Annotated in this window: 47 protein-coding genes and 1 other RNA gene (2 of these 48 cut by a window edge); 14 read left to right on the top strand and 34 right to left on the bottom strand. The window is 41.1% G+C overall.

Annotation, left to right across the window (positions count from 1 at the left end):
* Nucleotides 1–586, bottom strand: partial view of a M23 family metallopeptidase gene (locus C7Y70_RS07685; protein ID WP_135474137.1) — the 5' end (the start) only. 1,076 nt of this gene lie to the left of the window's left edge; the window shows 586 of its 1,662 coding nt (coding positions 1–586); the start codon lies at nucleotides 584–586; the stop codon falls past the left edge of the window.
* A 411-nt stretch (nucleotides 587–997) separates the two neighbouring features.
* Here C7Y70_RS07685 and C7Y70_RS07690 point away from each other — a divergent pair, with 411 nt between their 5' ends.
* Nucleotides 998–1,273: a hypothetical protein gene (locus C7Y70_RS07690; RefSeq protein WP_135474139.1), complete on the top strand. Its 276-nt coding sequence runs from the start codon at nucleotides 998–1,000 to the stop codon at nucleotides 1,271–1,273.
* 217 nt (nucleotides 1,274–1,490) lie between these two features.
* On the opposite strand, the gene ffs is transcribed toward C7Y70_RS07690, so the two are convergent.
* Both ffs and C7Y70_RS07705 read right to left on the bottom strand, forming a co-directional pair.
* Nucleotides 1,491–1,587, bottom strand: an RNA gene (ffs, locus tag C7Y70_RS07700) — signal recognition particle sRNA small type.
* 131 nt (nucleotides 1,588–1,718) lie between these two features.
* Nucleotides 1,719–2,585: a DUF3014 domain-containing protein gene (locus C7Y70_RS07705; protein ID WP_135474141.1), complete on the bottom strand. Its 867-nt coding sequence runs from the start codon at nucleotides 2,583–2,585 to the stop codon at nucleotides 1,719–1,721.
* 175 nt (nucleotides 2,586–2,760) lie between these two features.
* On the opposite strand from C7Y70_RS07705, the gene C7Y70_RS07710 reads away from it, so the two are divergent.
* Entirely contained in the window at nucleotides 2,761–3,906 is a 1,146-nt protein-coding gene (locus C7Y70_RS07710; RefSeq protein ID WP_099296481.1) for a patatin-like phospholipase family protein, read from the top strand.
* A gap of 32 nt (nucleotides 3,907–3,938) precedes the next feature.
* Here the strand turns inward: C7Y70_RS07710 and C7Y70_RS07715 are convergent, their stop codons facing one another.
* Complete coding sequence (locus C7Y70_RS07715) at nucleotides 3,939–5,915, bottom strand: monovalent cation:proton antiporter-2 (CPA2) family protein (protein ID WP_135474143.1); 1,977 nt, start codon at nucleotides 5,913–5,915, stop codon at nucleotides 3,939–3,941.
* Nucleotides 5,916–6,073: 158 nt separating this feature from the next.
* Between C7Y70_RS07715 and C7Y70_RS07720 the strand changes: the two genes are divergently transcribed.
* Nucleotides 6,074–6,970 carry a GGDEF domain-containing protein gene (locus C7Y70_RS07720; protein WP_135474145.1) on the top strand — a complete coding sequence of 299 codons (897 nt, stop codon included), beginning with the start codon at nucleotides 6,074–6,076 and terminating at the stop codon, nucleotides 6,968–6,970.
* 20 nt (nucleotides 6,971–6,990) lie between these two features.
* Here the strand turns inward: C7Y70_RS07720 and C7Y70_RS07725 are convergent, their stop codons facing one another.
* From C7Y70_RS07725 to lpxB, 6 genes are all read right to left on the bottom strand, one after another.
* On the bottom strand, nucleotides 6,991–7,344 hold the full coding sequence (locus tag C7Y70_RS07725) for a hypothetical protein (protein WP_135474147.1): 354 nt from the start codon (nucleotides 7,342–7,344) through the stop codon (nucleotides 6,991–6,993).
* A complete protein-coding gene (tilS, locus tag C7Y70_RS07730; RefSeq protein ID WP_135474149.1) occupies nucleotides 7,341–8,654 on the bottom strand; it encodes a tRNA lysidine(34) synthetase TilS in 1,314 nt (437 codons plus the stop codon). Before tilS ends, C7Y70_RS07725 begins: the two co-directional genes overlap by 4 nt.
* Nucleotides 8,655–8,802: 148 nt before the next feature.
* Nucleotides 8,803–9,759 (bottom strand): acetyl-CoA carboxylase carboxyl transferase subunit alpha, encoded by a 957-nt coding sequence (gene accA, locus C7Y70_RS07735; RefSeq protein WP_087530680.1) that lies wholly within the window; start codon nucleotides 9,757–9,759, stop codon nucleotides 8,803–8,805.
* Between the two features lie 16 nt (nucleotides 9,760–9,775).
* Nucleotides 9,776–13,267: a DNA polymerase III subunit alpha gene (gene dnaE / locus C7Y70_RS07740; RefSeq protein WP_135474151.1), complete on the bottom strand. Its 3,492-nt coding sequence runs from the start codon at nucleotides 13,265–13,267 to the stop codon at nucleotides 9,776–9,778.
* Complete coding sequence (rnhB, locus tag C7Y70_RS07745; RefSeq protein ID WP_099296487.1) at nucleotides 13,267–13,863, bottom strand: ribonuclease HII; 597 nt, start codon at nucleotides 13,861–13,863, stop codon at nucleotides 13,267–13,269. The genes dnaE and rnhB overlap by 1 nt, the downstream gene beginning before the upstream one ends.
* On the bottom strand, nucleotides 13,853–15,010 hold the full coding sequence (gene lpxB, locus C7Y70_RS07750; RefSeq protein WP_135474153.1) for a lipid-A-disaccharide synthase: 1,158 nt from the start codon (nucleotides 15,008–15,010) through the stop codon (nucleotides 13,853–13,855). Before lpxB ends, rnhB begins: the two co-directional genes overlap by 11 nt.
* A 364-nt stretch (nucleotides 15,011–15,374) precedes the next feature.
* On the opposite strand from lpxB, the gene C7Y70_RS07755 reads away from it, so the two are divergent.
* Genes C7Y70_RS07755 through cydC form a run of 5 tightly spaced genes read left to right on the top strand, consistent with a single transcriptional unit; the run spans nucleotide 15,375 to nucleotide 21,737 of the window.
* Entirely contained in the window at nucleotides 15,375–16,961 is a 1,587-nt protein-coding gene (locus tag C7Y70_RS07755; RefSeq protein ID WP_135474155.1) for a cytochrome ubiquinol oxidase subunit I, read from the top strand.
* Nucleotides 16,958–18,097, top strand: coding sequence for a cytochrome d ubiquinol oxidase subunit II (cydB, locus tag C7Y70_RS07760; protein ID WP_135474157.1), 1,140 nt, complete (start codon nucleotides 16,958–16,960; stop codon nucleotides 18,095–18,097). Before C7Y70_RS07755 ends, cydB begins: the two co-directional genes overlap by 4 nt.
* Nucleotides 18,098–18,108: 11 nt before the next feature.
* The gene (cydX, locus tag C7Y70_RS07765) at nucleotides 18,109–18,261 is read left to right on the top strand and encodes a cytochrome bd-I oxidase subunit CydX (protein WP_099296491.1); all 153 of its coding nucleotides are present in this window, start codon (nucleotides 18,109–18,111) and stop codon (nucleotides 18,259–18,261) included.
* The gene (gene cydD / locus C7Y70_RS07770) at nucleotides 18,251–20,011 is read left to right on the top strand and encodes a thiol reductant ABC exporter subunit CydD (protein WP_135474159.1); all 1,761 of its coding nucleotides are present in this window, start codon (nucleotides 18,251–18,253) and stop codon (nucleotides 20,009–20,011) included. The genes cydX and cydD overlap by 11 nt, the downstream gene beginning before the upstream one ends.
* Nucleotides 20,004–21,737 carry a thiol reductant ABC exporter subunit CydC gene (gene cydC, locus C7Y70_RS07775; RefSeq protein WP_135474161.1) on the top strand — a complete coding sequence of 578 codons (1,734 nt, stop codon included), beginning with the start codon at nucleotides 20,004–20,006 and terminating at the stop codon, nucleotides 21,735–21,737. The genes cydD and cydC overlap by 8 nt, the downstream gene beginning before the upstream one ends.
* 54 nt (nucleotides 21,738–21,791) lie before the next feature.
* Here the strand turns inward: cydC and lpxA are convergent, their stop codons facing one another.
* The 13 genes from lpxA to rpsB all read right to left on the bottom strand — a co-directional run bounded on the left by lpxA (nucleotide 21,792) and on the right by rpsB (nucleotide 34,638).
* On the bottom strand, nucleotides 21,792–22,562 hold the full coding sequence (lpxA, locus tag C7Y70_RS07780; protein ID WP_099296494.1) for an acyl-ACP--UDP-N-acetylglucosamine O-acyltransferase: 771 nt from the start codon (nucleotides 22,560–22,562) through the stop codon (nucleotides 21,792–21,794).
* Nucleotides 22,563–22,564: 2 nt separating this feature from the next.
* Complete coding sequence (fabZ, locus tag C7Y70_RS07785) at nucleotides 22,565–23,017, bottom strand: 3-hydroxyacyl-ACP dehydratase FabZ (RefSeq protein ID WP_058561338.1); 453 nt, start codon at nucleotides 23,015–23,017, stop codon at nucleotides 22,565–22,567.
* Between the two features lie 10 nt (nucleotides 23,018–23,027).
* Nucleotides 23,028–24,068, bottom strand: a complete 1,041-nt coding sequence (gene lpxD, locus C7Y70_RS07790; RefSeq protein WP_135474163.1) for a UDP-3-O-(3-hydroxymyristoyl)glucosamine N-acyltransferase — start codon at nucleotides 24,066–24,068, stop codon at nucleotides 23,028–23,030.
* Between the two features lie 7 nt (nucleotides 24,069–24,075).
* Nucleotides 24,076–24,594: an OmpH family outer membrane protein gene (locus tag C7Y70_RS07795; RefSeq protein ID WP_135474165.1), complete on the bottom strand. Its 519-nt coding sequence runs from the start codon at nucleotides 24,592–24,594 to the stop codon at nucleotides 24,076–24,078.
* An 11-nt stretch (nucleotides 24,595–24,605) separates the two neighbouring features.
* Nucleotides 24,606–27,077, bottom strand: a complete 2,472-nt coding sequence (gene bamA, locus C7Y70_RS07800) for an outer membrane protein assembly factor BamA (protein WP_099296496.1) — start codon at nucleotides 27,075–27,077, stop codon at nucleotides 24,606–24,608.
* A 96-nt stretch (nucleotides 27,078–27,173) separates the two neighbouring features.
* Complete coding sequence (gene rseP, locus C7Y70_RS07805; RefSeq protein ID WP_135474167.1) at nucleotides 27,174–28,526, bottom strand: sigma E protease regulator RseP; 1,353 nt, start codon at nucleotides 28,524–28,526, stop codon at nucleotides 27,174–27,176.
* Nucleotide 28,527: 1 nt separating this feature from the next.
* Entirely contained in the window at nucleotides 28,528–29,733 is a 1,206-nt protein-coding gene (ispC, locus tag C7Y70_RS07810) for a 1-deoxy-D-xylulose-5-phosphate reductoisomerase (protein ID WP_135474169.1), read from the bottom strand.
* Nucleotides 29,730–30,596: a phosphatidate cytidylyltransferase gene (locus C7Y70_RS07815; protein WP_099296499.1), complete on the bottom strand. Its 867-nt coding sequence runs from the start codon at nucleotides 30,594–30,596 to the stop codon at nucleotides 29,730–29,732. The genes ispC and C7Y70_RS07815 overlap by 4 nt, the downstream gene beginning before the upstream one ends.
* Nucleotides 30,597–30,612: 16 nt before the next feature.
* Nucleotides 30,613–31,392 carry an isoprenyl transferase gene (locus C7Y70_RS07820; protein ID WP_099296500.1) on the bottom strand — a complete coding sequence of 260 codons (780 nt, stop codon included), beginning with the start codon at nucleotides 31,390–31,392 and terminating at the stop codon, nucleotides 30,613–30,615.
* 81 nt (nucleotides 31,393–31,473) lie between these two features.
* Nucleotides 31,474–32,031 (bottom strand): ribosome recycling factor, encoded by a 558-nt coding sequence (gene frr, locus C7Y70_RS07825; protein WP_087530698.1) that lies wholly within the window; start codon nucleotides 32,029–32,031, stop codon nucleotides 31,474–31,476.
* A gap of 14 nt (nucleotides 32,032–32,045) precedes the next feature.
* Nucleotides 32,046–32,795 carry a UMP kinase gene (gene pyrH / locus C7Y70_RS07830; protein ID WP_087530699.1) on the bottom strand — a complete coding sequence of 250 codons (750 nt, stop codon included), beginning with the start codon at nucleotides 32,793–32,795 and terminating at the stop codon, nucleotides 32,046–32,048.
* Between the two features lie 158 nt (nucleotides 32,796–32,953).
* Nucleotides 32,954–33,805 carry a translation elongation factor Ts gene (gene tsf / locus C7Y70_RS07835; protein WP_099296501.1) on the bottom strand — a complete coding sequence of 284 codons (852 nt, stop codon included), beginning with the start codon at nucleotides 33,803–33,805 and terminating at the stop codon, nucleotides 32,954–32,956.
* 104 nt (nucleotides 33,806–33,909) lie between these two features.
* Nucleotides 33,910–34,638, bottom strand: coding sequence for a 30S ribosomal protein S2 (gene rpsB / locus C7Y70_RS07840; protein WP_135474171.1), 729 nt, complete (start codon nucleotides 34,636–34,638; stop codon nucleotides 33,910–33,912).
* A gap of 244 nt (nucleotides 34,639–34,882) precedes the next feature.
* Here rpsB and map point away from each other — a divergent pair, with 244 nt between their 5' ends.
* The 3 genes from map to dapD are packed head-to-tail and all read left to right on the top strand — an operon-like array spanning nucleotide 34,883 to nucleotide 39,160.
* Entirely contained in the window at nucleotides 34,883–35,695 is an 813-nt protein-coding gene (gene map, locus C7Y70_RS07845) for a type I methionyl aminopeptidase (protein WP_280953826.1), read from the top strand.
* Between the two features lie 12 nt (nucleotides 35,696–35,707).
* The gene (gene glnD / locus C7Y70_RS07850; protein ID WP_135474173.1) at nucleotides 35,708–38,323 is read left to right on the top strand and encodes a [protein-PII] uridylyltransferase; all 2,616 of its coding nucleotides are present in this window, start codon (nucleotides 35,708–35,710) and stop codon (nucleotides 38,321–38,323) included.
* A gap of 9 nt (nucleotides 38,324–38,332) precedes the next feature.
* Nucleotides 38,333–39,160 carry a 2,3,4,5-tetrahydropyridine-2,6-dicarboxylate N-succinyltransferase gene (gene dapD / locus C7Y70_RS07855; protein WP_099296505.1) on the top strand — a complete coding sequence of 276 codons (828 nt, stop codon included), beginning with the start codon at nucleotides 38,333–38,335 and terminating at the stop codon, nucleotides 39,158–39,160.
* A gap of 197 nt (nucleotides 39,161–39,357) precedes the next feature.
* On the opposite strand, the gene C7Y70_RS07860 is transcribed toward dapD, so the two are convergent.
* The gene (locus tag C7Y70_RS07860; protein ID WP_135474175.1) at nucleotides 39,358–40,374 is read right to left on the bottom strand and encodes a DUF2804 domain-containing protein; all 1,017 of its coding nucleotides are present in this window, start codon (nucleotides 40,372–40,374) and stop codon (nucleotides 39,358–39,360) included.
* A gap of 140 nt (nucleotides 40,375–40,514) precedes the next feature.
* Here C7Y70_RS07860 and C7Y70_RS07865 point away from each other — a divergent pair, with 140 nt between their 5' ends.
* The 3 genes from C7Y70_RS07865 to C7Y70_RS07875 all read left to right on the top strand — a co-directional run bounded on the left by C7Y70_RS07865 (nucleotide 40,515) and on the right by C7Y70_RS07875 (nucleotide 46,929).
* Nucleotides 40,515–42,545 (top strand): BCCT family transporter, encoded by a 2,031-nt coding sequence (locus tag C7Y70_RS07865; RefSeq protein ID WP_135474177.1) that lies wholly within the window; start codon nucleotides 40,515–40,517, stop codon nucleotides 42,543–42,545.
* Between the two features lie 191 nt (nucleotides 42,546–42,736).
* Nucleotides 42,737–45,847 (top strand): efflux RND transporter permease subunit, encoded by a 3,111-nt coding sequence (locus C7Y70_RS07870; protein ID WP_135474179.1) that lies wholly within the window; start codon nucleotides 42,737–42,739, stop codon nucleotides 45,845–45,847.
* Complete coding sequence (locus C7Y70_RS07875) at nucleotides 45,844–46,929, top strand: efflux RND transporter periplasmic adaptor subunit (protein ID WP_245321421.1); 1,086 nt, start codon at nucleotides 45,844–45,846, stop codon at nucleotides 46,927–46,929. Before C7Y70_RS07870 ends, C7Y70_RS07875 begins: the two co-directional genes overlap by 4 nt.
* A 74-nt stretch (nucleotides 46,930–47,003) precedes the next feature.
* Here the strand turns inward: C7Y70_RS07875 and C7Y70_RS07880 are convergent, their stop codons facing one another.
* From C7Y70_RS07880 to nlpI, 10 genes are all read right to left on the bottom strand, one after another.
* Entirely contained in the window at nucleotides 47,004–48,959 is a 1,956-nt protein-coding gene (locus tag C7Y70_RS07880) for a methyl-accepting chemotaxis protein (protein ID WP_135474181.1), read from the bottom strand.
* Nucleotides 48,960–49,168: 209 nt separating this feature from the next.
* Nucleotides 49,169–49,750, bottom strand: a complete 582-nt coding sequence (locus C7Y70_RS07885) for a hypothetical protein (protein WP_099296510.1) — start codon at nucleotides 49,748–49,750, stop codon at nucleotides 49,169–49,171.
* Nucleotides 49,751–49,858: 108 nt separating this feature from the next.
* Complete coding sequence (locus tag C7Y70_RS07890) at nucleotides 49,859–50,191, bottom strand: Na+/H+ antiporter subunit G (RefSeq protein ID WP_099296511.1); 333 nt, start codon at nucleotides 50,189–50,191, stop codon at nucleotides 49,859–49,861.
* A gap of 9 nt (nucleotides 50,192–50,200) precedes the next feature.
* The gene (locus C7Y70_RS07895; RefSeq protein ID WP_099296512.1) at nucleotides 50,201–50,470 is read right to left on the bottom strand and encodes a K+/H+ antiporter subunit F; all 270 of its coding nucleotides are present in this window, start codon (nucleotides 50,468–50,470) and stop codon (nucleotides 50,201–50,203) included.
* A complete protein-coding gene (locus tag C7Y70_RS07900) occupies nucleotides 50,464–51,000 on the bottom strand; it encodes a Na+/H+ antiporter subunit E (protein WP_135474183.1) in 537 nt (178 codons plus the stop codon). The genes C7Y70_RS07895 and C7Y70_RS07900 overlap by 7 nt, the downstream gene beginning before the upstream one ends.
* The gene (locus tag C7Y70_RS07905) at nucleotides 51,000–52,517 is read right to left on the bottom strand and encodes a monovalent cation/H+ antiporter subunit D (protein ID WP_099296514.1); all 1,518 of its coding nucleotides are present in this window, start codon (nucleotides 52,515–52,517) and stop codon (nucleotides 51,000–51,002) included. Before C7Y70_RS07905 ends, C7Y70_RS07900 begins: the two co-directional genes overlap by 1 nt.
* The gene (locus C7Y70_RS07910; RefSeq protein WP_099296515.1) at nucleotides 52,514–52,861 is read right to left on the bottom strand and encodes a Na+/H+ antiporter subunit C; all 348 of its coding nucleotides are present in this window, start codon (nucleotides 52,859–52,861) and stop codon (nucleotides 52,514–52,516) included. Before C7Y70_RS07910 ends, C7Y70_RS07905 begins: the two co-directional genes overlap by 4 nt.
* Nucleotides 52,861–55,653 (bottom strand): monovalent cation/H+ antiporter subunit A, encoded by a 2,793-nt coding sequence (locus C7Y70_RS07915; RefSeq protein WP_135474184.1) that lies wholly within the window; start codon nucleotides 55,651–55,653, stop codon nucleotides 52,861–52,863. The genes C7Y70_RS07910 and C7Y70_RS07915 overlap by 1 nt, the downstream gene beginning before the upstream one ends.
* A 212-nt stretch (nucleotides 55,654–55,865) precedes the next feature.
* On the bottom strand, nucleotides 55,866–57,014 hold the full coding sequence (locus C7Y70_RS07920) for a hypothetical protein (RefSeq protein WP_135474186.1): 1,149 nt from the start codon (nucleotides 57,012–57,014) through the stop codon (nucleotides 55,866–55,868).
* Between the two features lie 34 nt (nucleotides 57,015–57,048).
* A protein-coding gene (gene nlpI, locus C7Y70_RS07925; RefSeq protein WP_135474188.1) for a lipoprotein NlpI crosses the window boundary here: on the bottom strand, nucleotides 57,049–57,671 show its 3' portion. 256 nt of this gene lie beyond the right edge of the window; only the last 623 of its 879 coding nucleotides appear in the window; the start codon falls outside the window, past its right edge; its stop codon occupies nucleotides 57,049–57,051.

Below are 57,671 nucleotides of genomic sequence, written 5' to 3' on the forward strand. Positions count from 1 at the left end.
CTTCCTCTACATCTGGAGCATCAAATGAAGCTTTTGCTTTATCTGCGTTATTAATAGTAACAATATCGTCTGATGATAGTTGGAGCCACTCATAGGAAACTATGCTTCCATCACTATCTGATGCTTCACCTTCAAGGCTAACTTCACTTCCTTCTACAACTGTTTGGTCATCACCTGCATTCACGGAAGGAGGCGTGTTAGTCGGGGGAGTAGGTTGAATTTTAATTGTTGTAGAGTCAATACCTTGAGCACCATCATCGTCGGTTACTGTTAGTTGAAAAGTAATTTCAACTTCTTCCTCTACATCTGGAGCATCAAATGAAGCTTTTGCTTTATCTGCGTTATTAATAGTAACAATATCGTCTGATGATAGTTGGAGCCACTCATAGGAAGCTATGCTTCCATCACTATCTGATGCTTCACCTTCAAGGCTAACTTCACTTCCTTCTACAGCTGTTTGGTCATCACCTGCATTCACTGAAGGGGCCTTGTTAACTTGTAGTGAATTCGAAGTATTATCATCCCCCCCACCTCCACAGGCAACTAAGTTACAAAGTAACACCAGTAAAAAAGCATATTTTAACATTTATTTCCCCACTTCCTTTGAGTCATTTCTTATTTCACTTTTGCTCAATAATATAGAACCTATACGCTAAACTAGATATTTTTAGACAAAAATAATATCCATTAGGGTTTATTTCCTTTAAAAACTCTTCAACCCTACTAAAGCGCCTAAGCTTAAACAAACCTGCTTCATCTAAAGACAGAACCTCATTGGAGGTATAGCTTTTACACTCGTCAGGTAAAAATACTTTAGAGACTGTAGACATAAACTAACTTATTAATTCCATTTAAATAGCTACTTGATTATCAATCTACCCGTCAAAGCACTGGCTAGCAAGCGTTTACTAATCAAGTCTAAAATAATTACAGCAGCTAATTTTTAGAATTAAGTTATGATTAGATAACATCAGCTTTTATATTTTGGGAGTTTAATATGGCTAAAATAATAAAAACCAGCAACACCACTGATAAATCGGCGAGTTTCGATAGCGAAAATGTAAAAGCTGCATTAAATGGTCGGCTTTCAGTAGATGGCCTTAGCGCCACTGAACAAGTTGCATTTATGAATAATTTTGACGAAGCTATAAACTCTAATTTAGAGCAGGGTTTTTCTAAGTATTTTGAAAAACTGAGCAATAGCGAAAAACTTTATGGCTTAGATGATAAGGATAAAATTATCTGTGATAACAAAAAATACCCCACATCTTGATCTAATAAACAAGTAGATTTATTTTTTAGTAACAAATTTATGGAAGTTTTTAAAACGGGAGTGTTTAAGTTTTCTTCTGTACATGTGAGTCAACCATCTAACCATTTGGTTAAATACTAGACTATGCCACCTTATACTTCCAATTTATGCCATCTTTTAGTACAAATATGTCAACTTATACTTCAAACAACAAAAACATGAGGAATTTGGGTGGCAGTCTTACCAGCCACATCTCGGCACACACGTCACAAACTGTGGCTGCTCCCTTCCGGGCCTGACCAGGTTCGCCTGCTAGTGTTGCGAGAGGACCAATAAGACTACCATTGAGGGCCTTGTTTGGCGCGGGAAGGATTATCTCTACTTTTGAACTGTTATTCAAGGGGAAATCAAAAAAGAAAGTGCGATTGCATGTTAAACACACAATCACACTATTTTTTATACAAAATTACTTCGCTAGCTCTTTCTGAACATTACGTAATACGGCTTTTACCTTTTTCATATTTTCTGGGCCCATGCGTAACAGCTGTTTTTGTGCAGCAGGTAGGCGCTCCCATTCTGAATATGCATATTGATAAGTAACCGAATCTCTAAGTAAGGGCATATCCCCTTTTGGCTCAGGTGTATCAAGTAATAGTTCAATCGCCTCATCGAGTGTTTGTGTAAACTCATCACCTTGATAGCCAATTTCACTATAAGCATCACTTATAAGTGGCTTATATTCGTCATAAAAACGTACAATTTGCGCAGCACTCATGCTTGTGAATATTTTTACATAAGGGGTGTAGCGTTCATAGCTATTAGGGTCAATCGTAAGAATATCGCCTTCAATAACACTAAAGCTCTCTTGCGGGCGTTCAACAGGTGCATGTTTTACAGCCACTTTGCCTTTTGCTAAGTTATCGATAAATACCACACCACGGCGAATAACATCATCAGTGATCATTAAACCCATCACTTGATCGCTAAGATATTCGTCAATATTTGCAACCACAACTTCATCACTGTCATTAAGACTCGGTAATGGCTTTACTTCAGGTGTTGGCTCTACATCTCTACTTGGTGGGCGGTTAACAACCTCAGGCTCTGGTAAAGCTTCAGGCTCAGGCTCTGTCACTTTTGGCTCTGGGGCTTTATATTCTTGGATTGGTTGCTCTACAGGAGCTTGCTCAACCACAGGCTCTGGCTGCTCTTCTGAGCTAAGTAATACAAATGCAGCCGCACATGCAATAACAATAAGTATCACAATTGCAAACAGCAAATTGTTATTGGGTGGACGTTTTTCGACATCTGGTTGCGATGATTGATCTGACATACGAACTCCATAAAAATTAAAATGCATAATTCAAACACTTAGAGTCTCCTAAGTGCGTGAAATTCCAAACCAAGCGATAAAAAAGTTATCTTACTCAGGTATCCTTTGATTGTTCTAGCTTAAAGACTTACAGTTAATAAATAAAGTAAAGACGGTCAACAGTTTAATTGCAACTATGAGAATAAAACAAGTCGATAAAAATAAACCCAAAATAGCCTTACTTTTAACAGGGGGCGGAGCACGCGCAGCTTACCAAGTTGGTGTATTGAAAGCACTTGCTCATAGTATGCCGCGAACAGCCCCCCTGCCTTTTACTATTATTAATGGTACCTCTGCAGGCGCGATAAATTCAGCCGCCTTGGCATGTTACGCTTCGTGTGCGCACCTTGCTGTACGCAAATTAGAATATGTTTGGAAAAACTTTTCAACTTCAACAGTCTATAAGAGCGACTTTTTAAGTGTGTTTGGTCATATAACCCGTAACATGCTTACAAGTTTTCAATCTGAGCATATTAATCACCCACCAGCGAGCCTATTAAATAATCGACCTTTGCGAGACTTGCTGAGTGAGGTGCTGGACCTCTCAAGTATCGAACGCAATTTGCATCGAAACTATTTGGATGCGCTATCAATTACGGCGTCGAGTTATACTACGGGTGATTCTGTTGCATTTTTTCAATCCAAGACTCAATCACCATGGCAACGTGCTAAGCGAGTGGGACAAGCTACACGCATAAACGTGGATCATTTAATGGCCTCAAGTGCGATCCCAATGGTTTTTCCAAGTGTGAATGTGCATAACCATTACTTTGGCGATGGCTCAATTCACCAACTATCTCCGTTGAGCCCATGTGTACACCTTGGCGCAAAGAAAATTTTTATAATTGGTGTAGATCAACCAAAAGAATCACACCCTCCTGGGTATTTACCTCATTTCCCAGGTTTATCATCTATTGCAGGGCATTTACTTGATAGCGTATTTACGGATACATTGCAGTCAGATTTAGAACGCCTTGAGCGTATTAACAGAACACTTGGACTAATGCCTGGGCGAGAAAAACACCAAGAACTCAAGCAAATTGATACCTGTGTGATAAACCCATCTGAAAATTTTAACGCAATTGCTGCGCAATATTATGATGATATGCCGTTACCTATTAAAATACTGTTGCGTATGATTGGTGTTAAAAAGCGCTCTCAATCAAGCTTAACCAGCTACTTATTATTCGAAAAACGCTACACCCAACATTTAATCGGTATTGGCTATAAAGATGGCCTTGAAAAGTTACCTCAGATCCGCGAGTTTTTAGAGTTAGATTAGGGGCAAGTGTGGGCTCTCAGTAAATGTCATCACTATTCACTGCCATCAATTAAGTAACGTTCAACGCGCTCTACTCGCCTTGGTTTGCCTTGTAATACAAGAATATCGCCGCTGAGTAAGGTGGTTTGTTGTGAAGGCATTTCAATTTCTCGATCTTGACGACGCAACGCTCTGACTGATACTCGTCGTTTTTCGAGGTTTAACTCCCCGATACTTTTAGCTACAGCGTATGCCTCCTGTGGCAATGCAATTACATGCAAATACTCCAAACGCTCTGCGTTTATATTATCATTGGTAAATTTATCGCCGGCAAAAAAACCGTGTAAAAACTTGTATCTGTTACGCCTTTCTTTGCTCACACGCCGTACTATACGTGTCATAGGAACACCTGACATATATAAAACATGCGAAACCAACATCAGACTGGCCTCAAGTGTTTCTGGGACAACTTCTGTCACCCCTAAGTCTTGTAATAACTCGAGCTGGGAGTCATCCCGCATACGCACCAAGATTTTAACCTCTGGGGCTATTTGCTTAATTGCATCTACAACAATTTGCGTCTGCTCAAAATCAGTAAAGGTAATTATAACCAGTCGCGCACGCTCGACTCCCGCTGAACGTAAAATGTCTTTTTGCTTAACATGGCCAAAAATAACAGGCTCACCTACTGCTTTGGTTTCTTGAACCAATACAGGGTTACATTCAACCGCAACGTACTCGATGGCTTCTGGTTTTAAAAACCGCGCAATAGTTTGTCCCACACGAGAAAATCCACAAATGACCACATGATTACTGTATAACGTGCTGCTAGAAGGTTGGTTTGCTGCATAACTTTGAGCATTTTTTAAGTAGCCAAGCTTTGCCAACATCCAAGGTGTTCGCTCTATTAAATAAGGTGTTAATGCCATCGACATCACAGCCAATGCAATTAAAAAGGATGCTTGTTCAACCTGTAATAACTGGTGTTTGGTAGCCAAAGCAATGAGAACAAAACCAAATTCGCCCATTTGCCAAAGCATAACAGCCGCAGCAATGGAGTCCTGTTTTCGCTCTCCCATGAACTGTGCTAAAACAGCAATAACGCCAATTTTAAACACAAACATCAGCGTCAGCGCGGCTAAAATCCAAAACCATACATCTACAACAAAAAGAATATCTAACTGCATCCCTACAGTAACAAAGAACAAACCCATTAATATGTCACGAAACGGCCGTATATCTGCCTCTAGCTGATGACGGTACTGACTTTCCCCAAGCATCATACCAGCTAAAAACGCCCCTAATGCCATTGATAAACCAAATAAATAGGTAAGTCCTGCGGCAAATAATGCGACAAGTAAGGTAGTTAAAACAAACAGTTCCTCTGTGCGCATCAGCGCCACTTCGCTAAACACAGCGGGCAGCACCCACTTTCCTATTGCCCATAAAAGCACACAAACAAAAGCACCTTTTGTTAAAGCTAATGCCAAAGCCCATGCTATTCCTTCTGAGCCACTACTTTGAGCCAATAAAGGTAAAATGATGAGTAGTGGTACGACAGCTATATCTTGGAACAGCAAAATACCTATACCAAGCTGCCCACGCCGATGCTTTAAATCGCCAGACTCTTTGAGTAACTTAACCACAACGGCCGTCGACGATAGCGCCATTAGGGTCGCAATAGTAAAACTGGTCAACAAGCTAAATTCCAGTAGCTGTAGAATTAGCATAATGACAAGGCTAGTCACCACTACTTGCAACGTGCCCAAGCCAAAAACAATGCTGCGCATTGCCATCAAACGACCAATTGAAAATTCTAACCCCAAACTAAATAGCAGAAAAACAATACCAAGCTCAGCAACAAAGTGCATTTCGTTACTTTGTGCTATCCAGCCAACACCGTGCTCACCTGCAAGCACACCCGTTGCTAAATAAGCCAATATCGGTGGCAAACCAACACGCTTGAACAGCCACACTAAAATGACGGCAGCAAATAGCAAACCAAATATTTGAGCTAGAACACTTTGCAAATAGACCTCCCGATAATCTGTGACCAGAAAATACTGCGTCAAAGTTTTACCACTTAATAATTTTAACTATAGCAACTATCTGTTTTTCAGCCACTTTGAAATTGTGGCATAGAAATCGCTTTAACCAACCAACATCACACTCCGAGGGGGGAGATTTAGTGGAAAACGTCCATATTTTGACACAAAGGGTTTCTGCACGTGGCGAGTTTCTGCCGTTTTCGGCAGAGCATTACCGTAATAATGAGCCTGCAGCAATTCATAGTTTAGTTGCTAAGTTACAAACAACTTTAAATATCGATGAAATACTCAATATTTATGCCGACTACGCTAAGCAGATTATTAACTTTTCCGGTATACAGTTTCACTCCACTCAGGGTGTGACACAGGTTGCACAAAGTGATAATTCAACCCCACCGTACTCGTTTGATTTAGATATCAACAACGAGCACTTAGGGCAGCTAGTTTACTTTAGCCAGTACCCACTTACGGGAAATATTAGTAATAAGCTCAATGGGTTACACAATGCACTCGTGTACCCGCTTAGAAATGCAATTATGTACAGCCGAGTACTGAGATTAGCAACTAAAGACACTTTAACAGGGTTGAACAATCGCAGTCAGTTTAACGATATATTATTTGAAAAACTCGAACGCTGCCGCCGCCAACATCGTTCATTTAGTCTAATGTTGTTGGATTTAGACAACTTCAAGCAGGTGAATGATAACTTCGGTCACAAAGTAGGTGATGATGTATTAAAAGAATTTTCAGCTGTTTTACAATCAAGCATTCGTGGTACTGATTGTGTTTTCAGGTTTGGTGGTGATGAATTTGCAATTCTTATAGATGACCCTGAATTTATTACTAATAAAGTCATCGCACAGCGTATTATGCGTTTAGTGGAAGAGTCTAACATTATGTCTAAATATCAAGTAACTACGAGTATTGGTTACACATTGGTAAATAGCCATGATTGTGAAGACGAAGTTTTCTCTCGTGCAGATAAAGGGCTTTATAAAGCAAAAGCGTCAGGACGTAACTGCGCTAGAGCTTACTAAAACAAGTGTTGCGCCTCCCCTTACGGCGCAACTTGCTTTTGCTTACTAAACAACTTATAAATCAGTAGCGATAAACAAAAACCAAAGAAAAAGCCACTAACCAAATAAAGTAAAGCGGCCATGGTAGCCAGTGGGGTGACCACAATTAAAACCAGCGGAATACTCACACCAACAATAAAAAAGGCTCCGCCCTTTCCTAACCAGTAAGCAATCAAAACAATTGCGCAGACCAAACCACCCACAAGTGAATAGAGTAAAGTCATTATATCTAGTTCAAATACTAAGTGCGCAACCACTGCTATTAATATCGTAATTAAAAGGCCAAGTGGTGCTTTATTAACAAGTGATAAGCCAACGTGGGGCTGATTGTTCATGCATGGTACTCCCAAATAATTCCTTCATCGCTCACATGATTCGCACTAATGAAGTATCCGACAACTTGGACTAACTCGTCGTTGTAAAAAATAAGTGGCGCACTGGCCCGTAACCAAGGAGCTACTTTTGCATCTTTAAACCAATGCTTTAATGTATTACGGCCAGGTTTATTTAAGGGTTTTATTTTTGCCTGAAGATAATCAAATCTTATTGTTACGTGCTCATCAACTCGGGGGGGTCTTATCCCCTTTGCGTGTATTGGGCTAATACGAGCACCGTTATTAAGTATAAATGTGTTTCCAGATTGCGCAGTTACAACCAATGGCTCTTGTGTTTGGTGAATTACAAAATACAAAAAACCTTGATGACGGCGAATATGGCCATCTTTTAATTGTATTTTTAATTGCGCGTCAACCTGTGCATTAATACCTTGCTCTAAGGTTTGCTCAGTTTGCTTTTGTGATGGCATGAGCGCGGTAAATTGCTCAAGCCAGCAACGCAAAACATTTGCTTGGCGTGCAGCACTGAACATCGCAAGTTCGGCGCAGCTTAAGCCTTGGGTTTCGTTTTGGCATTTAGCTAAATCTTGCTGGATATACTCATTAAGTAAATCTTGCTGCTGCTGTAGTAGCGTAATGCTGCGTGAAGCGCTTTTTTCAAAACCTATAAATTTATCCGATAAAACAGGCACCACTTTTTGCCGAATAAAATTACGATCAAAACGTTCATCAGTATTCGAATCATCAGTAATATGTTCAAGCGAAAACGTTTTTGCGAATGACTCGATGGCTGAGCGTGTAATATTTAATAGCGGTCTAAAGCAAGTACGACCACTTTTAAGTATGCGAGTTTGGCGCATAGACGCTAAACCTTTCAACCCTGAGCCGCGTTTAAGGCGCAATAAAAACGTTTCTAGCTGATCGTTCAAATGCTGACCCAATAAAATGACACTGCCCTCAGCACTGTATTTATCTAATGCCAAATAGCGCGCATCACGGGCTTGCTCTTCTAGACTCGTGCGCGTTCGCTGCTCAATAGTTACTGACGCAGCTGTAAATACGACACTTAATTGTCGGCATAAATCAGCACAAAACCTTTGCCAGTCATCAGCATAGTTACTCAAGCCATGGTTAACGTAAACCGCACTGAGTTGCAGCGTTGGTATTTCACGTTTCAGTTCATTCATTACATGCAATAACACCACAGAGTCAACACCTCCTGAGAGCGCAATTGTAAATGACGTTTGATTATCATCGACAAACGGTGCAATGGCGTTTTTTACTTGTTGATACAATGGTGTTGAATGCATGAATTTAACCGAAAATAATAAATGATTAGCTCCTAGCTCCTAGCTCCTAGCTCCTAGCTCCTAGCTCCTAGCTCCTAGCTCCTAGCTTACAAACATTTTAAAACAAAAAAGCCGCTAAAGCGGCTTTTTTCTGCATTCGAGTTATTTTTTAGCAATAACCAAATGACATTAATCGTTTGTAACGTTGATCTAGCATCTCATCAAGCGATAACGCTTGTAAGTCTGCAAGGTCACGCTTAAGCTGATTTTTAAGGTTTCTCGCCATTGCATCGTAGTTACGATGTGCGCCGCCTAAAGGCTCTTCAACTAGGTTGTTGATCAAATCAAGCTCTTTAACGCGTGCCGCGGTTACACCCATAGCTTCTGCAGCAAGTGGGGCCTTATCAGCGCTTTTCCAAAGAATTGAAGCACAACCCTCTGGCGAAATTACTGAGTAAGTGCTGTATTGCAACATGTTAACGCGATCGCCAACACCAATTGCCAAAGCACCACCTGAACCACCTTCACCAATAACCGTACAAATGGTTGGCACTTTTAGTGCAGCCATTACTTTTAAGTTACGTGCGATAGCTTCAGATTGACCACGCTCTTCTGCGCCAACACCTGGGTATGCACCCGGCGTGTCGATGAAAGTCATTATTGGCATTTTAAAACGTTCAGCCATTTCCATTAAGCGTAATGCTTTACGGTAACCTTCTGGCTTTGGCATACCAAAGTTGCGTTTAATTTTTTCAGCTGTATCACGTCCTTTTTGTTGACCGATCACCATTACTGGTTGACCTTCAAAACGTGCTACACCACCTAAAATAGCCGGATCATTTGCAAAAGTACGATCACCCGCTAACTCGTCAAACTCCGTAAAAATGCGCTCGATATAATCTCGAGTATAAGGACGCAACGGATGACGGGCTAACTGAGAAACCTGCCAAGCACCTAATTTAGAGAATATTTCCTCTTTTTGTTGGGCACTTTTTTCTTTTAATCGGCTGACTTCCTCTTCTAACTCAAGGTCTAATTCGCCAGCGCGGCTTATATTTTGTAACTCTTCAATTTTTGCTTCTAATTCTGCGATTGGAAGCTCAAAATCAAGATAATTGAGGCTCATGCTCTAAACTACCTAATTAGTTAAATTCTAGTTCTACATCTTGCGCCGCCATCAGTGAAAGCTTATGAATTAAGTCATCACTAGGCGTAACACACCATTCTGTACCTAAGGTTAACTTGGCCAACGCATCTGGACGTTGATAGAAAACCCTAATAGGACAAGTACCAAACTTATAAGGTTCAAGTACTTTTTGTAAATTATCGAAGAAGTTTGCCTCGATTTGTACCATGTTCAGCGTCATTTTAATCGCTTTTATACGTTTTTCGCGCGCTTGAGCAATGGTACATATGTCTCTGGCGGTCATTGTAATGCCACCGGAGAAGTTATCAAAGCTGACCTGTCCAGATATTACCAAGATATTGTTGATTTGCAGCATATCTTGGTACATTTCAAACTGTTCTGGGAATAAGCGTACATCAATACGGGCACTCTTGTCATCTAAAGTTATAAGCCCCCAGCGATTTCCCTTCTTATTTATTAGAGTACGTGCTGCAATGACAAGCCCTGCAGCGGTAGATTGCACATCTCGATTAGTTGGCTGCAAGTCCACTAAACGGCCTGTGGTGTAATGTTTAAGCTCTTTACGGTATTGATTGATTGGGTGGCCGGTTAAATAAAGGCCGAGTGTTTCTTTTTCGCCATCTAACCATTGATTATCGGTCAACGGCGTCGCTTTTATAAAGGCTTGTTCAACTTCATCAGGCTCTGTGGCCAGTAAACCAAACAAATCGGTTTGACCAAGAGACTCTGCTTTGTTGTGTTGATCAGCGGCGCGCATAGCATCTTTAAGGCTCGCTAATAAGGTTGCTCGCCCAGGTTGAGTTTTATCTGGGCCAAGTTGATCAAGTGCGCCGGCGTAAATCAATTTCTCCGTGACACGTTTATTTAACCGCTTCAAGTCAACTCGAGCGCAAAAATCAAACAAGTCTTTAAACGGGCCGCCTTCACTGCGCGCCTCTAAAATTGCTTCAACAGGTGCTTCACCTACCCCTTTAATGGCGCCGATACCGTATACAATTTCGCCTTGCTGATTTACAGTAAATTTAAACTCACCTGCGTTTACATCCGGCGGTAATAAGGTGAGTTTCATGTTTTCACATTCATCCACCAAAATTACAATTTTATCGGTATTATCCATATCAGCCGACATTACCGCAGCCATGAACTCGGCTGGGTAATGCGTTTTCATCCACAGCGTCTGGTACGAAACTAACGCGTAAGCTGCTGAGTGAGATTTGTTAAAACCATAACCCGCAAACTTTTCTACCAAGTCGAAGATTTTAATTGCAAGTTCGCCGTCAATGCCGTTATTTCTTGCACCATCTTCAAAGGTTGAACGTTGCTTTGCCATTTCTTCGGGCTTTTTCTTACCCATTGCACGGCGCAGCATATCTGCGCCACCGAGCGTATAACCCGCCAACACCTGCGCAATTTGCATTACTTGTTCTTGATACAGGATGATACCGTAAGTAGGCTCAAGAATAGGCTGTAAGCTTTCGTGCTGATATTGTGCGTCGGGGTACGAGATGTCTTCTCGACCCAACTTACGGTCAATAAAGTTATCTACCATGCCCGATTGCAGTGGCCCTGGTCTAAACAGGGCCACCAAGGCTATCATATCTTCAAAGCAGTCAGGTTTAAGACGTCTGATCAGATCTTTCATGCCTCGTGATTCGAGCTGGAAGACCGCGGTCGTTTCGGCGCGTAATAATAGCTCTATACTCTTTTTATCATCCAGTGGGATTGCGTTGATATCAACAGGCTTCTTGCCTTCACGCTCAAGGCGCTCGTTGGTCATATCAATTGCCCACTGCAAGATTGTCAGCGTTCTTAGACCTAAGAAGTCAAATTTAACTAAGCCGGCTGTTTCTACATCATTTTTATCAAACTGAGTAACCGGAAACTTACCTTCATCATCACAATAAAGCGCAGCAAAATCGGTGATGGTGGTGGGTGATATAACTACACCACCCGCATGCTTACCGGCATTACGTGTACACCCTTCGAGGATGCGGCACATATCAATTAGGTCTTTGACCTCAGAATCGCCATCGTAAGCCTCTTGCAAACGCGGCTCAACATCAAACGCTTTTGCTAGGGTCATACCCGGATCGCCCGGTATCAATTTTGAAATACGGTCAACAAAACCATAAGGGTGCCCAAGCACACGACCAACGTCACGAATAACCGCTTTTGCTGCCATCGTACCAAAGGTGATGATCTGCGATACCGCATCCCGTCCATATAGCGCTGATACGTGATCGATTACTTCATCACGCCTATCCATACAGAAATCGACGTCGAAATCCGGCATGGAAATACGCTCAGGGTTTAAGAAACGTTCGAAAAGTAAATCAAATTCTAATGGGTCAAGATCGGTGATCTTAAGTGCATAAGCCACCAACGAGCCCGCACCAGAACCACGCCCCGGCCCAACTGGAATATTATTATCCTTACTCCATTGGATGAATTCCATTACGATTAAGAAATAACCCGGAAAACCCATTTGGTTGATTACGTCGAGTTCTATTTTTAGTCGCTCGTCATATTCGACTCGTTTTTCTTTGCGGTCGTTTTCATCTGGGAATAAAAACTGTAAACGTTCTTCAAGGCCATCTTCTGAAACTTTAACTAAGAAGTCTTCAATATTTAATGAGCCAGTTGGGTAATCAGGTAGGAAGTAAGTACCCAGTTGCACCGTTACATTACAGCGCTTAGCTATTTCGACACTGTTTTGTAGTGCTTCTGGAATATCACTAAACAGCTCAGCCATTTGCTCTGGCGTTTTAAGGTATTGCTCCTCAGAAAAACGTTTGGGGCGACGTTTGTCATCCAGTGTGTAACCATCAAAAATAGCGACGCGGATCTCATGCGCTTCAAAGTTTTCAGGCTTTAGAAAGACCACTTCATTTGTTGCGACAACTGGTAGTTGCTCAACGTCGGCAAGCTCTACCGCTAAGTGCAAGTATTCTTCTTCTTGAGTTCGTAGAGTACGAATAAGCTCGATGTAATAATGGTCGCTAAAATGCTGTTTATAAAAGCTGACCACTGATTCAATAATACCAGCGTTGCCTTTTAACAGTGCTTTACCTAAATCACCGTCTTTAGCGCCAGAGAGTAAAATAAGGCCCTCTTTGTGCTCCACCAGCCACTCTCGTTCAATAACAGGGCGATGAAATAAATGCCCGCGCTGATACGCTTTTGAGATCAATAATGTAATATTTTTATAGCCAATGTTATCTTTAGCCAAAATAACAAGTCTACATGGCCCTTCTGGAAACTCAGGACTGTGGAGCCAAAAATCAGCCCCTACAATTGGCTTTATACCTGCGTTGTGGGCTGTATCGTAAAAACGCACTAAACCACACAAGTTCATTTGATCGGTAATTGCTAAGGCTGGTAATTCTAGCTCTTGTGCTTTGGCAACAATCGGTTTGGTTTTAGCCAAACCATCAACCATCGAAAAGTCAGAGTGAACACGTAAATGTACAAAATCAGGAGCCGCCATTATTGCTCCTGCATTGCTAGTACGCGTTGCACTGGTTTAAAACTTTTACGGTGCTCATCAATTGCACCATATTGCTCAAGTGCTGCAAAATGCGCTTTTGTTGGGTAACCTTTGTGCCCTGCAAAACCGTATTGCGGGTAGCGTTTATCCAGTTCAATCATTTCATCATCACGAGCAACTTTCGCTAAAATAGAAGCCGCTGAAATTTCAGCCACTAAGCTATCGCCTTTTACCACTGCTTGTGCTGGCATTTCTAAAGATGGCAGTCGATTTCCGTCAACAAACACAAACTCTGGTGTAGTTGTTAATCCTTCTACCGCGCGAGTCATGGCAAGCATCGTGGCGTGTAAAATATTTAATTCATCTATTTCTATTGGACTACAACGGCCAATTGACCAACAAAGTGCTTTTTCTTTGATTTCGAGAGCCAGTGCTTGACGTTTTTTATCAGTTAATTTTTTTGAATCAGCAAGGCCTGCAATCGGCTTTGTTGGGTCAAGTATCACCGCAGCAGTAACTACGTCACCAACAAGTGGGCCACGGCCTACTTCGTCAACACCGGCGATAAAAGTTAGATTTGGTCTTTCAATTTGCATTTAATAACTCCGCTACTGCCGCCGCGGCTTGCTCGCTAGCATTTAAGCGTATTTGTTGGTGAATCGCTAAAAAGCGTGATTTTAACGCACTATTATTACCCTCTAGCATAGGCTTTAGGGCATGTGCTAAGTTTTCAACATTGCAGTCTGCTTGTAAAAACTCAGGCACTAACTCTTCATCTGCTAATAAATTAGGCAATGAGAAATATTTAATATTAAAGGTAAACAACGTTTTAAATATCCAGTAACTCATCGGTTTAATTTTATAACCCACCACCATAGGTTTTTTATATAACATGCCTTCTAATGTCGCCGTACCAGAGGCGATTAAAATGGCATCTGCTGCTTGCATTGCAATATCAGATTGCCCATCCAGCAATTGTATTTTTAATGACGGTGCTGTGGTGGCTAAAATTTCACTGAACTGAGCTTTTCGCTTGTCATTAACTAACGGCACCACAATTTTTAAATCTGGGTTTTTAGCTTGTAACTCAGCCGCTGTTTGAATGTAGGTCTCACTTAATAAACCGACTTCTGAACCACGACTACCGGGTAACAATGCCAATACTTTGTCATTGTCATTCAAGCCCAGTTCTATACGAGCTGCACTGCTATCATGTTCCAAGGCAATATCATCAGCAAGCGTATGACCTACAAATGTGCAAGGTACGTTGTGCTTATCATAGAACGCTTTTTCAAATGGCAAAAGAGCAAGCACCATATTGGTTGCGGCACTAATTTTATGAATACGCTTTTCACGCCACGCCCACACAGACGGGCTAACATACTGTACCGTCTTAATACCCGCATCTTTTAATGGTTTTTCAATACGCAGGTTAAAGTCAGGCGCATCTATGCCAATATAGATGTCAGGAGGGTTATCAAGGAAGTGCTGAATGAGTTGCTTACGAATTTTTAATAACCGAGGTAAACGCCCTAACACTTCAACCAAGCCCATAACGGCAAGATCTTCCATATCAAATAAACTTTTACATCCCTGTGCCTGCATTTTAGGGCCTGCAATGCCTTCAAAAATGGCATTTGGGTAGCGTATTTTTAGTGCTTTTATAAGACCTTCGCCTAATATATCACCGGATAGTTCACCCACTACAATTGCTATGCGTAATGGTTTGCTCTGATTATTCATTGATTCTTTTCGCAATTAACTCTGCATTTAATAGCAGCAGTTTAACGTGTTTTCAATGCAGTATAAATGTTGGGAGGTAATATTAATTTATTCCTTAGCGCATAAACAACAAACTCAACTTTGTAAATAAGGTGCATTGAGACCCCAAATTGCTGAAAAATCATTGGTTGCATTGGGTCTTAAGTAAAATAAGTCTAGATTTATCCAATATTTTATATTTCTGTCACATTGATTAATGCTCTATACATAAGCTATTTTTTACACTCTTGGGTTGACTAAAATCAATAAAGGCATAGAATTAGCGAAGTTTCAGTAATTTCTGAAAGATAATACAGCCGCGCCGTCAACTATAAAGGAGCACACTATGATAGATGAAGCGTTTGTCGATCTATCGCGATTGCAATTTGCGATCACTGCACTGTTTCACTTCCTCTTTGTCCCGCTAACATTAGGCATGACATGGATTTTGGTTATTATGGAATCTGTTTATGTTATGACAGGTAGAGAAATCTACCGTGACATGACTAAATTTTGGGGTAAATTATTTGGGATTAACTTTGCGGTTGGTGTGGCTACTGGCTTAACCATGGAGTTCGAGTTTGGAACAAATTGGTCGTACTATTCACACTATGTAGGCGATGTGTTTGGAGCTCCACTGGCGATTGAAGGTTTAATGGCATTCTTTTTAGAGTCCACCTTTGTAGGTATGTTCTTCCTCGGCTGGCAAAGACTAACAAAGCGACAGCATTTAGGTGTTACCTTTTTGATGGCTATTGGCACGAACTTGTCTGCCCTTTGGATTTTGGTAGCCAATGGTTGGATGCAAAATCCAGTTGGTGCTGAGTTTAATTACCAGACAATGCGCATGGAAATGACCAGTTTTGCTGAATTAGTATTTAACCCCGTTGCACAAGTTAAATTTATTCACACCGTGTCGGCAGGTTATGTCGCTGCATCAATGTTCGTCCTTGGTATTAGTAGCTGGTATATCTTAAAAGGTCGCGATTTGGCTTTTGCTAAGCGCTCATTTTCAGTTGCCTCTGGTTTTGGTTTAGCATCAATTTTGTGTGTCATCTTACTGGGTGATGAATCTGGCTACGAAGTTGGCGAAGTGCAAAAAGTAAAATTAGCCACCATTGAAGCAGAATGGCATACCGAAGAAGCTCCAGCTGCATTCACAGCAATTGGTATTCCTGATTCAGATGAACAAGTGACGCATGCTGCCGTTAAAATCCCTTACGCATTAGGCTTAATTGCAACGCGTTCGCTTGATGAGCAAGTAACTGGTATTAGTGATTTAGAGAAAAAACACGAAGTACGTATTAGAAACGGCATGATAGCGTATGAGTACCTTGAAAAACTCAGAAATGGCGAAGACACCCCTGCAAATATAGCCAAATTTGACACCTTAAAAGATGACCTTGGGTACGGTTTGTTACTTAAACGCTATACACCGAATGTAGTCGATGCAACAGAGGAACATATACAAAAAGCAGTGAAAGACTCTTTCCCACGGGTTGGCCCTATGTTTTGGTCGTTCCGAATCATGGTCGGCTGCGGCATGATCATGCTTGTGGTATTCGCCCTATCGTTTTACTACAACGCGCATCGTGTTATTGAACAAAAACGCTGGTTGTTAAAAGCGGCTGTATGGAGTATTCCCCTGCCTTGGATTGCTATAGAGTTTGGTTGGATTGTTGCTGAATATGGTCGCCAACCTTGGGCTATATCAGAAGTGTTACCTACATTTTTAGCCACATCGTCGTTAACTGTCAATGACTTACTTTTCACCATTACTGCGTTTGTTATTTTTTATATTTGCTTAGCCGTCATAGAAGGCTGGTTGATGCTCAAATTTGTAAAACTCGGACCAAGCTCATTGCACACAGGTAAGTATCACTTTGAACTTGAAAAAGCTGATAAACAACTAAACCAAGGAGCACAGTCATGATTTTTGATTACGAAACCTTAAAGTTCCTTTGGTGGCTCTTAATAGGCGTATTACTCATAGGCTTTGCTATTACTGATGGCATGGACATGGGGGTAGCAATTTTGTTACGCCTAGTGGGTAAAACAGATTTAGAGCGCCGTACTGTGATCAATACCATTGGTGCACATTGGGATGGCAATCAAGTGTGGTTTATAACCGCTGGCGGAGCATTATTTGCAGCTTGGCCAATGGTTTACGCCGCTGCGTTCTCTGGCTTCTACTTAGCGATGATGTTGGTGTTGTTTGCGCTGTTTTTACGACCACTTGCCTTTGACTATCGCTCAAAACTCGAATCGGCAAAATGGCGTAATAATTGGGATTGGGCGCTGCTCGTTGGGAGCTTTGTGCCCGCTTTGGTGTTTGGTGTCGCGTTTGGAAATATACTTCAAGGGGTGCCTTTTGATATTGATAATTTATTACGCACGACCTATCAAGGCTCCTTTTTTGCTTTGCTTAACCCATTTGCATTAATCGCTGGTTTGCTAAGCGTCACTATGCTGGTTGGTCATGCTGGCATGTGGTTACAATTGAGAACTGACGCTGAAGTATCAGTTCGATCAGCCCAATACGGTCGCTATGCTTTAATGCTATTTATCGCTCTTTTTGCTATGGCAGGGTTCTGGGTGGCAAAAATGGACGGCTATCAAATTATCTCGATGCCAGATACTCAAAGCTATGCGAATCCACTTGGCAAGGTAGTTACAACAGCGCCCGGTGCGTGGCTTGATAATTATAGTAAAATGCCACTCACAATAGCGTTCCCTATATTGGGTTTTGTATCAGCAATCTTTGCCATTATATTATCTAAGCTAAACAAACCTGCATTAGCGTTAGCTACAACCAGCACCATGTTAATAGGGGTTATTATGACTGCAGGCAGTGCGATGTTTCCATTTATTATGCCTTCAAGCAATAATCCAAATATAAGCTTAACAATGTGGGACGCTGTTTCTAGTCATATGACACTAAATGTAATGTTTATTGCTGCTATCATTTTTGTTCCTTTAATTTTATGTTACACAACTTGGTGCTACGTAAAAATGTGGCGTAAAGTCACACAAACTGAAATTACGAACAACACTCACGGCAGCTATTAAGGAGACTTATTATGTGGTATTTCGCATGGATACTGGGTGTTTTATTAGCTTGTACTTTAGGCGTGATTAATGTCATGTGGTACGAGTTTCAGCAAAATAAAGACAGTATTGCTGATGATGAATTAGAACTACACGAAAGGCTTAAACGCCAAGATGACAACTAAAAAACGGCCCGATCGCGCGCAGCAAACCAAACTGCGCGCATTCTTAAAACACCACAGTCAAAGTGGTGCACGCTTATTAAAAATGAGCATTGTACTTGGTACGCTCAACGCGCTGTTAATGATAGCGTCCTGTTACTTACTGGCAAATGCAGCACATCTTGTCATGTTTGAAAGCAAAAATATCAACGAAGTGAGCTATCTGCTTTGGCCTTTAGCTGGACTCATATTATTACGGGCTTTATTTTTAGCGCTAAGCGAAAGACTTAGTCATTATGCTGCGCAAAAGATTAAATCTTCCATGCGCAAAACATTACTCGCAAAGTTAAACCGCTTAGGGCCTACATACATTGAACAAAAAGGCCAAGGTGCAACGTTAAATACACTACATGACGGTGTTGAAGCACTGCACCAATATTACGCTAATTATTTGCCCAGTATTGCATACAGCGCACTCATCCCTCTGGCGATTCTTGTAGTGATTTTTCCAACAGATTATAAAGCAGGGTTAATATTTTTGTTCACTGCTCCCTTAATCCCGTTTTTTATGATTTTAGTAGGTCATAAGGCAGAAGAGATAAATCAACAACGTTGGCAGCAACTCTCAATTTTAGGGAATTATTTTTTAGATCGGATCCAAGGATTGACGCAATTAAAATTGTTCAACGCAACTCGCTCTGAACTGACTCACATTGCAAGAATTTCTGATGACTTTAGATCCTCAACAATGAGTGTACTTAAAGTCGCATTTTTATCTGCATTTACGTTAGAGTTTTTTGCCACTATTAGCGTCGCCTTAGTCGCTGTAATCATCGGCTTTAGGTTGTTTTTTGGCACCCTTGATTTTGCTACCGGCTTTGTTGTTTTACTCCTAGCCCCAGAATTTTATTTACCCTTACGCCAAATGGGCAGCCATTATCATGCACGATTAGAAGGCATTAGCGCCGCTGCAGATATGATTGATATCATCAATGCGCAAGAGCAGCTACCGCTACAACAAACTCAAACTGTACCATTACCCATAAAAAATATTAGCGCCAAGCAGTTAAGTTTTTTATACCCTGATAGTAAAGAAGGAATATCCGATATAAATATCAGCCTTCCTGAGCAGGGGTTGTTCGCATTTGTAGGCGACAGTGGCGCAGGGAAAAGTACCTTGTTTGATTGTTTACTTGGCTTTCATCATCAAGCAAATTCACACATTTTCATCAACGGCACTGCCCTTTCTCGCTATGAAAACCAGAGCTGGTTACAAAACATAGCGTGGATACCTCAAAACCCGACCTTATTTTATATGAGTGTTGCTGATAACTTACGTATAGCCAATGCTCAAGCTACACAAACACAACTAGAACGCGCTGCCGCTAAAGCAGGCGCTCTTGAGTTTATTCTCGCATTGCCTCATGGGTTTGATACTCTGCTTGGTGAGCAAGGAGAAGGCCTCTCTGGCGGCCAAAAACAACGTATCGCATTAGCACGTGCTTTTTTAAAAAATGCGCCAATCTTGATGCTAGATGAACCTAGCGCTCACCTTGATAGCCAAACAGAACAATTAATTAATACGGCGATTACTGACTACGCAAAACACCACCTCGTCCTTGTAATAGCTCACAGATTAAATACCGTTAGTAAAGCAGACAAAATTTATTTGATGCAACAAGGAAAAATTATCGAGCAAGGCAGCTATCTACAGCTAAATGAGAAAGAAGGCAGATTCTGGCAACTTGTTAACGCAGGTGTTCATCATGACTAACTTTATTCGTTTATTAAAACTATGTAGACCCCACGCAGGGATGTTACTGCTTGGTGCCCTTTTATCAACCTTGACCGTTTTAGCTAACATTGGTTTGCTTGCAATTTCAGGCTGGTTTTTGGCTGCAATGGCAGCTGCGGGTATTGCATCTGTGCATATGAATTACTTTACGCCTGCCGGTGTCATTCGATTTTTAGCGATTGTAAGAACAGCTTCTCGCTACGGCGAGCGGCTCATCACTCACAATGCGACGTTTTTGCTACTGAGTGAAATTCGAGTACGGGCATTTAAAACATTAAGCCAGTTGAACAACGTAGACTTAGCCATGAGCCGCAGTGCTGATTTAGTCAATCGAATGCAAAATGATGTTGACGCACTAGATGCTTTTTACTTAGATGTTTTATTGCCTTTTATCGTTGCCGTGTTTGGTATACCTATTATCATGCTATTTATGAGTGCATATAACCCTAATGTAGCCTTGGTATGCTTTACGGCTCTTATGGTCGTCGGCGTTATTGTACCTTCATATTTAGGTGCTAAATTTAGTAAAACAGCCACACACGAGCGAGAACAATCTGCACTTTTAAGGGCACAGTTATCAGAGACCTTACAAGGCTCGCGAGAATTAATGCTTTATCAAGCCTCTGCTAAATTGCTGGCAAAATGCGATGCCTCAAGTGAGTTATATAATCAGCAGTTACATAAACGACACAGTGCAATTGCTAATAGTAATGGACTTACTTTATTAATCACACAATTGACTATGCTAAGTAGTATTGTGATTTTGATCCCACTTATAAGCAGCAATCAAGTCGCGAATGTCGAATTAGCAATGATGAGCTTATTTGTTTTAGCAAGTTTTGAAACCGTGCTTAATCTTCCTAATGCGTTTATTCAACTTCCCAATACTTTAAGCGCTGCAGCACGTATCTTTGAATTGGAAGACAAATTGACATCACCTCCTTTAACCGCAGCGGTAACTGTTAATAAGCAACCTCTAGGTCTTTCTTTTTCTAATATTGATTATCGCTATAATGACCAAACTCACGCACTGAAAAAAGTTAATTTAACTATTTCAGCGAAGCAAAAAGTCGCATTAGTGGGTCCTAGTGGCAGTGGAAAAACTACACTAATCAATTTATTAACAGGGCTATGGCCAACGCAAAATGGGCAGGTCAAACTGCACACACTTGAAGACTCTATTGATATTGACACTCTATCAATAGATAACCGCTTTGATTTACTGACTATCCTTGCACAACATCACTATATATTTGATGGCTCTTTGGCCGAAAACTTACGCTACGCACAGCCAAATGCCACTGACGATATGCTTATGAAAGTGTGTGAACAAGCACAATTAGGTTCATGGCTATCACAACTGCCTTCTGGCTTAAATACACGCTTAGGGACAGCAGGACGAGCCGTATCACAAGGCCAAGCAAGGCGAATTGCTATTGCACAAGCCTTACTTCGCGATAGCCCTATCATGGTTTTAGATGAACCAACTGAAAGCTTAGATAACCATACTAAACACCAAGTGATCAATACGATAATGGATGTCATGGCAGATAAAACAATTATCACCATTACACATGACCCCGCATTGTTGGATTCAATGGATAAAGTGATATGGCTAGAGGAAGGAGCTATAAGAGCTATTGATAGTCACAGTGCTTTACTTGCAAATGAAGTGGATTACATGTCTTTGGTAACACGATTTTAAGCATAAAAAAACCACCGATTATTACTAAGCGGTGGTTTTTATTAAGCGATGTAATTAACGAATAATTCCACGCTCAGAATTTTTTACAAATTCAACCATTAGCTGAACTGCTGGATACTTAGCGGCATCTTCACTCAATGCGGCTATTGCCTCATCAACACCTAAGCTCTTTCGATAAAGTGTTTTATAAGCACGGCGTGTCGCCATTACTTCATCACTTTCAAAACCACGGCGTTTCATACCTTCGGTATTAATAGCAACGGGACTAGCGGGTGTACCAATCGTCGTTACAAAGGGTGGCACGTCTTTGTTTACACCAGAGTACATCCCCACAAAAGCATGTGCTCCGATTTTACAAAATTGGTGAATACCCGAATTACCTGCAAGGATAACCCAATCACCAACATGAACATGGCCAGCAACTGAAGCATTGTTTGCAAAAATAACGTTATCCCCAATTACCGCATCATGTGCAACATGGGTATACGCCATAAATAAGTTATTACTACCAATTTTGGTAACACCTTGGTCTTGAATTGTACCACGATGAATTGTCGCACATTCACGAATAACATTATTATCACCGATAATAAGCGTTGTTGGCTCGTTGTTATATTTTTTGTCTTGGCAGGCTTCGCCTACTGACGCAAATTGAAAAATATGATTGCCAGAGCCAATAGTAGAAGGCCCTTTCACAACAACATGAGATTCAATAATACAATCATCACCTATTACCACATCGTTGCCAATGTAGCTATAAGGACCAACTGATACATTATTACCTAATTTCGCACCTGATTCGATTATCGCTGTAGGATGGATCACAATTAAAGCTCTCTTCTCGCACACATGATTTCAGCAGTACACACTACCTTACCATCAACTTTCGCTTCTGCTGCAAATTTCCATATATTGCGGCGCTCTTTTAAAAACTGTACATGCAAATGCATAGTATCGCCAGGAACAACTGGTTGTTTAAATCGCGCATTGTCGATTGCAGCAAATAAATAAAGCTCATTTTCACTGCGATTTTCAACCGTTTTAAACCCAAGCAGGCCTGTGGCTTGTGCCATCGCCTCTAAAATAAGAACACCCGGGAAAATTGGCTGATTTGGAAAATGACCAGTAAAAATAGGTTCATTCACGCTAACGTTTTTAATGGCGTGAAGTGACTCGCCTGGCGTGTGGTCAAGCACTCTGTCCACTAATAACATAGGGTAACGGTGCGGCAGTAAGCTCAATATTTCTTGTATATCCAAGCTATTTAATTCGTTTGCCAAAATAGCATCCTTATTGATTATCAACATTTAATGACTGAGTCAAAGTCTCTAGTGCTTTAAGACGGTCTTTCATCTCTGGTAAATTACGCAAATGAGCGATATTACGACGCCACTCTTTATTTGTAGAGTGCGGCATACCAGAAGAGTAGATACCAGGCTCTTTAATTGACTTAGTTACCATACTCATGCCGGTAAGTATAACACCATCACATATATCAATGTGACCATTTATACCTACAAGCCCACCAAATTGGCAATTTTTACCTACTGTAGTACTTCCAGCGATTACTGTGCAACCTGCAATAGCAGTACCCGACCCAATCTCTACGTTGTGTGCTAAATGGACCTGATTGTCGATAATCACATTATTAGAGATTATTGTATTATCAATTGCACCGCGATCAATCGTTGCCCCTGCACCAATTTCAACGTTATCACCAATAATGACAGCACCGATTTGCGGTATTTTTATCCACTGGCCTTTATCATTAGCGTAACCAAAACCATCGCTACCTATGATTGAGTTTGCTTGAAATAGACAGTTTTCGCCAATTTCAACATCATGATAAATAGATACATTCGACCACAGTTTGGTGTTACTGCCTATTTTAGCCATCGCACCGATAAAACAATTAGCACCTATTTGCACATTGTCAGCAATCTGTGCTCCTGCTTCAATCACAACATTGGCGCCTATAGAAGCCGAACTAGCAACCTGTGCGTCAGGATGAACAACCGCACTGGAGTGAATGCCTTTTACTGCTGATGTAGGCGTTGTATCCATTATCTGAGCAAGCTGTGCATAGCTGTTATAAGGATTAGCTGCAATAAGCTTATTCCCCAGATAATAAGGAGCATCTGCTGCAGATAATATTACTGCACTGGCATCTGTATTGTCCAATTGTGCGCGATATTTCTTATTCGCTAAAAATGCAATATGCCCAGACTGGGCATTTGCAAGTGTCGCTATTTTTGAGATTTCTAAAGCGCCGTCCCCATCGAGTTCAGCGCCAAGAAGTTCCGCAATCTGCGAAAGCGTATAATTTTGCATATTTCTTCTATTGTTTACTTACTTTTTCAACAACTTTTTCTGATAAATCAGAAACTGTCTTTGGGTTAAAGTAAACAGTAGTGTCTTTTACTTTAACTTCATCATACTTGCCATCTTTAGCAACTGTTTGGATTGCATCAATAATAAGCTTTTGTACTTTAGCTAATTCTTGATTTTGACGCATTTTAATTTCTTGCTCTAAAGGACGACCTTTTTCTGCAAGATTTTTTTGCATACCTTCAACTTTTTCGCGTAGTGCATCTTTTTGCGCTTGGCTCATTGTTGTGCTTTCACGTTTAAATTTTTCAGCTTCAAAACGGATATCGCCTTGAAGCTTCTCAATTTCTTGGCGACGTTCAGCAAATTCAGCTTGTAAAGTTTGCTCTACTTTAGCCATTTGAGGAATTTGCTTGTAGATTTCTTGCATATCTACAATGCCTACTTTATGAGCAAATGCGCTCACTGAAGTACCCATCATAAGTGTGGCTAATAAGGCAATTGCCGATGATTTAAATGATTTCTTCACAAAAAACTCCTTTAGAATGTATTACTAATATTAAAACTGATGGTCTTCGTATCGTCATCTTCTTCTTGTTGCAATGGATACGCAAAACTAATCAGCATTGGGCCCATAGGTGAAACCCACTGTAATGATAAACCTGTTGATACTCTAAAACGTGCTGGATCTGAGTAGTCCTCTAATTTAGCACGCTCATCCGGCCCTAAATTCTGATAACGATCAACGCTAAACTCTGTATCCCACACGTTCGCAGCATCAACAAAGAAACTAGTACGCACAGAACTTGTGTTCTCTTCATCTAAGAATGGCGTCGGTACAATTAACTCCATACCCGCAACCGCTTTCGCATTACCACCAATTCGACCTTGTGTATTTAGTACGTCAAACTCTGATGCGCCGCCTATACTGCCAGTCGGTGTACCATCTGGCAATGGGGTGCCCGGAATTAATTTTGGCGTTCTAGATACTGCACGCGGTAGAATAGTATTACGGTCAAAGCCACGTAATTCCATTTCTGTAATACGGAAGTATTCTTGGAATGGTAACGTTTGGTCGTAACCATTGGTTTCACCATAACCATTTCCGTAGCCAAGTGCTGCACGCGTTGAGAATACCCAACGATGATCATCACTGATCGGCCAATAAAAACGCGAATCATAATTTAGCTTAAAGTAAGTTAAATCAGAATTCGGCGTTGTGCCTGTTAGATTAAGTGTTTGACGTGAACCAGCAGTTGGAAATAAACCGCGGTTTACTGTTATACGAGACCACCCAACACTCAACTCATACTTGGTAAAGTCAAAGCCAGCATCTGGGTTCTCTGGGTCCAAGAAGGTCTCACGCAGTACACGTGTTTGCTCATACTCAGCAATTTCAGAAAGCTCTTCTTGAATCCATTTAATACCAAAGTTTACACGGTTAACCGCATCAATTGGAAAACCTATATTGGTACCAATACCGTAGCTCTTCGATTTATAATCGATAAGGCTAAACTTACTTGCATCATAATTACTGTAAAATATGCTGCTACCTTGTGATACACCATCCGGCGTAAAGTAAGGGTCTGTGTAAGATAAGCTTACGCGCTCAGAACCACGTGACGTATTAATATTAAAACCAATTTGGTTACCCGTTCCTAAGAAGTTTGACTCAGTTACACCAATATTAAACTGTAAACCTAGGTATGAACCATACGCAAGACCCGCATTGAAACTACCTGCTGATTGCTCTTTGACATTAAAGTCAACATCAACTTGGTCATCAACACCAGGCACAGGCACGACGTTAAAATCAACAGTTTCCATATAAGGTAAACGTTGAATTTGTAATTTTGAACGCTCTAAGTTTTGGTTTGAAAGCCACGCGCCTTCTAACTGCGTCATTTCACGGCGAAGCACTTCGTCTGAGGTATTTTGGTTACCACCAACAATGATACGACGCACATAAACACGCTTACCTGGTTTCACCGATAATGTTAATTGTACTTCTTTGTTCTCATCATCAATTTCAGGAATGGTGCGTACTTCGGCATTCGCATAACCAAAGCGCGCTAAGTAGCTTTTAATAAACTCTTCAGATGATGTTACCACTGAACCATTGTAAAGCTCACCGGCACGCAGTGGAATAACGCTCTTAATTAATTCTTCACGCCCAAGCAAGTCACCGATGAAATCAAAGCCTTTAACTTTGTATTTCACGCCTTCTGTAATGTTAGCCGTAACATAAACAGATTCACGCTCTGGACTTACAGATACTTGAGTTGAATCGATATTAAAACGAAGATAGCCGCGATCTAAGTAATAGCTGCGAATATTTTCAAGGTCGCCTTCGATGGTTTGCTTTTGGTAGCGATCGCTTCCCATAAACTCCCACCAAGCTAAATCTTGCTGTGATTCAGCGAGTGCTAATAGCTCTTCGTCAGGGAAAAGCTCATTACCCACAAGGTTAATTTGGCGGATTGAGGCAGCATCACCTTCGTCAAATTCTAATTTCAATTTAACGCGGTTTCGTGGCAACTTTGTGATACTAATATCGATTTTTGCATTGTACTTACCAATACTATGAAAAAACTCAATTAATCCTTTTTCAATATTATCAACCACTGTTTTATCTAGCGGTTCACCTTGACGAATATCTTGCTGCTCAAGAGACTGAGTTAACTGCTCGTCTTTAATATCTTTATTGCCATCAAATTCTATAAAACTGATCGTTGGGCGCTCTGTTACTTTAAAAATAACATTGTTGCCATCACGTAATGCTTTTATGTTGTCAAAGTGACCTGAGCTATACAATGACTTAATTGTTTTTGAAATTGTATAGTCATCTACACTGTCACCGACATTGATTGGAATATGCGTTAAGGCAGCACCGAGTGCTACACGCTGTAAACCTTCAACTTTTAAATCGTCAACAATAAAGGAGTTTTGGCCAAGGGCTGCAAAGCTTGCCCCTAATAAACTTGTTACTGCCAAATGTTTTTTTATAGCCATTTTATTATCTTTATCCTTTACAACTGTATTACCGCTCAACACCACATTAAAGCAATGTTTTACAATCGTGTTTTTTAATTCGAGACTGTCGCCATTCTATAATCGCGATACATCATTGAACAAAGCGAAACATGTTAGAAAAATTAGGAGCAAGGCTCCCACTTTAAAACCAAATTCTTGTGTCTTTTCAGAGACTGGCTTTTTACGGAAAAGTTCAATTATGTAATACATTAAGTGCCCACCATCAAGTACTGGTAAGGGTAATAAATTAAATACACCCAAGTTAACACTTATTAATGCTAAAAAGCTTAAAAAGGCAACAAAACCATAACTTACGCTGGTTCCTGCACCTACAGCTATCCCTACAGGACCACTTAAATTTTTAACGGATACTTGACCTGTAATTAAATTACCGATCATATCAAAACTTAAACTTATTAAACGCCACGTTTCCTTTACGCCGAGCACAATACTATCCAGTGGACCATAATGTCTAGTCTCGATGTAACCTTCTGGCCACTGTTCTACAACTGGCGCAACACCTAAAAACCCTTGTTGTACGCCATTGCCGACCGTTCTACCTTGCGGAGTAACCGTTAGCAACACCATACTATCTTGTCTTTTTACACTAAATTGTAATGATTTGTTAGCTGATTGCTGAATAAGATTAACTAATTGCTGCCAACTGGTTATTGTTTCGCCATCTACCATCACAATTTCATCGCCAACTCTTAAGTTACCCATAGAAGCAGCTGAGTTTTTGGTAATTGCTGCAACTTCTAACGTTGCATCAGGCCGAAACGGAACGATCCCTAGTGACGCTAATGGAGGCACATCTTGTTGGTCTAACTTCCAACCATCAATATTAATCGTTTTAACTTGCTCTTGGTAATCATTAGAGCGAACAGTCACATCAACACGTTCATCACCAAGACTTGCCATTAACGCAAATGTCGCATCTTGCCATGTGGCAATATCATCATTGCCAATTTTAATAATTTGTTGATTAGGCGCGATACCTGCAAGTTCGGCTCTGCTGCCCTCTTGTACCACACCAACAACCGGCTTTATTGACTGCACACCCACTAAATACATTACTGCTAAAGCGAATATGGCGAAAATAAAATTAGCCATTGGTCCCGCCGCAACAATCGCAATACGAGCCTGAACTGACTTGGCATTAAATGAAAGGTGACGTTCAGCATCAGGCACATCATCAACACGCTCATCAAGCATTTTGACATAACCACCTAAAGGAATGGCTGCTATCACATACTCAGTACCCAATTTATCGTGCCACTTTAATAACGGTTTACCAAAACCGATTGAAAAGCGCAGGACTTTAACCCCCGCTTTACGTGCAACCCAAAAGTGGCCGTATTCGTGAACGGTAACTAAAATACCCAGTGCTAGAATAAATGAACCTAAATTCCAAAAGAAATCGAACATATCAACATTGTACCTTGCGTATTTGTTGTACTGCTTGCTCTCGGGCTAATTTATCACACGCTAAAATTTCATCTAGGGTATGAACGTTTACATCCGCAGTTGCATCTAATGTTTGCGCATTTACTCGATAAATATCCGTGAACTTAATTTTACCTTTTAAGAAAGCAGCCACGGCCACTTCATTGGCGGCATTAACTGTTGTTGTAGCACCTTGCCCAGCCTCACACGCAGTGATGGCTAGTTTTAAGTTTGGATAGCGAGCAAAATCAGGTTTAGTAAACGTAAAATCAGATATGTCTGAAAAATCGAGCGGCTTTACGCCTGCATCTATGCGTTGTGGGTAAGCAAGTGCGTGAGCAATAGGCGTGCGCATATCAGGATTCCCCATTTGCGCAAGCACTGAACCATCTTGGTACTGCACCATTGAATGAATAATACTTTGTGGATGAATAACCACTTCAATATCATTAGCGACGCAGTTAAATAACCATTTTGCTTCAATAAACTCTAAGCCTTTATTCATCATGGTGGCTGAATCTACTGATATTTTTTGTCCCATTGACCAATTTGGATGTGCGACTGCCTCAGCAACCGTTACCGTAGATAGTGTATTGATATCACGCGTTAAAAAGGGACCACCAGAACCTGTCAATAAAATTTTACTGACGCCATGCTCTGCAAGTTTTGCATTGGTTTTTGAACCTTGCAATGCACCAGGTAAGCACTGAAAAATAGCATTATGCTCACTATCTATTGGTAAAAGTGTGGCTTTGTGCTGTTTTACTTTATCAATAAATAACTGCCCTGACATCACTAACGATTCTTTATTTGCCAGTAATACTTTTTTACCTGCCTCGACAGCGCTTAATGTGGGGATAAGCCCTGCGGCGCCCACAATAGCTGACATCACAGCATCAACACTAGGGTGAGCAGCCAGCTCACTCATTGACTCTGTACCGCTTCTAATGATTGTTTTACACGCAGTACCTGACAGATGCTGTTTTAATTGCTCAGCGGCATTGTCAGAAGCCATAACAGCAAAAACAGGATGATGCTCAAGGCACAGCTGGGCCATAGATTTAGCATTCTCACCGGCAGTTAGAGCAAACACCTCAAACTGGCTGGGATTTCTAGCAATAACATCTAACGTGCTAGTACCAATTGAACCTGTCGCACCAAGAATAACTAGTTGTTGTTTACAACTCATAGACTTAGTGTCCACGCATAACATAAAACAAAAATAGGCGCTGCAGCGGTTAAACTATCTAGTCTGTCTAATATGCCACCATGCCCCGGTAAACATGAACCGCTGTCTTTTAGGCCCGCTTCACGTTTAAACATACTTTCTAACAGATCACCAATGGCAGAAAACAAAGCAATAAAAATAGTCATTACACCATAGATTGGCCAAACAGCCATATCAACATCACTAAAGTGGCAAAACGCTAAAACAAAGATCACAGCTGCAACAACACCACCGGCCAAACCTTCAATGGTTTTATTTGGGCTCACCTTGGGCATTAATTTGTGTTTACCAAAGTTTTTACCAGTAAAGTAAGCACCAATGTCGGCACTCCAAACTATACCAAGGACGACAAGGATCAACATTGAACCAAAATGGGTGGACTCTAAATAATTAGCACTGCGCAGGGTATTAAGCGCAAGCCATAGCGGCACTAACGTTAAAATGCCTGCAATGGCACGCATCACAAGCCCTTCATTCCATGCTTTTGCCATTGATGGGTAACGCCAAACTAGGTAAGTTGCAACAATCCACCAAGAGAATGATAAGGTGAAAATATAGTTTGCATCCCCAACCAATTTCCCGTCAACCCACAGCGACTCGATCGGCCAATGCCAATTTAACAGCGCCAGTAAAATCGCAATAAAGATAACAAACGCAAAACGCTTCAATTTATCGCATAAGCCCATAAAGGCAGACCACTCCCAAGCACCCATTAAAACAATGGCACCGGCAATGTAACTAAATAAAGTTAGTGGTGTATAAAAAACTAATAACAGCGCCAAAGGCGCTAACACTAAAGAGGTTAAAATTCGTTGTTTTAGCAAAGTGTTACCCTTTTAATTAGGTTTCGGCGAGTAATTGTTTTATTTGTTCGCCGGTACAACCAAATCGTCGCTCTCTGGCAACGTAGCAGGCGATAGCGTCAGCAAAAGCAGCTTCATTGAAGTCTGGCCAAAGCGTATCGGTAAAATAAAGCTCAGCATAAGCTGCTTGCCATAATAAAAAGTTACTAATGCGCAAGTCTCCTCCCGTTCGAATCAGCAAATCAGGTTCTGCCTGATCCTGCATACTCATTTGTGAGGCAATATCTTGCTCAGTGATATCATTGGGGTCTAATTCCCCAGCAGCTATTCGTTTACCAATTTGTTTAGCTGCATTTGTAATGTCCCAACGGCCACCATAATTAGCGGCGACGTTTAATTTCAGTCCTGTATTATCAGCAGTTAACGCATGTGCTGCATCCACTTTACTACGCAAAGTGTCAGAAAAGCGTGATAAGTCACCAATAATAGTTAATTTTACATTGTTTTTGTGAAGTTTTTTTACTTCCTTGCTCAGCACGAATAAGAATAACTCCATTAACGTGCTCACTTCATCTTCAGGACGTTGCCAGTTTTCACTACTAAAAGCGAACAAAGTCAATGACTCTACTCCCAATTTAGTACAAAACTGTACCGATTGACGAACAGCATCCACCCCTTTTTTATGCCCGTAAACACGTGGCCTATTTTTAGCCTGTGCCCAACGACCATTGCCATCCATGATTATAGCGACATGCTTGGGTAAACATTGCTGGGAAATTTTATCAGCGTTAAGAACCATAAATATCGAGTATTCCATAAAAAAACGCCGCCTAGTATACCCCAGACGGCGTTTCAAAACTAATATATTTCTAAACCCTAGCTCAGCTTATTTAGCTGCTTAGATTTCCATCAACTCAGCTTCTTTCGCTGTTAATTGAGTATCCATCTCTTTGATGAATTTATCAGTTAGCTTTTGGATTGCATCTTCAGCTTGGTGCGCTTCGTCTTCAGAGATGTCTTTATCTTTTAATAAGCTTTTAACATCACCGTTTGCATCACGACGAATATTACGCACTGCTACGCGACCACTTTCAACTTCACCACGTACGATTTTAATTAAATCTTTACGACGTTCTTCAGTAAGTGGAGGAAGTGGTACACGAATAACTGCACCCGCTGACATTGGGTTCAAGCCCAAATCAGAAGCCATAATCGCTTTTTCTACCGCTTGTGCAAGTGATTTATCAAATACACTCAGTGCGAGTGTACGTGAATCTTCAATTGTTACATTCGCTACTTGGTTCAACGGTGTTGGCGCACCGTAGTATGACACCATAATGCCATCTAAAAGTGCTGGATGAGCACGACCAGTACGAATTTTAGATAGTTGACTGCCAAGTGCCGTTACACTTTTCTGCATGCGTTCTGCAGCATCTTTTTGAATATCGTTAATCACGGTTCAATCCTAATCTAGTTAGTTACTTCATCTGAGGCTTGTGAAGAGATAAGTGTTCCTTCTTCTTCGCCCATAATAACACGCTTTAACGCGCCTGATTTGTTCATGTTAAATACGCTTAATGGCATATTGTGATCACGTGCTAATGTGAACGCAGCGAGATCCATCACTTTTAGTTCTTTATCAATGATTTCATTGTAGCTTAAGTGGCGGTAAAGTGTTGCGTCTGGGTTTTTCACCGGATCATCACTAAATACACCGTCTACTTTAGTCGCTTTGATAACTGTGTCTGCTTCGATTTCGATACCGCGCAAACATGCAGCTGAATCAGTGGTGAAGAATGGGTTACCTGTACCTGCTGCAAAAATAACAACACGGCCCGTTTTTAATAAACTAATTGCTTCAGCCCAATTGTATGCATCACACACACCATTTAATGGAATTGCTGACATCAAACGACAGTTTACAAATGCGCGGTGCAAAGCGTCACGCATTGCAAGGCCATTCATTACCGTTGCTAGCATACCCATGTGATCGCCTACAACGCGGTTCATGCCAGCTTCTGCAAGAGAACCACCACGTAAGAAGTTACCACCACCGATAACTAAACCCACTTCTACGTCGAGTTCTACTAGCTCTTTAATTTCTTGCGCCATACGATCAAGCACTTTTGGATCGATGCCAAAGCCTTCATCTCCCATTAAAGCTTCACCACTTAATTTGAGAAGAACACGTCTAAAAATAGGTTTACGATTGATAGTCATAGTATTGGGGCCAACTTTTATTAAATTATGGATAAAAAATAACCGCGCTTATGATAAACATAAAAGCGCGGTTATTTTAAAGAATTTCTAAGCATGACGCAAAAGCAAATAGTACTTTAATTGCATGTATTTTCCTTTTGCATCACAAATAGTTAATCTTACTGACCTTTAGCAGCAGCAATTTGCGCAGCTACTTCAGCAGCAAAATCTTCTTCTTTCTTCTCGATACCTGCACCAACTTCCATACGAACGAAGCTAGTTACTGTCGCGTTTTTCTCTTTAAGAATTTCGCCAACAGACTTTTTAGGTTCCATGATGAAAGCTTGACCAGTAAGAGAAACCTCACCAGTAAACTTCTTCATGCGACCAACAACCATCTTTTCAGCGATTTCAGCAGGCTTGCCTTCATTCATCGCGATGTCGATTTGAACTTGCTTTTCTTTTTCTACAACGTCAGCAGGCACATCATCAGGCGTTAGGTATTCTGGGTTTGAAGCAGCAACGTGCATTGCAACGTGCTTAAGTGTTTCTTCATCAGCAACACCTGCAACAACAACACCAATACGCTCACCATGACGGTACTCAACTAATTGCTCACCAGCGATGTACTGAAGACGACGAACATTGATGTTTTCACCAATTTTAGTCACAAGCTCAACACGGTCTTCTTCAAACTTAGCTTGTAAGTCTTCGATAGTCGTTGTGTCAGCGATAGCAGAATCAGCAACTTTGTTAGCAAATGCTAGGAAGCTTTCGTCTTTAGCTACGAAGTCAGTTTGACAGTTAACTTCTACAAGTACTGCAGCACCCGCGCTTTGCTTGATGATGATAGTACCTTCAGCAGCAATGTTACCCGCTTTTTTAGCAGCCTTTGCAGCACCGCTCTTACGCATGTTCTCAATCGCTAACTCGATGTCACCATCAGTTTCAGTTAACGCTTTTTTACAATCCATCATGCCAGCGCCTGTACGCTCGCGTAATTCTTTAACTAGGGCAGTAGTTACAGCCATTAGTAAATCCTCAAATCTGAATTCAGGTTAGATAAGCGGGTTACCCGCTCTACAAGAATAGCAAGTCTTCATCTAAAATTAGATGAAGACTTGATGACAGCTAATTACTCAGCTTCAACGAAATCGTCTTTCTCAGCTTGAGCAACGATGTTGTTTTCACGACCTTCAGTGATTGCAGCAGCAACTGAACTAGTGTAAAGGTTGATAGCACGGATAGCATCATCGTTACCAGGAACAACGTAATCTACGCCATCTGGGTTAGAGTTAGTATCAACGATTGCAACAACTGGGATACCTAGGTTGTTTGCTTCACGGATTGCAATGTGCTCGTGGTCAGCATCGATAACGAAAAGCGCGTCAGGAAGACCGCCCATGTTTTTGATACCACCAAGGCTCTTTTCAAGCTTTTCCATTTCACGGTTAAGCATTAACGTTTCTTTCTTAGTTAACTTCTCGAAAGTACCGTCTTGGCTTTGGATTTCAAGATCTTTAAGACGCTTGATTGATTGACGAACTGTTTTCCAGTTTGTCAACATACCACCTAACCAACGGTGGTTAACGAAGAATTGGTCACTTTCGATCGCCGCTTCTTTCACTGCTTCGCTTGCTGCGCGTTTTGTACCAACGAAAAGTACTTTACCTTTGTTTGCTGCAGCACTAGATAAAAACTTAAGTGCGTCGTTGAACATTGGTACAGTTTGCTCAAGGTTGATGATATGAACACGGTTACGTGCGCCGAAGATGAAAGGCTTCATCTTAGGGTTCCAGTAACGTGCTTGGTGACCAAAGTGAACACCAGCTTGAAGCATATCGCGCATTGAAACGTTTGCCATTTTGTAAATCCTCTAAGTTGTTTAGGGTTAGGCCTCCACATATCCCATAGCACCAACACCGAAGTTTATTAACTTCAAATGCACCCAAGTGTATGTGACGATACGTGTGTGTGTTAAAATAAAATTGTGTATGCCTTAAATACAAAAAATCATTTAAGAATTTATTTGTAAAAAGACGGCGCGCTTTATACCATATTAAAAACAAATATTCAACGTCGCGTGCAAAAATTGTGCGACGATAGATGTGTCAAAACTCGACTATGGAGCCTCTATGAGTGCTGTGATCAAGACCCCTGAAGAAATAGAGAAAATGCGTGTTGCTGGGCGCTTAGCAGCAGAAGTACTAGAAATGATTGAGCCACATGTTGTGCCAGGTGTGACCACTGATGAATTAAATACAATTTGTCATAATTATATTGTTGATGTGCAAAAAGCTATTCCTGCGCCGTTAAATTATCACGGCTTTCCAAAATCAATTTGCACGTCGGTAAACCATGTTATTTGTCACGGAATTCCAAATGACAAAGCATTAAAAGATGGCGACAGTGTAAATATTGACGTCACTGTCATCAAAGATGGTTACCACGGCGACACTTCAAAAATGTTTCATGTTGGCACACCCAACATCCAAGGCAAACGTCTTGCTCAAATTACCCAAGAGAGTCTTTACTTGGCTATAAAAATGGTCAAACCGGGTGTGCGTTTAGGTGATATTGGCGAAGCGATTCAAAAATATGCTGAAGGATTTAACTATTCAATCGTGCGTGAATATTGTGGCCATGGTATTGGCGCTGAGTTTCACGAAGAACCTCAAATCATGCACTATGGCCGAGCAGGTACTGGCGAAGCTTTAAAAGCAGGTATGTGCTTAACGATTGAGCCAATGGTTAATGCCGGTAAACGCCAATGCAAGCTGCTCAAAGATGACTGGACAGTGGTCACAAAAGACCGTTCTTTGTCAGCTCAGTGGGAACATACATTGTTAGTAACTGAAAATGGTGTTGAAATTTTAACGCTCCGATCAGATGATACCATAGACAGGATCATCGAACATTAGGAGCCAGCCCACGTGGCATTACCCAATAAAGTAAAAAAGTTGCTTGGCGATGCCGAGCAACTAAACGATTACCGTGATTGCTCCGCTTATTTTTATAAATGGCTGCATAACGAGTTTTCAAAACAACCCGTTGGTAATTTGATTAATGCCCGCGCTGAATTTATAGACCGCCTGCTGATCAAGCTATTTCATGTTTATGACTTAGCACACGAGCCTGATTTAGCGCTTATTGCCGTTGGCGGCTATGGACGAGGTGAATTACACCCCTACTCTGATATTGACTTCCTACTGTTAGTGACTGAGCAACCAAGTGACGCTATTTGTGAAAAAATTGGCCAATTTGTCACTATGTTATGGGACTTAGGTTTAGAAATAGGCCACAGTGTACGTACTATTGACCAAGCCATAGATCAAAAGCGTGAAGACGTAACGTTTGCAACTAGCTTACTAGAAAGCCGCTTATTGTTTGGCAATCACATCGAGTATGAAAAACTAAAAAAACACATTCTTGATACCCCTATTTGGCGCTCTGATGAGTTCTTTTTAGCAAAAGTACAAGAACAACAGCTACGCCATAAAAAATGCCATGGCACTGCCTATAACCTAGAACCCAACATTAAGGAAAACCCAGGTGGTCTGCGTGACTTACAAACCATCATTTGGGTTGCAAAAAAGCATTTTAGAGCCGAAACTTTACAAGAACTGATTAGCCATGGTTACTTAACCCACGAAGAATACCAAGAACTTTCTGAGTGTTTAGAAAACCTGTGGAATATTCGCTTTGCCTTGCACCTTGCTGCTGAGCGCTCTGAAAACCGTTTATTGTTTGACCACCAGCCGCTTGCAGCAGAAATTCTTGGCTTTGGCAGTGATGGTAAAGCCTCTGTTGAGCGGATGATGAAACGCTTATTTCGGATCATGAGCCGCGTACGCGAACTCAATCAGATGCTATTGTCTTATTTTGAGCAAAGTATTTTACCTGAATCCAGTGAGCAACCAATTGTAGAACTCGACAACAGCTTCGAACGTGTTGGTCATCAAATAAAAGTTAAAAACCCATCCGTGTTTTTCCGCCGTGATCAGCTTTTTGTATTGTTTGAACATATTGCTGATAACCCTGCTATCACGCATATCTACCCAAGTACAATTCGCACTATACGCCAAGTACGTAGACGTTTGCTTGGTGATTTGCAAGATTACGCAGCGTGCCGTGAGGCGTTTTTACGTATCATAAAGCACCCTAATGGCATGGGTCGTGCTTTTACCTTAATGCATAAACACGGCATGCTCGCAGCCTATTTACCACAATGGCGCAATATATTCGGGCAAATGCAATTTGACTTATTTCATGCATACACAGTCGATGAGCATACCCATAAACTCATTAATAATATTTACCAATATTTTGATAAATCAAGTATCAATCAGTTCCCATTATGTTGTGAAATAGTGACTCGAATGGATAAACCTGAATTGCTGTACTTAGCAGGTATTTTCCATGATATTGCCAAAGGTCGTGGGGGCGATCACTCCGAGCTTGGCTCGGTAGATGCTATCGCTTTTGCCAAACTTCATCGATTTACAAACTCAGATGGTAAGCTAATCTCGTGGTTAGTGGCTAATCACTTACTGATGTCGGTGACAGCCCAGCGTAAAGACATTAATGACCCCGATGTGATTAAAGAGTTTGCATCGAAAGTAAAAACAGAGCGCCAATTAGATTATCTATATTGTTTGACTGTTGCGGATATACGCGCAACCAATGACAATTTATGGAATGACTGGAAAAACACTCTACTACGTGAATTATATTTACACGCACAACGCGCTCTTCGCTTGGGACTGGAAAACCCGATGGATCAGCGAGACCAAATTCGTGATAAAAAACGTCAAGCTAAGCAACGCTTGATTAATCTGGGATATGGCGAAGAAAAAGTCGATTTAATTTGGAGTCGATTTAAAGCAAATTACTTCACCGCCTTTAGTGAACAACAAATTTCATGGCATAGCGAACACTTAATTAACGCTGACTTGTCGCAGCCAAGTGTTATCGTTTCAAATAAAGCGATGCATGGCGGAACACAAGTATTTGTGTATAGCCCCTATTCTGGAGCTATTTTTGCGCGCTTAGTGAATGTGATTGGCTCGAAAAAAGCACAAGTTCAACACGCTCAAGTACTGACAACACGAGACGGGTATGTCGTTTTCAGCTTTGTAGTACTAGAAGTCAGTGGTGAGCCTATTGCCAGTGGCCGAGCACAATCGATAAAACGTGGACTTGACCAAGCATTAGCAGATCCGCGTAAAAAAATACGCTTTAAAAAGAATCGTTCACAACGCTTTAAAGACTTCAATATTAAACCTAAAATCATTTTACGCCCTCACCCGCGTAAAGATCGCAGTCTAATAGAAATTCAAGCGGTGGATATTCCTGGCTTATTGACCAAAATAGCAGAAGTTTTTCAAGCACACTTATTACATATACATGCTGCACGCATTACTACCGTAGGTGAACGCGCAGAAGATTTCTTCGTGGTATCCAATAACGAGTACCAAGCCCTTACCGACGAAGAGCAAACAAAAATTTATCAAGCACTGCGTAAAAAACTCCACGCAGAAATCGAATAAGAGGACATTATGTCAGATTTAAAAACCATGATTGAAAACGCCTGGGATAACCGCGATAGCATAAGCCCAAGTTCAGTATCAAGCGATGTAAAACAAGCCATTATTGATGCGCTAGAGTTACTTGACAGTGGTGCAGCCCGTGTTGCTGAAAAAATTAGCGGTGAATGGGTTGTACATCAGTGGTTAAAAAAAGCCGTTTTACTGTCGTTTCGTATTCGCGATAACGAACCTATGAACGATGGTGTAAACCAATTCTACGATAAAGTGCCACTTAAATTTAGTGATTACACACCTGAGCAGTTTCAACAAGGTGGTATGCGAGTAGTGCCAAACGCGGTTGCACGTAAGGGCAGCTTTGTGGGTAAAAACGTAGTATTGATGCCATCGTACGTAAACATTGGTGCTTACGTTGATGATGGCACCATGGTAGATACATGGGCCACTGTAGGCTCATGTGCACAAATTGGTAAGAACGTGCATTTATCTGGAGGCGTTGGCATAGGCGGCGTTTTAGAGCCACTACAAGCTAACCCTACCATCATTGAAGACAATTGCTTTATTGGTGCGCGTTCTGAAATTGTTGAAGGTGTGGTCGTTGAAGAAGGTGCAGTGATCTCAATGGGCGTTTACATCAGCCAAAGTACCCGTATTTACGACCGTGAAACTGGCGAAATCCATTATGGCCGAGTGCCAGCAGGCGCTGTTGTTGTACCAGGTGCATTACCATCAAAAGATGGCACTCACAGCTTATACGCTGCAATCATCGTGAAGAAAGTAGACCAGCAAACCCGCGAAAAAGTGGGTATTAACGCCCTACTTCGTTCAATAGACGAATAAGAGCTGTAAGCTTTCAGCCGTCAGCGATCAGCTGATTTGAGTTAATAGCTGGGTTTGAGGGTATCACTCCCAGCTATTTTATTTTCACTCAATACAAATTAATGAATTAAAACCAAGTGCCTACTTTCCGCTGTCAGATCACAGATCACTAAACTGACGGCTGACGGCTGACGGCTGACGGCTAAAAATACTCCTTTTTACCATTTCGCATAATGATCTTCGGTAAAGCCCCACTCGCCATTGAGTGTAATCACTTCATTTTCGAGGGTGATTTGGCCATAAAAACGACCGAAGTGTTGAGTAAAGTTGCTAGCGATGATAAGTAAGTTAGTTTTATCGTGGCGGTTACCTACAGGCTCAAAGGTTAGGTTTATGATGCCGTCGTTTGAGCGCAACTGCCATTGTCTGCAATCGTTTTTATCACCATAGCGCTGAAACTTAAAATCGACCATGTCTATTTTTATTAAAGAGTTATCAAGCCACAACGCATTTTCAGTAAAGCCTGTTTCTACAACGCCTGCTGCAAGGTTTAGACCTAAACGGCGCCCATCTGTTAAAGTACAAGCTAAACTCCCCCAGTTCCAAAATGTTTCTCGGCGCATAAAGCCTGCACTCCAATCAACACATGCCAACGCGTTTACTTGCTCAAGGTTGATATGTTTACCGCGCCAGTCGACAGTGCCTGAGCAAGGTAGTGCTGCAACTTTCTGTGTAAAGTGAAAACCAGTAAAACCCGCTCTTGCACAAACCGTAAGCGGGTTGTAATTTACTGACTCATCAATGACAGCCTTTATTTTAAGTCCTGCGTTTAAGCATAATTTGACTTTACGCAAACCTGATTCAGCACTGAGCGTGACACTATTCCCACCTTTATGAAAATACGCCTTGCCTGAGTTTGGCGTAGTATCAATGTAAGTACTCATAGCGAATAAATTGGTAAAACTAAACTCCTCAAATTCACCTGTGCTTGGGTGATACACATAGGCAAAGCAGTTACTCGCAATTTTCAAGTCAACAATCGCCAAGCCAATAATAAGAGTTTCACACGTAAAACTTATAAACTGAAACTGATTAAATTTTAGCTTTTTCGCAAACGAGCTTGTTACCTTGCCCATGCTGTTGCGCAAGTCAAAATCCATATAGTTAATTTGTTCAATCCCTTGCTCAAACACGCCAAACTGCGCATTGCCACGGTGATCGATTAGTTTTTTCATAATCAGTAGAGCCCGTTTAGTATCAGCATTTAGCTAATTTGGGTAGAGAATACAAGCTACTTTATTAGCCAGTACCCAATATATGTAATAAGGTATGCAGGCATGCTTTAAAGTTAGCACTTAATATTAGGGATTAATATATGACGAAAAAGACATTCCGCTCAACTCTTTTGCTGCCTGTATTTTTACCTGCAGTTTTCATCATCTTATGTTTAGTACTTGGCACTATCAGTAACCCCGAACTGGCCGGTGAAGCATTCAGTGTGACCTTATCATGGATAACAGAAACCTTTGGTTGGTTTTACATGTTGTCTGTCGCTATTTTCTTGGTTTTTATTGTCTCAGTTGCCGCCTCTAGTTGGGGCAATATTAAGCTTGGACCTGACCATGCACAGCCCCAGTACAGTTTTCCTGAATGGTTTGCCATGCTTTTCTCTGCTGGCTACGGTGTGGCTTTACTTTATTTTGGCGTTGCTGAACCCGTTTTACACTATGCCTCACCGCCAAGTGGCGCAGCAGAAACTGTGGATGCAGCTAAACAAGCAATGCAAATTGCCTTTTTTCATTGGGGCTTTCATATCTGGGCTATATACGGCATTGTAGGATTAGTACTTGCTTACTTTGCTTTTCGCCATGGCTTACCATTATCGATACGCTCTGCTTTATACCCTTTGATTGGTGATAAAATTCACGGCCCTATTGGTCATACAGTGGATGTGTTTGCCATCTTAGGCACTCTATTTGGTATTGCCACCACATTAGGCTTATCAGTAACGCAAATCAACGCGGGATTACATTACTTATGGCCTAGTATTCCTGTTAATACCACGGTACAAATTATAACCATAGCTTTGATAACAGGAGCGGCGACCATCTCGGTTGTAGCAGGCATGGATAAAGGAGTTAAGCGCCTGTCTATGTTAAATATGGTGCTGGCAATCACATTGATGACATTTGTCTTTTTTGTCGGTTCAAGTATTCATATTTTAGAATCGTTTTTGCAAAACACCGGAAGTTACTTAAGTGGTATTGTTGAACGAACATTTAACTTACAAGCCTATAGCCGCAGTGACTGGATAGGCAATTGGACCTTGTTTATATTTGGCTGGACTATCGCATGGGCTCCGTTTGTAGGAATGTTTATTGCAAAAATTAGCCGAGGACGAACAATTAGGCAGTTTGTTGTAGGCGTGATGCTAGTGCCAACGATATTCACCTTTTTATGGTTTTCTGTGTTTGGTGATACTGCACTTAACTTAATAATGAACGAGGGCTTTAATACGCTAATTGTCGATGTTCAAGCTAATCATGCCGTTGCATTATTTCAGCTATTTGAAGCGCTACCTTGGTCATTTTTTATCTCGTTAGTAACCGTAATTCTTATTATTACATTTTTCGTCACATCGTCCGATTCAGGCTCATTGGTTATTGATTCACTTGCTTCAGGCGGCAGTCTAGACACCCCAGCTTGGCAGCGCGTTTTTTGGGCTGTATTAGAGGGCACAGTTGCATCAGTACTATTGCTTGCCGGTGGTTTGAGTGCGCTACAAACAATGACCATAGCCAGTGCATTGCCATTTGCTGTGATCATGTTACTTGCAACTGCTGGATTATGGCGGGCTTTGCGAATCGAAGGACACAGAGATTCCAGCTTACAAGCACATACATTGACCAACAAAAGCCCAGAACTTACACATTGGAAGCGGCGCCTAGCTGCGATGGTCAGCTACCCTAATAAGAGCGACGTGCATACTTTTATCAGCCAAATTGTTATTGCCGCGATGGAATCTGTACAAGCCGAATTGAAAACCCGTCAATGGCAAGCCGTCGTTGAATTTGACGACGTAATGGGCCGTGCTTTTCTAACTGTGTTAAGGCATGATCATGTAGATTTTGTGTATGATATTAGGCTAACAGAACACGCAACCCCAAGCTTTGCTTACGCTGAGTTAAAACCCACTGAGGATGACCCTCAGCTTTATTATCGTGCCGAAGTGTTTTTACGCCGAGGCGGTTTATCTTACGATATTTATGGCTTTAATGAAGATGGTATTGTTAAAGATATACTCGATCAATTTGAAAACTACCTACACTTTTTAGACAACAGTCCTGGAGAACTGCCGTGGGACATGACAAAACATGACGAGATGTTAGATTCCGATAAAGGCTAACTTAACCATCAAGCCTCTTATATATTAAGGGGCTTACTTTTAATTAAATTGTTACAGAGTATTACAAAAACACACTTTATCGCTGTTATTTTGCCGTCTAGCGCTAACACTGACACATCCCCCATTTACACCACTGGTAATTTATTTACCTGCCACTACAATGCAGCAAACGCAATATTGGAACAGCCACTATGAATCTGACGCGTAGCTCGTTAAAAAATCCCGCGAGCGTTATAGTCATCTTGGTGTTAATTATTTTATTTGGCATTTTAAGTATTTTTAAATTGCCAATTCAATTAACCCCAGACATCGAACAACCCCAAATCACCATTTTTTCTGGTTGGCGCCAAGCAGCTCCTGAAGAAATAGAATCTGTAATTATAGAACCAATAGAGAACGCCGTTAAAAACACTCCCGGCGCACTCGAGGTGAATACGAATATTAACCGCGGCAATGGCTCTATTACGCTCACTTTTGCCGTAGGGCAAAATATGCAGCAAGCGATGCTCGATGTACTTACGAGTTTAAATCAAGCTCCCCCTCTCCCACTGGATGCATTTGACCCTGTGGTTTTTGCTGGCGGAAACAACGGCGAGGCAGCTGCGACACTTCTGGTTACGCCAAAAGATTATCAATCCGATAATTTAGATTTCGATATGGCGCAATTTCAAAAACAAATTGATGAGTTTATTGAGCCTCGCTTAGCACGTATACCCGGAGTTGCCCGGGTAGATTTAGCCAGTGAGCGGCCAAAAGAGTTAAGAATTACATTCGATCCTCATAAAGCAGCAGCATTAGGCATTAGCTTAAATCAAATTAGTAATGTACTTGCCAGCTCCCGCGATACATCAGGTGGCTTAGCCAATGTGGGAAGACGCCAATACACAGTTAGGTTCACCGGCCAATACGACTTGGCGAGCATGGCACAAATGCGTGTGGGTTATTCAAATAATCGCCCCATCTATCTAGGCGATATTGCCAGCGTAGAACGTACCCATTCAGATAGATTAGGTATGAGTGGCCGCAATGGTAAACCCGCTTATTACATACGCATTTCGCGCTCTAATAGCGCCAACACAGTGGCACTATTAGATGATATTAATGTAGCAATCAAAGAGCTAAACCAAGGCCCACTTGCTGACAATGGCTTATCTATAGAACTGAGCTTTGATGCTTCTGTACACATACGTAATGCGCTCTCATTAGTGAAGGGTAACTTAGGGCTGGGTGTTGTTTTATCATGCCTAATTTTATGGCTGTTCTTTAGAGGACTAAAGGCCACCTTTGTTATTGCGGCGACAATCCCTATTTCCTTAATGGTTGCATTTTTAGCACTAAATATCTTTGGCCGCAGTTTAAACGTTATCTCACTAGCAGGTTTAGCTTTTGCCGTGGGGTTAGTGTTAGATGCCGCAATCATAGTGCAAGAAAACATAGCCAGACTGCGCTCACAAGGGCTGGATAATAAAAAAGCCGCTTTAAAAGGCGCAGCTCAAGTGACGGGAGCATTGTTTGCCTCAACCACGACAAGCGTTGCAATATTTTTACCTATTTTGTTTATGGCCGGTATTGAAGGACAGCTGTTTTCAGACTTAGCATTAACCCTGTCTATTGCCGTAATCACTTCAATGCTATGCGCAATTACGCTTATCCCTTTAGCGAACCATCTATGGCCTGATACTAAACTTAAGCCGGACCCTTATCACCTTTATTGGCAAAAGTTGAGTTCATTCATTATGAAACTCACCAACAACCGCGTTAAACAACTAACCTGGATTGGAATACTGCTTGGAGGGTCAGTGGTGACTACGCTGACTATGCTACCTAAAACTGACTTTATGCCACGTGCGCCGACAGATGGCTTTTTCTTTAACTTAGCAACTCCACCAGGCGGCAACGTGCAATTTATGGAAGAAGAATTATTAATGCGGGTCAAAAAACGCTTAATGCCTTACTACACAGGTGAGAAAGAGCCGGGGATCAAAGACTTTAACTTTTATGCATTTGGTTCAAACGCAGGGGGCTTTATTTATTCTGCTGATCCACAACGCGTCGAAGAACTGATGCAAGTTGCCAAAGAAGAGATATTTATTGATTTGCCAGACACACAGGTATTCTTTTTCAGAGGCTCAATGATCCAAGTTGCTAATGGCGGTGATGGCCGTGCTATTAATATTGATTTAACGGGGCCAAACATGGACGATTTAGTTATGGGTGCAAATGTTGCCCTACAAGCCGTTAAAGAAGCGCTGCCTAATGCAACTGCTCAACCACAGCCTCGCCTCGACATGGCTGAGCCTGAGCTGAGACTAACACCCAATGACCGCCGTATTACACAAGCAGGACTAACACGGCGCGATGTTTCGCAAGCTGTGCAGGCTTACACGGGTGGGCTATTTGTAAATGAGTACTTTGATGGTAATGAGCGGATGAATGTAATCTTGCGTGGTGTGCCATGGCAAACACCGGAACAACTCAAAGCCTTGCCTATTGTAACCCCAAATTCGGGTATTCAAACATTGGGGGAGCTGGCGAATATTGAGCGTACTGTCGGACCAACCCAATTACGTCGTGTTAATGGTCGTCGTACTGTAAGTGTGGTGGTAACGCCCCCAGCCAATATGAGCTTGCAACAAGCACAAACGATTTTAACGGAACAAGTAATGCCAAAAGTTAGAGCTAACTTACCCAGCAATGCAGGCGCTATTTTGGCAGGTAATGCACAAAAAATGAATTCTGCTATGACTGAAATGTCACTCAATTTTGTACTTGCGCTATTCATATTATTTTTACTGATGACCGCGCTATTTAAATCAGCAAAAGACAGCATTTTAGTGCTGCTTGTAATGCCACTCGCTATCGCCGGCGGCGTGCTTGCATTGTTTATTCTTAACTTATTTACCTTTCAATCGCTCGATTTGCTCACCATGATAGGCTTTATTATTTTACTGGGCTTGGTGGTCAATAATGCAATTTTATTAGTTGATCAGACGCGTGTTGCAATGGCGGATGGCCACAACCGTGAAGCGGCAGTAAAACAAGCTGTATTGCTCAGGTCGCGCCCTGTTTACTTGAGCACCCTAACGAGTCTGTTTGGTATGTTGCCACTGATGCTTATGCCTGGTGTGGGCTCGGAGATTTATAGGGGGCTTGCAACCGTTATTGTCGGTGGAATGGCAATTAGTGCACTATTCACACTCATTTTAATGCCGAGTTTGCTGCAACTTGGCCGTAAGCTGCCTCCTTCAAAAGTGGAAGATTCAATTAAAAATGCTCCACAAAGTTTAAAGGCAAACCAATGAACAGCGAGATTAAATCAATGAATAATATAAAATCAGCCATCTTCATTTTCGGCCTGTGTTGTAGTTTTGTAGTGACCAATGCCAAAGCCGTTGTTCCAGTTAGTGTAGATAGCGTTACTAAAGCGCCCCTTACGAGTGAAATTGAGGTCAATGGTACACTTTATGGTAAAGACGATGTGACCCTTACCGCGGGAATTAGTGGTCGACTTTTATATGTCGCTGAACCTGGAACTCGTATCAACCAAGGTGATATTTTAGTACGGATGGATACACTTCCTCTTGAATTAGACAAAGCGCGCCAACAAGAGATGCTTAACCGTGCCAAAATTAACCTGCGTTTATATCAACAAGAACTAACGCGCCTCACTGAGTTAGCAAAATCGAGTAGCGCTGCAATTAGCCAAGTTGACCTAGTACAAAATAAGCACGATCTAGCTCACTCTGACATCGCACTTGCTGAGCTTGAGCTGAAGGTTATTGAAGATAAACTTAAACGAGCAACTATTCGAGCACCTTTCGCAGGGGTGATTAGCGAACGATTTAAACGCGCTGGCCGTGAGATAAACCGTGCAGAAGAGTTACTCACACTATTAGATATAAATCATTTAGAGGTCAGGCTTTACGTGCCTGTCAAATACCTAAAGTATCTTGAGCTCGGAATCGAGCTGCCAATAAATGCGGGTGATTTATCGCAACTTCAAAGCGCTGCAGCCATTGTTACTGCTGTGATCCCATCAACGGACCCACGTTCACAAACAATCGAGGTTCGCGCAATACTCAACCCTAAAAACAAGCATGCATGGGCGATTGGGCAGCTTGTCGACGTCGCCGTCCCTTTAAAAAGTAAAAATGCGATGCTGTTGGTTAACCGTGATGCATTGATTATTCGCAAGCAAGGTACGCATATCGTTAAAATTGATACACAAAGTAAAGCGATTCAAGTTCCAGTTACCGTAGGTGCAGGAAAAGGTCAACTGATTGCTGTGACCCCAATTGAAGCTGGGAGTTTGGTAACAGGAGATAGAATCGCTATTCGCGGTGCAGAACGGCTCCAAACGGGCCAAGAAGTCGACGTACAATAAACTGTTTAGTCAGTAAAAAAGCCGGATAGCGTGGCATGCATGTCAAAAAATCCGGCTTGTTAAATTGTTATGTGTTACGCCACTTTAAATTGTTTAACTATTTGATCTAACTCATGTGCTGTTTGTGATAGTGAGTTTGCTATATCAGCCGCCTGCTCAGCGCCTGCCATTGTTTCATGGGCTTTCTCATTAACATGTTGCACACTTTCGCTAATTTGCTGGCTGACAACATTTTGCTCTTCAGATGCGCTGGCTATTTGCACATTCATGTCTTTAATTGTTCCAACTGATTGAGATATTAGGTCTAATGCTTCACCTGTTTGCTCTGTTTTTTCTGCGGTTTGCTCTACACTCGTCATGCTTGATTTCATAGACTCAACAGATTTTTTCGCCTCATTTTGGAGCTTTGATATCATCACTTGAATTTCTTCTGTACTTTGTTGAGTGCGACTCGCTAAAGAGCGCACTTCATCAGCAACAACTGCAAACCCACGTCCTTGCTCACCCGCTCGCGCAGCTTCAATTGCAGCATTTAAAGCGAGTAAGTTGGTTTGATCTGCAATTCCCCTGATCACATCGAGTATTGAACCTACAGACTCAGTCTCTGCTTCTAAATTAGCAATAGTTTGGCTTACGTCCATCATTGTTTCGACGAGCTCCCCCATTGCTGTATGTGTTTGCGAAACTACCCGTGAGCCATTCAGTACTTCATCATCAGCTGTTGATGCAGCATCAGCTGCCATTTGTGCGCTTTGTGTGATCTCATTGACTGTGGCAGACATTTCGTGCATTGCTGTCGCTGTTTGAGTTAATTGATCAGATTGTTGTTCGGCTCCAGTTTTTGACTGAGCTGTTATTGACGTTAGCCTAAATGATGTTTCAGATACTTGAGTGGTTGACTCTCTTATTTGCGACAACATTTGATTGAGCTTCAAGGTCATTTCTTTCATTGCCAAGTAAATACCCGACTCATTGCCGGTATTATCAAACTGGTGACGTAAATCACCTTCTGAAATTGCCTGCACTATTTTTGCAATCTCTAATGGCTCTCCACCAATCGGTTTTTTAATTAAACGAGTAATAAAAATACTCAAAACTATACCTAGAATAATCACAATGATTGAAAAGATGATGATGGTATTTATCGCATTTTGGTTACTGGATTGAATAGAAGGGCCTATTTGGTCTTGGCGCTGTTGAGAGTTTAGCTTTATTTCTTCAATCTCTGACGCCACTTTTGGCCCAACTTTATCAAGCGTACCTGATATAATCGCATTGCGCTCATCAATTGTTTTATGAATTTGGTCAATACCATCAACGTATTTAGCAGTACGGTTTATAAAATCATTAACTAATGATGTTCCCAAAGTGCCATTAGTAAGTAACGATAATTCATTAACGCGTTTATTAACTACATCAAATTCTCCAATTGAACGTTCAAACTCAGCTTGCGTATTATTTATTAAATACTTGCTGACATAGAGGCGACCTAATAGTAAAGACTCTTGCAGTGCAGATGCTTGAGCTAGACTTTCAAAATCACCATTTTTTTTACTAATTTGAATTAATTGTGTCACTGCTTTTCGCATCTCTGCGCCATTTTCGTCAAGCACAGATGAAACGATGGCATTTCGCTTGTTCACCAAATTAATAATCTTATCAAAACCCGATTTATATAAATCGATCTCATCTGATATTTTATTAATAGCAGTTAACTTTACAGGATCCGTAAATTGATTTTTTCCTGTATCAACTAAATCAGTAAGTAATGAGTGGCGATTATTAAACTCGTTAATGTTACTTATTTTTTTGTCTTTTAGGTATTTCAGAGCTTCGAGTCTGAGTGTAAGAACATTAGCTTGAATTCGAGCTGATAAATTACTATCACGAGCATTTTTTCTATACTCTACAAAGTTATTATAGCCAGAGTTTAGTGCAAATAATGCGACGATACTTACTACTCCAAGTAGGAAAATCATTGCACCAAAGGCAAGGTTAAGTTGAGTGTTCAGTTTTAATTTAGCAAGCATATGCAAGAGTCTCTCTTAAGCTTTTGAGCGCATCCATTGCATACGAAGTCCTTAGTTTAGATATCAGGTAAGTATAGAAAGATATGAGTTAATGGCTAGATTTAAAGGTAAATCATGATGAATTTATGAAATTTCCGATGATATTCAATCACTAGTATTTGTTGAAACTTTATAATAACCAGCTAATAAATGAATATAAACTCACTTTATCAGTCGCAACTAAACATGCTGATATCAATTTTCTTAAGTTGTTTGCCCTTTAATGAGTAATCATTGTGCTCTATAAGCAGTACATTATTTTTAGTAGTAAATGAGAAATCCCCAAGCCTGTTAAAAGTTGCTATAGGCATAAGTGAATAAAAACCTGATTTGTCAGTGCACTGAAACGAAAAGTAGTGCGTCGCTTCGCCTAATGTATCTGCATCAGCAGTGTATACACTGATCCTATTTTGTAGTTGATACTTTTCTACATTTGTCCCAACGACAGCATAAAGTACGCACACAGCGATGAGAACAATTGACTGTAGCCCCGCTAGGACAAAGAGGGTCATCTCAGCTATTTTTTTATAAAGTACTCGCGGCATTTGATACGAAGACCGTGCTTGCCTCACTAATAAAAAGCCACCTATTAGGACCATTAAAAGCTTGATTGGCATTAAATATACATTTACGAGGTACATCGTTTGCTCGCTTTTCCACTGAATACCAAAAGCAGGAGCAATAAAAAGGCTGTCAATTAAAGGGATGAGTATTAATAAACTGGCGAGGATAAATTTGATATTTTTTTGCATATAAAAGTAACAAAATTAGCGGTGTATTTAGTATACAAATAATAACCACCAATAAAAAGCCCGTTAAAAAATCAACGGGCTTGTATTCTAATTAAGGCTTATTAGTAATTAATCATCTTCAACGTTATCAAGCCCTTTAGTGCCTTTTTTAGCTTTTAACTTATGGTGTATTGCTGATTTTATTAACATATACCCACTAATTGGCGCTGTTATTAATAAGAAAATGGTGATCAATAGCTCTTTTACACTGATACCATTTTGCGTGCTACTAAAAAACACCATAGCAGCAATTAACACGCCAGCCATACCCAGGGTCGTTGCTTTCGTTGGCCCGTGTAATCGCATAAAAAAATCTGGCATTTTAATTAAGCCAATTGAGCCAATTAAAATAAATGCGCCACCAATGAGCAATAAGATAGAAACTATCCATTCACTATACATATTATTACCTTATTCGATGATATCGCCACGCAGTAGATATTTACACACGGCTACTGTACTGACAAAGCCAAGCATCGCAATTAACAATGCCGCTTCAAAATAAAGACCTGTCCCCATACTCATACCGTAAAGAATAATAAGCGCAATAGTATTGATATACATAGTATCAAGCGCCAAAATCCTGTCAGGTATCGATGGACCGACTACAAGTCGCCACAAATTAAGTAAAAGCGATAAACCAATCATCGCGAAGACGATTAAAAAAACCGTTTCTAGCATTGAAATATCTCCTTAAGCGGTGCTTCATAACGTGTTTTAATTGTGTTGATTAACGCCTCTTCATCTGCCAAATCTAATACATGGATAAGTAAAAACCGCTCAGTTGGCTGCTCTCCTTCAGGAAGAGATTCAGGTATTGGATACACCTCAGCACTTACTGTTCCAGGTGTTAATGACACGGTACTGGCCAAAATAGTTATTGGCATTTCATGACTTAAATCTAAAGGGACCTTAACAAACGCAGGCCGCAATTTTTTAACTGGTCCCAAAATTAGTAATGCCACTTGTAAGTTGGCGGTGACAATGTCATACAACACAATGAACAACTGTTTAATTGCCAGCCCTGGTTTTAAAATTAGAGGCTGAGGATCACGAAATGGAAAGGTCGCGATAGGTATTAATATCGAGAAAATAGTTGCCAACACGATATGACCTGCCGATACACTGTTGTTCAATAATAACCAAACAACAAAGAGCAACAGGCTACGAAACGGTGTTGGTAGCCAACGGTAACGGGACTCTAAACGCATTATAAGTCTCCCTTAAGTACAGTATTTATACCACTGGTTATATCATGTAATTGAGTCGCTGCGGCAACCATATATTCAGTAATTGGTCCGGCAAAAATGACCATCAATGGCGAGCACGCAAGTAGTCCTATAACTGCAATTACCTGCAAAGGCTTAGCATTGTCTACTTCGAGGTGGTCGCGGTCTTGGTGCTTTCGTTCCCAAAACAAGCTGGTTCCTGCCCGTGATAACGCGACAAGTAAGGCAAAGCTAGCTATTAAATAGACAGGCCAAAAAACCAGCGCTCGTTCACTATCGAGGGTTGTTTTTAAGATCCATATTTTACCAATAAAACCTGACAATGGTGGCATTCCAACAACAGCAAGCGCGGCAATAATAAAACATGTACCAAGTAAAATTGGCTGTCCCACACCACGTCCTGGTGCAAGCCGGTCTGCTACTTTACCGCGTTGATGTGAAATAAGATCAGCAATTAAAAATAATGCTGCGCAAATAATAGTTGAATGGACAAGGTAATATAACAATGCCGCGGTTGCACTAACATGCTGAATAGCAACCAACGCCACAAGTGTGCCAACAGAAACAACAACCAGATTGGCTGTAAGCTTACGTAAGTCTTGAGCAGCTAATACGCCAATAGCACCAATAGCAATAGTTGCAATCGCTAACCCCCATAGAAATGGCTGGGCCATATGGTTTAATAACCCTGCATTTTCGCCAAATATTACAGTGTAAACACGTAACATGGCATAAACCCCTACCTTGGTCATTATAGCAAACAAAGCAGCAACCACTGGCATTGCGCTCGCATAGGTATTAGGTAACCATAAATGAAGCGGTAACAACGCCCCTTTCAATGCAAAAACAACGAGTAACAGCAAACCACCGATTTTAGCTAAAAATACATCATCGCCTTGAAGCATTGATACTTTTTGCGACATATCAGCAATATTGAGCGTACCAAGCACACCATATAAAATACCTAACGCAATCAAGAACACGCTTGACCCTATGAGGTTAAGAATAACGTATTGCAAAGCTGCTCGTGTTTTATGTTTATCCCCTGCATGCATTAACAATGAATAAGAGGCGATAAGCAGCACTTCAAAAAATACAAATAAATTGAATAAGTCACCAGTAAGGAAAGCGCCGTTTACACCTAGCACCAAAAAGTGCAATAACGGATGAAAAAAGCTGCCCTTCTCGTCGTCGCCAACACTGCTGTATAGCGCAACGCTAAGTGCCAAAAACGAAGTCAGTGCGACTAATAATACTGAAAGTAGATCGGCAACTAATACAATACCAAATGGTGCTTGCCAACCACCAATAGCATAGACAATTGGCCCATTTTGATAGACGTACACCAGCAATACAAGACTGATTATCGAAGTCAAAAGTGACATTGTCATTGATACTACACGACGTATTGGGATGCTCTTCCCACAAGGTGGCATCAATAACAATATTGCACTGAGCATAGGAATGAGCACAGGCCATGATGCGATATGCTGAATCATTTTTGCTCCTTGTTATTACTTTTTACAAGATGACCATCGACATGATCATTGCCTAAATCAGCGCGTCCTCTGATTGCTAAAATCACCACAAATGCGGTCATCGCAAATCCTATTACGATTGCTGTCAGTACTAGCGCTTGAGGCAGTGGATCGGCGTAATCAGCCCCAGTTCCAAGTACAACCGCTTTATTAATTGTTAAACGACCTGCAGAGAACAAAAATAAGTTTACTGCGTAAGAGAGCATAGTGAGCCCCAATACGACTGGGAAAGTACGTGCTCTTAGAAGTAAATAAATACCACAAGTCACTAATACACCAACGCACGATGCGTATAATAGTTCCATTAAATATTCACCTCTTCTTTCGCTGCATCTGCAGTCAGTTTACCAAGGCTTGCCAATATCATCAGTGTTGCCCCAACGACGGTTAAATACACACCTAAGTCAAATATAATGGCGCTTGCCAATTCAGTTTTACCAACGAATGGAATATCAAAATAATCAAACCAAGTAGTTAAAAATGGTCGACCAAACACCCAACTACCAAGGCCGGTGAACATGGCGATTGCAATGCCCGAGGCAATTATTTTTCGATAATTAACGTCAAAACGTGATGTTATCCATACAGAACCTCTTGCCATATATTGCAAGATAAACGCAATAGACGTCACAAGCCCTGCAATAAAACCACCGCCAGGTAAGTTGTGCCCACGCAAGAAAATATATGCCGAAACTAATAAAGCGAGCGGTAACAAGCTTTGTGAGATACTCGAAAGTAAAATAGGGTAGCGTTCACGCGCCCAAGGACGCCCTTCACTATCACTAGCAGGCATGAATAAAGGTAAGTTAGCAAGTAACTTGTAAATACCCAGTGCAGCAATACCAAGTACAATAATTTCACCAAGCGTATCAAAGCCCCTGAAATCGACCAAAATGACGTTGACTACATTTGTACCGCCCCCGCCAGTTTTAGCGTTTGCCACAAAAAAGTCAGAGATAGATTCGAGTGGACGAGTTAGTAATGCATAACAAACACTAGCCACGACAACACCTACTGCTGATGCAATACCTAAATCACGAAGGATTCGTAATGAGCTCGACTCTTTAGGTGTTCGCTGTGGTAAGAAAAATAACGCCAACATAAGCAATATAACTGTTACTACTTCTACTGTAAGCTGAGTCAATGCTAAATCAGGCGCGGAGAAACGTGTAAATGCAACTGATACCATTAATCCCACTATTGATATCATTAATAGCGAAACCATTCTAGAGCGGTGCCAAAGCACTGTACTAATAGCGCCTATAATTAATAAACCAGCACCTATCGCATTATGAAAATCAATGGGTGTACTTGGCGCAGTACCAGCTAACGCCCCCATTTCAAATAACGGCCAGCCCGCACATAAAAGTACAACGCCAAGCATTACAACAATATAGCGTTGTAATGAACCATTCTCTGTACTTTGGATTTTGTTTTGACTCCACTTTATTACGCTGTACATCACTCGTTCGAATGTCTTTTTAGCATTTAACGTTGGCAGGGATGCTTGAAATTGAAATAAATGCTTTCGCTGAATATAAATAAAAACACCGCATGTAGTTGCAATGAAACTCATTAATAGCGGTAAATTAAATCCATGCCAGATTGATAACTTAAACTCAGGGGTCGAATCACCTAGTACGGCAAGCGAGGCCGCAGATAAAATACCGTCGACAACAAAGTTCGGGAACATACCTACAAGTAAGCATAACACCACGAGTATTTCGATTGGCACTCGCATATAGCGCGGTGGCTCATGGGGAGTTTTTGGTAGATCAATAGGATCGCCATTGAAGAAAACATCATGAATAAAGCGCGCCGAGTAAGCCACTGAAAACGCTGCAGCTAAGGTTGCCAAAACCGGTATTAACCAAGACATAGAACCAAGTACTTGTTGGTGCAAAGTTTCAGCAAAAAACATTTCTTTAGATAAGAAACCATTTAATAAAGGCACGCCAGCCATCGCCGCCGCAGCCACCATGGCAAGTGTTGCGGTGTATGGCATAAATCGCCACATCCCATTAAGCTTGCGCATATCACGCGTGCCCGTTTCATGGTCAATAATACCTGTCGCCATAAATAACGACGCTTTAAAAGTCGCATGGTTAATGATATGAAATATTGCAGCAACTGTCGCAAGCTCAGTATCTAAGCCTAAAAGCAACGTGATTAAACCTAAGTGGCTAATTGTAGAATAAGCTAGCAATCCCTTAAGGTCGTGCTTAAACAAGGCAATATAAGCGCCTACTAGCAATGTTGCTAAGCCTGTCATCGCCACTAAAATAAACCAAGTGTCGTTTCCTGCTAAGGCTGGATGAAAACGCGCAAGTAAGAAAATACCCGCTTTAACCATCGTTGCTGAATGTAAGTATGCACTTACAGGAGTCGGTGCAGCCATCGCATGAGGCAGCCAAAAGTGGAATGGGAACTGGGCAGACTTTGTAAACGCCCCGAGTAAAACGAGTACTAGCGCGAGCTCAAATAACTCATGTGATTGAATAAGTGCTCGGCTAGCTAAAATAGTATCTAGGTTGTAACTACCGACTATGTCACCTATCAGCAGCAAACCACCTAATAACGCCAAACCACCTGCGCCGGTTACAGCCAGCGCCATTCGTGCACCTTTGCGAGCTTCTGACTTATGCCACCAATAGCTAATCAATAAGAATGAACTAATACTGGTTAGTTCCCAGAAAAACCATAACTGAATCACATTATTAGACATCACAATGCCGAGCATTGCAGTCATAAATAACATCAAATAGCTGTATAATTTGGGCATAGAGTCATTACTGCTCAAGTAATAACGCGTATAGAAAATAACAAGAGACCCTATCCCTAGAATCATAAAGATAAATAACAGACTTAAACCGTCCAAGCGCAGAGAAATTTCCATGCCCAACGCGGGTATCCAAGCCAAGGAATAACGAATTGTTTCACCACTGAGTACAGCAGGAGCATGGTAAATTGCAATTGCCAGAGCACTCAACGGTGCAAGTAAAGTTAAACCCGTTGTTTGGTTACGAGATAATTTGCCGGTGCATGAAGAAATAACACTGCCAATTAAGGATAACAAGGGTATCCAGAGCAAAGTCATAATGAGGAACCTTTTAAAGTCATAAGAATATCAATACGCTGCTAGTTAGTTTTAGTTGTGTACTGTTCATTGAAATGGTTTTTAATTCAGCTTAAATGAATATTATACAAAGGTATAGTTATACTGACTGAGTTACATTTTGTCTATAGGAAGCACACCTATCTGCTGGAATTTTAAGCTGAATTAACAAGGATACTGATAATAACCATTGTTTAATCAGCCCCCCTCTTATCACGCATAACTAACGACTGGCTTAGCATAGTAAAGTAGTCATGATAGCGCACGGGTTTATAATGATTATTTTCTATTTGTTCTACCCATAACTCTCTATATTCTGCGGATAACGGGAGCTCCTGATAACGCATTATTGACCATTTTTTATCGGGCTTGTACGACTTTACAGTGCCTTCACACGTTTCACTGGGCTGCCACCCTGTGGGAGGTTTTATATTATTTGCAACGAATAGATTTGGTGCAACATAGCCTTTTTGCTTGCACAACCAGACCTGTTTATTTTTGGGTACTGGGTATTCATCTTCAAAACCACTAAAATGCATTAATTCATGTAAGAATAATTGATAACTGCTTTGCGAGTTTAATTGCATTATTCCTGCGCGAACATTACCACGCCCCTCTCGTGGCATCATCACTATAAAATCATAGTTTTTTGGCCATACATATTCTTTAATTAACGCTCGCCAATTACACGAGGCTGCTTTTAATGGGTCTGTTTGACAGGCTATGTTGTCACCAATGTAAACTGGTTCAGAAAAACAAAAACTCTTATCATTCGGCTCTGGTGATAAAGCATGTTTGTTTGAAAAACGATTGAGTTTGCTAATCCCAGCACGATGATCACTCATCATGAGTACATTATACTCGCAACGATTATCAGCGCTTAACCCATGAAGAGAAAGTAAAAAACCAGCTTGATGAGCATATGCACTAGATATAGACTCTGGTGGATAACTAAAATGAAGTTTTATTTGCTCTAAAATTGCAGACTTTGGTACTAAACCTTGCTCTGCTAGAGCGTTAAGCTCCTCCCAACGATTGAGCTCAACCAGTAACGTTGCCAAATCTAGTCTTTGTTGAGCATTTTGTTTCACGACCGTGTTTTGCCAAAAAAGCCTTGCTTTATCCGCATTACCTTCTTTGAGTAATATAATCGCCCAGCTAAATTTCGCATGCTCAGCGCCATTCAATGCAAGGTCTTCTATACTGTATTTAGGCAGTGTATTTAAGTTTTGTTCGAAAATATCGGGAAACTGATAGTAACCAGCAAGTGTGGCAGCACTATCTTGCAAAGCAAGCCAATAGCCTAGACGCGCATGGCGGTTTACTGAGCTTGTAAGAACCACTAAGCTCAGTATTATTAAACCATAGACTCTTATATTAGCTCGCGTTATCACCAGCCATGAGCTCTAATTCTAAACGGGCATATTTATACTCAATATATTCATGCACGTTAGTTGCTAAAGCAAGACGAAAATATTCCGCTGCATGATTTAGCTCGCCTTTAGCTTGGTAAACCTTAGCCAAGTAAAAATAGGCTTCGCATAAACGTCTGGTGTACTCTGGCTCTGATTGCACGCCTTGGGCAATGCTCGCTAAAAATTCAGTTTCGCCAATTTCACCTAAAAACAAAGCAATTATTTGATAACCCCATACACCCTCATCTACCCCTTGAGCATTGGCTTTTAAATCAACAAGCGCCTGTGTTTTATCAACATTAGATTGCGCTAAGTATTGCCACAGTATTGGAAAAGGTTCTTTCGTTGAATTTGCAACAAATGTCTTAAAGTCTTGAGTGGCTAAATAAGGTCGCTCACCATAATAAAGAGCTATACCGCGATTTAAATAGGCATACTGGTGTTGTTCGTTAAGCTCCAAAGCTGAGTCAAAGAATTCATATGCTTTTTCATATTGCTGCATTAAAGTGTGGTGTATACCTAAAAAATTATACACTTCAGCTAGATCAGGCTTCATCTGTACTGCGTTATTAAAATCGATTCGTG

Source organism: Pseudoalteromonas sp. KS88, assembly GCF_004766475.1.
Classification (GTDB): Bacteria; Pseudomonadota; Gammaproteobacteria; order Enterobacterales; family Alteromonadaceae; genus Pseudoalteromonas.

Coding starts and splice junctions, on each gene's coding strand:
- C7Y70_RS07690 (WP_135474139.1), top strand. CDS start 998: ATGGCTAAAATAATAAAAACCAGCAACACCACTGATAAATCGGCGAGT.
- C7Y70_RS07705 (WP_135474141.1), bottom strand. CDS start 2,585: ATGTCAGATCAATCATCGCAACCAGATGTCGAAAAACGTCCACCCAAT.
- C7Y70_RS07710 (WP_099296481.1), top strand. CDS start 2,761: ATGAGAATAAAACAAGTCGATAAAAATAAACCCAAAATAGCCTTACTT.
- C7Y70_RS07725 (WP_135474147.1), bottom strand. CDS start 7,344: ATGAACAATCAGCCCCACGTTGGCTTATCACTTGTTAATAAAGCACCA.
- tilS (WP_135474149.1), bottom strand. CDS start 8,654: ATGCATTCAACACCATTGTATCAACAAGTAAAAAACGCCATTGCACCG.
- accA (WP_087530680.1), bottom strand. CDS start 9,759: ATGAGCCTCAATTATCTTGATTTTGAGCTTCCAATCGCAGAATTAGAA.
- dnaE (WP_135474151.1), bottom strand. CDS start 13,267: ATGGCGGCTCCTGATTTTGTACATTTACGTGTTCACTCTGACTTTTCG.
- rnhB (WP_099296487.1), bottom strand. CDS start 13,863: ATGCAAATTGAAAGACCAAATCTAACTTTTATCGCCGGTGTTGACGAA.
- lpxB (WP_135474153.1), bottom strand. CDS start 15,010: ATGAATAATCAGAGCAAACCATTACGCATAGCAATTGTAGTGGGTGAA.
- C7Y70_RS07755 (WP_135474155.1), top strand. CDS start 15,375: ATGATAGATGAAGCGTTTGTCGATCTATCGCGATTGCAATTTGCGATC.
- cydB (WP_135474157.1), top strand. CDS start 16,958: ATGATTTTTGATTACGAAACCTTAAAGTTCCTTTGGTGGCTCTTAATA.
- cydX (WP_099296491.1), top strand. CDS start 18,109: ATGTGGTATTTCGCATGGATACTGGGTGTTTTATTAGCTTGTACTTTA.
- cydD (WP_135474159.1), top strand. CDS start 18,251: ATGACAACTAAAAAACGGCCCGATCGCGCGCAGCAAACCAAACTGCGC.
- cydC (WP_135474161.1), top strand. CDS start 20,004: ATGACTAACTTTATTCGTTTATTAAAACTATGTAGACCCCACGCAGGG.
- lpxD (WP_135474163.1), bottom strand. CDS start 24,068: ATGCAAAATTATACGCTTTCGCAGATTGCGGAACTTCTTGGCGCTGAA.
- bamA (WP_099296496.1), bottom strand. CDS start 27,077: ATGGCTATAAAAAAACATTTGGCAGTAACAAGTTTATTAGGGGCAAGC.
- rseP (WP_135474167.1), bottom strand. CDS start 28,526: ATGTTCGATTTCTTTTGGAATTTAGGTTCATTTATTCTAGCACTGGGT.
- ispC (WP_135474169.1), bottom strand. CDS start 29,733: ATGAGTTGTAAACAACAACTAGTTATTCTTGGTGCGACAGGTTCAATT.
- C7Y70_RS07820 (WP_099296500.1), bottom strand. CDS start 31,392: ATGGAATACTCGATATTTATGGTTCTTAACGCTGATAAAATTTCCCAG.
- pyrH (WP_087530699.1), bottom strand. CDS start 32,795: ATGACTATCAATCGTAAACCTATTTTTAGACGTGTTCTTCTCAAATTA.
- tsf (WP_099296501.1), bottom strand. CDS start 33,805: ATGGCTGTAACTACTGCCCTAGTTAAAGAATTACGCGAGCGTACAGGC.
- rpsB (WP_135474171.1), bottom strand. CDS start 34,638: ATGGCAAACGTTTCAATGCGCGATATGCTTCAAGCTGGTGTTCACTTT.
- dapD (WP_099296505.1), top strand. CDS start 38,333: ATGTCAGATTTAAAAACCATGATTGAAAACGCCTGGGATAACCGCGAT.
- C7Y70_RS07860 (WP_135474175.1), bottom strand. CDS start 40,374: ATGAAAAAACTAATCGATCACCGTGGCAATGCGCAGTTTGGCGTGTTT.
- C7Y70_RS07865 (WP_135474177.1), top strand. CDS start 40,515: ATGACGAAAAAGACATTCCGCTCAACTCTTTTGCTGCCTGTATTTTTA.
- C7Y70_RS07870 (WP_135474179.1), top strand. CDS start 42,737: ATGAATCTGACGCGTAGCTCGTTAAAAAATCCCGCGAGCGTTATAGTC.
- C7Y70_RS07875 (WP_245321421.1), top strand. CDS start 45,844: ATGAACAGCGAGATTAAATCAATGAATAATATAAAATCAGCCATCTTC.
- C7Y70_RS07880 (WP_135474181.1), bottom strand. CDS start 48,959: ATGCTTGCTAAATTAAAACTGAACACTCAACTTAACCTTGCCTTTGGT.
- C7Y70_RS07885 (WP_099296510.1), bottom strand. CDS start 49,750: ATGCAAAAAAATATCAAATTTATCCTCGCCAGTTTATTAATACTCATC.
- C7Y70_RS07890 (WP_099296511.1), bottom strand. CDS start 50,191: ATGTATAGTGAATGGATAGTTTCTATCTTATTGCTCATTGGTGGCGCA.
- C7Y70_RS07895 (WP_099296512.1), bottom strand. CDS start 50,470: ATGCTAGAAACGGTTTTTTTAATCGTCTTCGCGATGATTGGTTTATCG.
- C7Y70_RS07900 (WP_135474183.1), bottom strand. CDS start 51,000: ATGCGTTTAGAGTCCCGTTACCGTTGGCTACCAACACCGTTTCGTAGC.
- C7Y70_RS07905 (WP_099296514.1), bottom strand. CDS start 52,517: ATGATTCAGCATATCGCATCATGGCCTGTGCTCATTCCTATGCTCAGT.
- C7Y70_RS07910 (WP_099296515.1), bottom strand. CDS start 52,861: ATGGAACTATTATACGCATCGTGCGTTGGTGTATTAGTGACTTGTGGT.
- C7Y70_RS07915 (WP_135474184.1), bottom strand. CDS start 55,653: ATGACTTTGCTCTGGATACCCTTGTTATCCTTAATTGGCAGTGTTATT.